Origin of the sequence: Blautia sp. AM47-4 (assembly GCF_003479865.1) — a bacterium.
Lineage (GTDB): Bacteria > Bacillota > Clostridia > Lachnospirales > Lachnospiraceae > Fusicatenibacter > Fusicatenibacter saccharivorans.
On sequence record NZ_QUHY01000019.1, the window covers coordinates 1 to 57671 of the forward strand.

The 57671-nt window shown below is 46.0% G+C and carries 58 protein-coding genes and 2 pseudogenes (1 of these 60 running past the window's edge); 5 read left to right on the forward strand and 55 right to left on the reverse strand.

The genetic code is table 11. The annotated features are described in order from the left end of the window. Nucleotides 1-64: 64 nt before the first annotated feature. From DW965_RS12610 to DW965_RS12625, 4 genes are all read right to left on the reverse strand, one after another. Nucleotides 65-1021 carry a hypothetical protein gene (locus DW965_RS12610; RefSeq protein ID WP_119198446.1) on the reverse strand — a complete coding sequence of 319 codons (957 nt, stop codon included), beginning with the start codon at nt 1019-1021 and terminating at the stop codon, nt 65-67. Continuing rightward, nucleotides 1018-2556 carry a hypothetical protein gene (locus DW965_RS12615; protein WP_147398792.1) on the reverse strand — a complete coding sequence of 513 codons (1539 nt, stop codon included), beginning with the start codon at nt 2554-2556 and terminating at the stop codon, nt 1018-1020. Before DW965_RS12615 ends, DW965_RS12610 begins: the two co-directional genes overlap by 4 nt. 26 nt (nt 2557-2582) lie before the next feature. Next, on the reverse strand, nt 2583-4325 hold the full coding sequence (locus tag DW965_RS12620) for a hypothetical protein (RefSeq protein WP_158582851.1): 1743 nt from the start codon (nt 4323-4325) through the stop codon (nt 2583-2585). 252 nt (nt 4326-4577) lie between these two features. Continuing rightward, nucleotides 4578-5540 (reverse strand): hypothetical protein, encoded by a 963-nt coding sequence (locus DW965_RS12625; protein ID WP_119198449.1) that lies wholly within the window; start codon nt 5538-5540, stop codon nt 4578-4580. Between the two features lie 261 nt (nt 5541-5801). Between DW965_RS12625 and DW965_RS12630 the strand changes: the two genes are divergently transcribed. Next, nucleotides 5802-7022, forward strand: coding sequence for an ABC-ATPase domain-containing protein (locus DW965_RS12630; RefSeq protein ID WP_243004589.1), 1221 nt, complete (start codon nt 5802-5804; stop codon nt 7020-7022). Nucleotides 7023-7099: 77 nt separating this feature from the next. Here the strand turns inward: DW965_RS12630 and DW965_RS12635 are convergent, their stop codons facing one another. The 23 genes and pseudogenes from DW965_RS12635 to DW965_RS12740 all read right to left on the reverse strand — a co-directional run bounded on the left by DW965_RS12635 (nt 7100) and on the right by DW965_RS12740 (nt 29442). Beyond that, nucleotides 7100-9910: a M4 family metallopeptidase gene (locus tag DW965_RS12635; RefSeq protein WP_243036634.1), complete on the reverse strand. Its 2811-nt coding sequence runs from the start codon at nt 9908-9910 to the stop codon at nt 7100-7102. Between the two features lie 81 nt (nt 9911-9991). After that, nucleotides 9992-10075: pseudogene (locus DW965_RS22595) on the reverse strand (zinc-ribbon domain-containing protein); the annotation flags it as partial. A gap of 160 nt (nt 10076-10235) precedes the next feature. Next, a complete protein-coding gene (locus DW965_RS12640; RefSeq protein ID WP_117761968.1) occupies nt 10236-11276 on the reverse strand; it encodes a hypothetical protein in 1041 nt (346 codons plus the stop codon). A gap of 76 nt (nt 11277-11352) precedes the next feature. Beyond that, nucleotides 11353-12513 (reverse strand): beta-N-acetylhexosaminidase, encoded by a 1161-nt coding sequence (gene nagZ / locus DW965_RS12645; protein WP_119198451.1) that lies wholly within the window; start codon nt 12511-12513, stop codon nt 11353-11355. A 44-nt stretch (nt 12514-12557) separates the two neighbouring features. Then, the gene (locus tag DW965_RS12650) at nt 12558-12761 is read right to left on the reverse strand and encodes a hypothetical protein (RefSeq protein WP_119198452.1); all 204 of its coding nucleotides are present in this window, start codon (nt 12759-12761) and stop codon (nt 12558-12560) included. Next, nucleotides 12758-13825 (reverse strand): double zinc ribbon domain-containing protein, encoded by a 1068-nt coding sequence (locus DW965_RS12655; RefSeq protein ID WP_158568580.1) that lies wholly within the window; start codon nt 13823-13825, stop codon nt 12758-12760. The genes DW965_RS12650 and DW965_RS12655 overlap by 4 nt, the downstream gene beginning before the upstream one ends. A 146-nt stretch (nt 13826-13971) precedes the next feature. Next, on the reverse strand, nt 13972-14631 hold the full coding sequence (locus tag DW965_RS12660) for a zinc ribbon domain-containing protein (protein WP_117761965.1): 660 nt from the start codon (nt 14629-14631) through the stop codon (nt 13972-13974). A gap of 24 nt (nt 14632-14655) precedes the next feature. Next, the gene (locus tag DW965_RS12665; protein WP_147345112.1) at nt 14656-15387 is read right to left on the reverse strand and encodes a hypothetical protein; all 732 of its coding nucleotides are present in this window, start codon (nt 15385-15387) and stop codon (nt 14656-14658) included. Between the two features lie 17 nt (nt 15388-15404). Continuing rightward, the gene (locus DW965_RS12670; RefSeq protein ID WP_117761963.1) at nt 15405-15836 is read right to left on the reverse strand and encodes a hypothetical protein; all 432 of its coding nucleotides are present in this window, start codon (nt 15834-15836) and stop codon (nt 15405-15407) included. A 75-nt stretch (nt 15837-15911) separates the two neighbouring features. Then, nucleotides 15912-16331 (reverse strand): zinc ribbon domain-containing protein, encoded by a 420-nt coding sequence (locus DW965_RS12675; RefSeq protein WP_117761962.1) that lies wholly within the window; start codon nt 16329-16331, stop codon nt 15912-15914. 31 nt (nt 16332-16362) lie between these two features. Continuing rightward, nucleotides 16363-16674 (reverse strand): DUF2752 domain-containing protein, encoded by a 312-nt coding sequence (locus DW965_RS19150; RefSeq protein ID WP_158568579.1) that lies wholly within the window; start codon nt 16672-16674, stop codon nt 16363-16365. 149 nt (nt 16675-16823) lie between these two features. Next, entirely contained in the window at nt 16824-17603 is a 780-nt protein-coding gene (locus DW965_RS12685) for a zinc-ribbon domain-containing protein (RefSeq protein WP_117761960.1), read from the reverse strand. 35 nt (nt 17604-17638) lie between these two features. Continuing rightward, complete coding sequence (locus DW965_RS12690) at nt 17639-19207, reverse strand: NPCBM/NEW2 domain-containing protein (RefSeq protein ID WP_117761959.1); 1569 nt, start codon at nt 19205-19207, stop codon at nt 17639-17641. A gap of 25 nt (nt 19208-19232) precedes the next feature. Continuing rightward, nucleotides 19233-20699 (reverse strand): serine/threonine-protein kinase, encoded by a 1467-nt coding sequence (locus tag DW965_RS12695; protein ID WP_117761958.1) that lies wholly within the window; start codon nt 20697-20699, stop codon nt 19233-19235. 1 nt (nt 20700) lies between these two features. Continuing rightward, nucleotides 20701-20994, reverse strand: coding sequence for a DUF4176 domain-containing protein (locus DW965_RS12700; protein WP_117761957.1), 294 nt, complete (start codon nt 20992-20994; stop codon nt 20701-20703). A 31-nt stretch (nt 20995-21025) separates the two neighbouring features. Next, nucleotides 21026-21520, reverse strand: coding sequence for a hypothetical protein (locus DW965_RS12705; RefSeq protein WP_119198453.1), 495 nt, complete (start codon nt 21518-21520; stop codon nt 21026-21028). 11 nt (nt 21521-21531) lie between these two features. Continuing rightward, entirely contained in the window at nt 21532-22182 is a 651-nt protein-coding gene (locus tag DW965_RS12710) for a hypothetical protein (RefSeq protein ID WP_147398793.1), read from the reverse strand. An 18-nt stretch (nt 22183-22200) separates the two neighbouring features. Next, on the reverse strand, nt 22201-22491 hold the full coding sequence (locus DW965_RS12715) for a WXG100 family type VII secretion target (RefSeq protein WP_117761955.1): 291 nt from the start codon (nt 22489-22491) through the stop codon (nt 22201-22203). An 18-nt stretch (nt 22492-22509) separates the two neighbouring features. Beyond that, entirely contained in the window at nt 22510-22815 is a 306-nt protein-coding gene (locus DW965_RS12720; protein ID WP_117761954.1) for a WXG100 family type VII secretion target, read from the reverse strand. A 46-nt stretch (nt 22816-22861) separates the two neighbouring features. Further along, on the reverse strand, nt 22862-23158 hold the full coding sequence (locus DW965_RS12725) for a WXG100 family type VII secretion target (RefSeq protein WP_117761953.1): 297 nt from the start codon (nt 23156-23158) through the stop codon (nt 22862-22864). A gap of 8 nt (nt 23159-23166) precedes the next feature. Beyond that, entirely contained in the window at nt 23167-23418 is a 252-nt protein-coding gene (locus DW965_RS12730; protein ID WP_147345110.1) for a hypothetical protein, read from the reverse strand. Nucleotides 23419-23422: 4 nt separating this feature from the next. Further along, nucleotides 23423-27940 carry a type VII secretion protein EssC gene (essC, locus tag DW965_RS12735; RefSeq protein ID WP_117761951.1) on the reverse strand — a complete coding sequence of 1506 codons (4518 nt, stop codon included), beginning with the start codon at nt 27938-27940 and terminating at the stop codon, nt 23423-23425. Between the two features lie 95 nt (nt 27941-28035). After that, a complete protein-coding gene (locus DW965_RS12740; protein WP_117761950.1) occupies nt 28036-29442 on the reverse strand; it encodes a WG repeat-containing protein in 1407 nt (468 codons plus the stop codon). Between the two features lie 158 nt (nt 29443-29600). Between DW965_RS12740 and DW965_RS12745 the strand changes: the two genes are divergently transcribed. Continuing rightward, the gene (locus DW965_RS12745) at nt 29601-29963 is read left to right on the forward strand and encodes a helix-turn-helix domain-containing protein (RefSeq protein ID WP_227094231.1); all 363 of its coding nucleotides are present in this window, start codon (nt 29601-29603) and stop codon (nt 29961-29963) included. 256 nt (nt 29964-30219) lie between these two features. Here the strand turns inward: DW965_RS12745 and DW965_RS12750 are convergent, their stop codons facing one another. The 17 genes from DW965_RS12750 to DW965_RS12820 form a co-directional block, all read right to left on the reverse strand. Beyond that, nucleotides 30220-30936 (reverse strand): LytR/AlgR family response regulator transcription factor, encoded by a 717-nt coding sequence (locus DW965_RS12750; RefSeq protein ID WP_117761948.1) that lies wholly within the window; start codon nt 30934-30936, stop codon nt 30220-30222. A gap of 203 nt (nt 30937-31139) precedes the next feature. Further along, complete coding sequence (locus tag DW965_RS12755) at nt 31140-32426, reverse strand: hypothetical protein (RefSeq protein ID WP_117761947.1); 1287 nt, start codon at nt 32424-32426, stop codon at nt 31140-31142. Beyond that, nucleotides 32423-33184, reverse strand: a complete 762-nt coding sequence (locus tag DW965_RS12760) for a GHKL domain-containing protein (RefSeq protein WP_117761946.1) — start codon at nt 33182-33184, stop codon at nt 32423-32425. The genes DW965_RS12755 and DW965_RS12760 overlap by 4 nt, the downstream gene beginning before the upstream one ends. Before the next feature lie 105 nt (nt 33185-33289). Continuing rightward, a complete protein-coding gene (locus DW965_RS12765) occupies nt 33290-34699 on the reverse strand; it encodes a Sapep family Mn(2+)-dependent dipeptidase (protein ID WP_117761945.1) in 1410 nt (469 codons plus the stop codon). 107 nt (nt 34700-34806) lie between these two features. Continuing rightward, complete coding sequence (locus DW965_RS12770) at nt 34807-35922, reverse strand: ABC transporter substrate-binding protein (RefSeq protein ID WP_330421170.1); 1116 nt, start codon at nt 35920-35922, stop codon at nt 34807-34809. Further along, nucleotides 35919-36368 (reverse strand): ABC transporter substrate-binding protein, encoded by a 450-nt coding sequence (locus DW965_RS20440; protein WP_256372861.1) that lies wholly within the window; start codon nt 36366-36368, stop codon nt 35919-35921. Before DW965_RS20440 ends, DW965_RS12770 begins: the two co-directional genes overlap by 4 nt. A 71-nt stretch (nt 36369-36439) precedes the next feature. Continuing rightward, on the reverse strand, nt 36440-37207 hold the full coding sequence (locus DW965_RS12775; RefSeq protein WP_022461627.1) for an ABC transporter ATP-binding protein: 768 nt from the start codon (nt 37205-37207) through the stop codon (nt 36440-36442). After that, complete coding sequence (locus tag DW965_RS12780; protein WP_117761944.1) at nt 37200-38036, reverse strand: ABC transporter ATP-binding protein; 837 nt, start codon at nt 38034-38036, stop codon at nt 37200-37202. Before DW965_RS12780 ends, DW965_RS12775 begins: the two co-directional genes overlap by 8 nt. Before the next feature lie 36 nt (nt 38037-38072). Beyond that, on the reverse strand, nt 38073-38840 hold the full coding sequence (gene nikC, locus DW965_RS19370; protein WP_199669398.1) for a nickel transporter permease: 768 nt from the start codon (nt 38838-38840) through the stop codon (nt 38073-38075). Between the two features lie 33 nt (nt 38841-38873). Next, nucleotides 38874-39815: an ABC transporter permease gene (locus DW965_RS19375; RefSeq protein WP_117761942.1), complete on the reverse strand. Its 942-nt coding sequence runs from the start codon at nt 39813-39815 to the stop codon at nt 38874-38876. 10 nt (nt 39816-39825) lie between these two features. Next, complete coding sequence (locus DW965_RS12790) at nt 39826-41487, reverse strand: class I SAM-dependent methyltransferase (protein WP_117761975.1); 1662 nt, start codon at nt 41485-41487, stop codon at nt 39826-39828. A 120-nt stretch (nt 41488-41607) separates the two neighbouring features. Continuing rightward, nucleotides 41608-41772: a hypothetical protein gene (locus DW965_RS19155; protein WP_158568578.1), complete on the reverse strand. Its 165-nt coding sequence runs from the start codon at nt 41770-41772 to the stop codon at nt 41608-41610. A gap of 135 nt (nt 41773-41907) precedes the next feature. Further along, the gene (locus DW965_RS12800) at nt 41908-43182 is read right to left on the reverse strand and encodes a transglutaminase domain-containing protein (protein ID WP_117761941.1); all 1275 of its coding nucleotides are present in this window, start codon (nt 43180-43182) and stop codon (nt 41908-41910) included. Next, the gene (locus tag DW965_RS12805) at nt 43079-43870 is read right to left on the reverse strand and encodes an N-acetylmuramoyl-L-alanine amidase (RefSeq protein ID WP_330410121.1); all 792 of its coding nucleotides are present in this window, start codon (nt 43868-43870) and stop codon (nt 43079-43081) included. Before DW965_RS12805 ends, DW965_RS12800 begins: the two co-directional genes overlap by 104 nt. Nucleotides 43871-43952: 82 nt before the next feature. Further along, nucleotides 43953-44900 carry a hypothetical protein gene (locus DW965_RS12810; protein ID WP_119198455.1) on the reverse strand — a complete coding sequence of 316 codons (948 nt, stop codon included), beginning with the start codon at nt 44898-44900 and terminating at the stop codon, nt 43953-43955. Nucleotides 44901-45028: 128 nt separating this feature from the next. Next, entirely contained in the window at nt 45029-45247 is a 219-nt protein-coding gene (locus DW965_RS12815) for a hypothetical protein (RefSeq protein ID WP_119198456.1), read from the reverse strand. Further along, nucleotides 45244-46728, reverse strand: coding sequence for a glycosyl hydrolase family 18 protein (locus DW965_RS12820; protein ID WP_158582853.1), 1485 nt, complete (start codon nt 46726-46728; stop codon nt 45244-45246). Before DW965_RS12820 ends, DW965_RS12815 begins: the two co-directional genes overlap by 4 nt. Nucleotides 46729-47423: 695 nt before the next feature. On the opposite strand from DW965_RS12820, the gene DW965_RS12825 reads away from it, so the two are divergent. Further along, nucleotides 47424-48173 (forward strand): adaptor protein MecA, encoded by a 750-nt coding sequence (locus DW965_RS12825; RefSeq protein ID WP_055220132.1) that lies wholly within the window; start codon nt 47424-47426, stop codon nt 48171-48173. Nucleotides 48174-48241: 68 nt separating this feature from the next. Here DW965_RS12825 and DW965_RS12830 read toward each other — a convergent pair whose 3' ends face one another. After that, nucleotides 48242-48412, reverse strand: coding sequence for a DUF362 domain-containing protein (locus DW965_RS12830; RefSeq protein WP_022461616.1), 171 nt, complete (start codon nt 48410-48412; stop codon nt 48242-48244). A gap of 206 nt (nt 48413-48618) precedes the next feature. Here DW965_RS12830 and DW965_RS12835 point away from each other — a divergent pair, with 206 nt between their 5' ends. Beyond that, entirely contained in the window at nt 48619-48822 is a 204-nt protein-coding gene (locus DW965_RS12835; protein ID WP_022461615.1) for a DUF1858 domain-containing protein, read from the forward strand. A 64-nt stretch (nt 48823-48886) separates the two neighbouring features. On the opposite strand, the gene DW965_RS12840 is transcribed toward DW965_RS12835, so the two are convergent. The 10 genes and pseudogenes from DW965_RS12840 to srtB all read right to left on the reverse strand — a co-directional run bounded on the left by DW965_RS12840 (nt 48887) and on the right by srtB (nt 56674). Then, a complete protein-coding gene (locus DW965_RS12840; RefSeq protein WP_055220134.1) occupies nt 48887-49483 on the reverse strand; it encodes a MerR family transcriptional regulator in 597 nt (198 codons plus the stop codon). Between the two features lie 157 nt (nt 49484-49640). After that, on the reverse strand, nt 49641-50975 hold the full coding sequence (gene dnaB / locus DW965_RS12845) for a replicative DNA helicase (RefSeq protein WP_022461614.1): 1335 nt from the start codon (nt 50973-50975) through the stop codon (nt 49641-49643). 4 nt (nt 50976-50979) lie between these two features. Next, a pseudogene (gene rplI / locus DW965_RS12850) lies at nt 50980-51425 on the reverse strand (50S ribosomal protein L9). Nucleotide 51426: 1 nt separating this feature from the next. Further along, complete coding sequence (locus DW965_RS12855) at nt 51427-53472, reverse strand: DHH family phosphoesterase (RefSeq protein ID WP_055228105.1); 2046 nt, start codon at nt 53470-53472, stop codon at nt 51427-51429. A gap of 188 nt (nt 53473-53660) precedes the next feature. After that, nucleotides 53661-53909 (reverse strand): 30S ribosomal protein S18, encoded by a 249-nt coding sequence (gene rpsR, locus DW965_RS12860; protein WP_022461611.1) that lies wholly within the window; start codon nt 53907-53909, stop codon nt 53661-53663. Between the two features lie 20 nt (nt 53910-53929). Beyond that, nucleotides 53930-54391, reverse strand: coding sequence for a single-stranded DNA-binding protein (locus DW965_RS12865; RefSeq protein ID WP_055220137.1), 462 nt, complete (start codon nt 54389-54391; stop codon nt 53930-53932). Between the two features lie 11 nt (nt 54392-54402). After that, entirely contained in the window at nt 54403-54690 is a 288-nt protein-coding gene (gene rpsF / locus DW965_RS12870) for a 30S ribosomal protein S6 (protein ID WP_022461610.1), read from the reverse strand. Between the two features lie 147 nt (nt 54691-54837). Next, nucleotides 54838-55029 (reverse strand): DUF951 domain-containing protein, encoded by a 192-nt coding sequence (locus tag DW965_RS12875; RefSeq protein ID WP_022461609.1) that lies wholly within the window; start codon nt 55027-55029, stop codon nt 54838-54840. A gap of 32 nt (nt 55030-55061) precedes the next feature. Next, nucleotides 55062-55796 carry an NAD-dependent protein deacylase gene (locus DW965_RS12880; protein WP_117761939.1) on the reverse strand — a complete coding sequence of 245 codons (735 nt, stop codon included), beginning with the start codon at nt 55794-55796 and terminating at the stop codon, nt 55062-55064. A gap of 26 nt (nt 55797-55822) precedes the next feature. Next, complete coding sequence (gene srtB, locus DW965_RS12885; protein WP_117761938.1) at nt 55823-56674, reverse strand: class B sortase; 852 nt, start codon at nt 56672-56674, stop codon at nt 55823-55825. Between the two features lie 207 nt (nt 56675-56881). On the opposite strand from srtB, the gene DW965_RS12890 reads away from it, so the two are divergent. Further along, nucleotides 56882-57671 carry the 5' portion of a PTS transporter subunit IIC gene (locus tag DW965_RS12890; RefSeq protein ID WP_117804871.1) on the forward strand. Its footprint extends 275 nt past the window's final position, so only the first 790 of its 1065 coding nucleotides appear in the window; it begins with the start codon at nt 56882-56884; its stop codon lies beyond the right edge, outside the window.

Here is a 57671-nt window from a genome sequence, read left to right on the forward strand (position 1 = left end):
GGCTTGCGACACCATTCTCATTCTATCACAGGAGGCTTTATTTTGTTATCCTCACCACTTCCGACTACTCTATTCTCCCCAGCATAGCTGGGGGATTAGACTTTTCATTTACCAGCACACCATGAGAAGTGTTATAGAACAATCCGTGCTGCATCAGGTAATGCTGATGTTCTGCATCCGAGAACGATTTATTTGTTTTTTCTATCGTATTCATCGCATCGTAGGCAAAGGTCAGGTTTGTATCTGAACCAGTATTACTTTCCGAGCCAATATGTACCGGGGTAAGCGGTGTCACCGGATAATACGAATATCCATCCAGATTCAGGTTTCCGGATATGCTTGTCACAAAAAGATTATCTGGTGTACTGGTGATTTTCTTCCTGAAACACGTTCTGATATTTTCTGCAGCATACTGGGCTGCACTCCACAAAACTAAATCCGGTTCCGAAGTGATATTTTTAAGATCCGTTGTATACTTGTCTTTTCTGTAGCTGTCCAGATTGTAGTAGTATCTTGTCTTTGTGTTTTTATAATTTTCTTTTCCTATCTGACCCGTGTATGTATTTGTTGTTGTACTGTCCTTATCAATCAAAGCTGCTTTTCCACTGCTGTAACGTACTGCAAGAGAAACTACTGCATTGCTGTTCCCGGCATCATCAAATCTGGTAATGCCAGCCAGTTCATCAAAGTACTTTGAATCGCCTATTTTCAGTACAACTGCATTATCGTTAATTTTATAAGCGGAATCCACCGCACTTCCCCATGTGCCCACTTCCAGATAGAGGGCAGAGGTTGTCTTGGTCTGATCTGTATTCGTTTCCGTAAGCAGACCGGTTCCCACCAGCAGACCACTTGGATTCTCTTTCTCTGATTTTCCTGTAAAAATATTTGCTTTATTATCTGTGCCTGTCGTAAATACAATGCTGTCCTTTGCAGTTGCATTCCAGTATCCGGTTGCCTGATAGACAAGTCCACCAAACTGGGCAGTGCCTGCATTTAGCGTCGAGCCTGATATAGTCACTCCGGCATTCGCAGCAAACTCAACATTCGTATTCTTCCACTGGTAGCCCAACAGACCGCCGTTGGTTGTTGTGCTGATGATGTTGTGACCGTCTCACCATTTACCGATAATTCAGAAATCTCTATCGTGCTGGGTTTTGCCTTGCTATTCGAATCTTCCCCACGGCTGACTGCGATCAGACCGCCGACATTGGCATTGGATTGCGATGCGGATGTAATGGAACCGCTTAAGGTCGTGTTACTCACAGTTACGGTACAGCCACCCATCACTTCCGCCGCAAGGCCGCCGATTCTATGGTTGTCGGTATTACGTTTATCCTCAAGGCTCGCAGTATTCCCCCATGTACAATCTGTAAAGGTTAACGTACTTCCTTCGCATCGAGCCAGAAATCCTCCCTGCCAGGCCAGAAGCTTCTTTGCATCTGTTGCTTCTTCTGTTACAGAACTCTTGGTATTTACTGTAACATGGTTGAATTTTGTCTTTCCACTTGCCAGGCCTATTGCCCCTGCGACAAATGCTGGATATTTGATGTCTTTTACTTCCTGATTTACCGTCTTCGGTATTTTGCAGATGACATTACCATCAATCGTAAGATTGGAAATTGTTATATCCCTGGCAAAGGGAATCAGTGCCAGACTGTAATGCGTATCTCGCTGGTCGCTTCGCTTTGCATAGAGCTGTCCGGCTGCATAATCATCTCCAGAACTATTTTTGCCATATGCAGCTCCAATATCCAATGTAATCGTATAATTGCCACCATCCAGCGTTCCTTTGAACTGATGTGCCTTACCTTTCTCTACGTTATCCTTACCGATGCCAATAATACCTGTATTGGTAAGCTTTACATCTCCGGTCAGATTTACTGTCTGGTCCTGGTCCCGATCTACCTTACTCTTAAGATTCAGTGCTTCCGTCTTTCCCGTATCGGTCATGGAAAACTCGAATGCCAGCGCATATGCCGCAAACTGATTTGCACCATTGATATCCGCCTTAGTTTCATTCTCTACAGAACTGTTTATCGTAACGGTATGAGCTACTTCATCAAAGGTAAAGACTCCATCTTCGCCTTCAGACAGATTTCCCCCAAGTCGAATCACAGCCCCCCAGTTTCCAATATCTGAACCGCCTCGATCCGTGCCGGAATAACGGGTCAGGCTCCAGCCTTTTCCGTCTGCATCCAGACCATTACCATTTCCAAGAGCATAGATCAGACCATTTTCATTGAATCCCACAATCTGTCCTACATGGTTATAGGCAGTTGTAATCTTCTGATTCTCTAAATTTGTCTCTCCATGAAGACGCAGTACCCCCTTTACCAGATGACCGATCAGACCGCCATGACCTTCCACCTGATCCGTGTCGTTGGCTGGCACTTTTGGATTTGTACTTCCAAGGTCATTGCCATCTGCCGTCGCAAGTGTCACATTTCCCACATTGAGGAAACCGTCATTCAGCTTTCCCACCAGACCGCCAACACTTGTGGTAGTACTGTTTTTCATATCTGCTGTAAAGGCAGACACATTTTCGATTTCCACATAACTGCTGCCGGATACGGCACCGATCACTCCGCCATACGTGGTACTTGCTTTACTTCCACCTGTGGAACTGCCCTGATATCTGAATCAGCAGCGTTGGAAGTTCCTTTTATGGCCAGTGTATTTTTCATAACGGCTGCACTATTTCTATCTGTACTAGTTACAGTATCATAGGCTCCGATCAGTCCGCCCAGGTTTTTCACTTCGCTCTCACTGGTCACGTTTGTCGTAATGGCACCTGTCGTCTTTCCTGAGACAGCCACGGTAGTGGAACTTGTACTGGTGTTTTTCAGCACGCCAAATAATCCGCCGACATCCTTGCCACCGGAAACATCAATGCTGTGAAACTCATATTCAGAAAGATCGTAGCTGATTGAATTGCCAGTACCGTCATTAGTGCCGCCTTTCGTAACCGAATACGCACCAATCAGTCCGCCTGCTGCTTTTTCACTGCCTGCCTTTAACGTAAGTGTATCCGCAAACGCAAACTTTCCGGCATCTGCTTCGTTTTCTCCCTTTTCTGCCTGAACGCTGATCTTTCCATCTGTCACGCTTCCGACCAGTCCTCCGGCATTTCCGGATGCAGAACTTACCTGCGCTGCTGAAGTTCCGGCAATCGTTAATTGACTGTCTGCTGCCATATGACCGACAAATCCGCCCGCATCTGCTCCTGATGTGGTTGCTTCGACACTAACCGTATTCTTAACATTATTCTTAAAAGTCGCAGTCAGGGATGCGCCCGGTTCCATTGTATTACAGAATAAACCTGTATGACTCTCTCCGCTGACTTTCAATGAGTTTGAGAAATTATTTGTAAAAGTGATCTCTGCACTGCTGCCTTTTTCCATCGTGCCAATCAATCCGCCGATTGCTGCTTCTTGTATCCTATCAGAATTCAAATCGCTAAGCACAACCGTTGAAGTTAATTTTGTACCATCTCCACTATTTTTCAGTTTTTCCGCCAAAAGTGGTTTCATGGTGATGGAAAAAGTCGCTGAAATGCTAAAGGAAATTAGATCCAGTTTTGCTTTCGTTGAAAGCGCATGAAACAGTGCTTTCGTCGTGGTTATTGAGAATTTTTCTGCTACTGTTTTTGTATCAAATTCAAATTTTCCTTCATACGGATCGGCATCATCACCCAGTCCCAGAAAGCTATAGGCCGTTCCTGCAACCTCTGCCGTTCCCGTAAGATCCCATCCTGAAGTTGTAACCAGGTTTATTGTATACTCTTTATATTCTGAAGGCTTCACATTGGATAACAGGATTAATCCGATTCCATCTGTTACCGTTATTGTCTGGGTAGTTGCATCAACTTTTAATTTGTCTTTTGCTGCTTCATCACTTTGAGCAAGTTGAGCCGCTTTCTTAAGTGTCAGCGTCGGAGTCTGATTTCCCGCATCCGCCGCTACGGATGCGGCATCCGCCTGATTTTCTGCATCGCTGCTATCCTGCCGATTCTGACCGTCATTTTCTGCTGCTTGGGACTCTGTTTTCTGCTCTGCACTTTCTGACGCTGCTGTGTCGTCTATCTGGCTGCTGCTCTTGACAGAATCTTTGCTGTCCTGCTGTGTTTCCTTTTCTGCTGATCCTGTTTTTTCTGTCTCGCTGCCTTGTTCCGCAGATCCAGTCTCTTCTGTCTCGCTGTCTTTTTCCGTTAGCTCCTGTCTCGCCGTCCTTTTCTGGTGTTTCCGCGCTGTCTGTCCGGTTTTTTGTCCCGCTCTGCTCTGTACTTTCCGTCTGTCCTCCGGTTCCGCCATCTTCCCCTGCATCCACAGAGCCTGTCCCGGTATCCAGAATGGATTCGCCCGCTGCTTCTTCCGATATGGTCTGCGTTTCCGTGCCTTCTCCTGCCTCTGTCCCTGCCAGTGCCGATGCCGGTGTCGTCAGTACCATGCAGACTGCCATTCCGGCCGCTACCATACGCTTCATCCAGTTTATCTTTTTACGTACTCTCATTTTCATCAATCCTATCCTGCCTGTAAAAATAGTAGGAGACCTTATAATCCACTCATTTTTCTAACTCACTCTGCCCCTTCTGCTTTCTTTTCCTGGTAGGAAACAGTAACAAGACTTCCAAAAGAAAGCCAGTTATTCTCTTTCTCCTCTAACGGTTTGTCCGGGTTTCTGTAAAACTGGAACTGGATCGCGGTTGTCGAAGCGTCCACATCAAATACATACGAATGCTTCCCCTGCTCCGGGACCGTGGTATTCTTCCCGCCTATTACCGTCCAGCTGCTCAGCTGCAGCTTATCATCCCATGTGACCGTCACCTTTCCTTCTCCATTTCCTGATATTTCATAATTGAATGCATCGTAATCCAATGGTTTCTTGTTAATTGTGGAATCAAGGAATTTTCCCGTCCAGTTTTTTGTCACTTTGTAATCTGCAAACGAAAGAATTGCTGCCAGTTTCTGCGAATTGACCGCGTCTGCCGAACTGGAATCCGGTTCCGCCGTTATCTGGATTTTGATCTTGTCTTTCAACGCTTTTGGAATCTGGAAGGAATAACTGTTTTTTTCTGCTTTTCCCGCTGCCAGTTTCTGTCCTGTCAGGGTACATGTTCCATCCGCATTAAATTTTTTCCCGCTCATCGTGATGTCTGTAATTCCACCCGGAAGGTTTTCTCCGCCGTCTGTGGCAGTCAGGACTGCTTTGACTTCGTAGGTAATGTTCTTCGGGTTATAAAGAGTCTCATCGCCCCACACATAATTGCACACGATTACCGTAATGGTGTAATAATTGTCACTTTCTGCGAGTGAAATCCGTTTCACCGGAGGATTTTCATCCGTCAGGCTTATCAGTGACAGATAATTCGAACCAAACATTGTATCGCTCTGTGTTCCTGTCGATACGACACGCTTTACACTCTGAAAATTAGTGTACGCCGCGAAGCTTCCGCCCACGACAAGGATCAGCACTCCCAGAACAAAAATCGCTCCGGCAGGACTGCCACACCGGATCCGTTTTCCTGTTTTTTTCTTCATTTTAATCTCCACTCTTTTGTGCCATCTATGTTCTCTATTTTACCCATCGTTTTTCAAAAATGCAAGCATTCCTTGTATTCTGCAACAATTTGTTACCACGCTCGTTACTGCTCGGAAGTTTGACAGTTAAATATAAATTCAATAAAAAAGTACAGAACAGGTCGAATATCTGTTCTGTACTTTATATGTTTTCTATCTTATTTGTTCAAAAAATTATAATGGTCTAATAGTACCTGACCCCGAGTTCTGTTACCGGGCTGCGTGGAAAAATCGCTTCTGTACCGCAGTCTGGATCCGAAAGCATGCGCCGGTGTCGCCCGTCTCTGTGAAGATCAGCAGGCGATCCGCGCCGCATTAAAAGAAAAAGGACTCACCGCCTTCATCGCCGACGGCTCCATTCTCCCACGTGAGACCGGTGTCTCTGACCTGCCGATGAAACACGCCGTTCCGTTTGTCTCGCCGGAATCCTTACGCGTCACCCTCGATCTCCCGAACCGCGGATCTATTTCCGGCATGGGCATTCCGCTGGGTGTTACACTGATTGTCGGCGGAGGTTTCCACGGAAAGTCCACCCTGCTGCAGGCGCTGGAGCGCGGCGTGTACAACCATATCGCCGGGGATGGACGCGAATATGTCATCACCGATGCGAGTGCCGTAAAACTCCGCTCAGAGGACTCCCACAGCATCAGCAATGTCGATATCTCCCTCTTCATCCATGATCTGCCTGGAAAGAGCGACACCACTTCCTTCTCGACCGCAGACGCCAGCGGCAGCACCTCGCAGGCTGCCAATGTCATTGAAGGCATTGAGGCCGGTACAAGCCTGTTTCTGATCGACGAGGATACCTCCGCCACAAACTTTATGGTGCGGGATGAGCTGATGCAGCGCGTCGTTGCGGACAGTAAAGAGCCGATCACGCCGTTTATCAGCCGTGTGCGGGATCTGTATGAGAAGCTTGGGATCTCGTCTATCCTCGTCGCCGGAAGCTCTGGATCTTACTTCCATGTGTCGGATACGGTGATTCAGATGAAGGAATACGTTCCTTACGATATTACGGAGCGTGCCAAAACCACAGCAGCGGAGTTCCCGCCTTTTACCGCATCGGTGCGTCCTTTCGCCGTTCCATCCTTCCAGCGCCGCCCGCAGCCGTCGAAAGCGCTGGCTGGCAGCGACCGCACGAAAGTCAAAGTCATGGGACTCGAATCTATTCTCATTAATAAATCACTGACCGATCTGCGTGCTGTGGAACAGCTGACCGACAGCGAACAGCTGAATGGCCTGGCGGCACTTCTGCTGGATGCGGCGGAACGCAGGATGGACGGTAAGAAAACACTGGTGCAGGTTGTGGATCTGCAGGAACGGCAGATGGATGAAAAAGGACTTGCTTCTCTTCTCGCTCCTGGAAGACCTGGGGATCTGGCGCGGCCGAGACGGCAGGAGATCTTTGAATGCCTGGACCGGTGCAGGGAATTGAAGTTTTAGGCAGAAAAAGTCCCACTGCTGACAAGCTATTCATCAGCAGCGGGACGATACATATTATTTATTTTTCTCCTGGTGTTCTAATTATCCCTCAGACTAAACTGTTCCACCTTCCCATCCGGCAGCAGCATCCTTGTCTGCGATGCAATTCCGGTTACCATATCAACGCTTACCTCATACAGAGCCTGCGATGCAGACGGGTTTCCAGGCATGCCGCATCGTACGGTTGTGCTGTACGTTGTCCCATTTACACTTCCTTCCATGACCGCAAGATCTTCTCCCGTGGAATCAATCGTTCCCTGCGCATAATGCTCTTCCAACTTTTGATACACTTCTTCTGCACTCATAACATTCTCATCCGAAGAAGTATCATCCTGCACAGAGTCATTCTGTGTCAGTTCCAGTGGTTTCCAGTCTACGCTAATTTTTTCCCCAAGTTCTGCAGGACAGTCAATCTTGTCCAGACTATATCCATTTGCATTGATTTTATAATAGTTTCCCTGATCCCCCGCGTCGCTGTAGATCACACCACTTGTATAAATATGTGATTCTGTATAGGCGGAGAAGGTGTCATCCTCCCCCACTCTCTGAACGCTTTTTCCATCCTGCGAGAGAACATCTACCGTTTTATACTCTGTTCCAGTTATCGTCTCATAACTAATCAGCAGTTCTGGTATTCCATTTCCATCAATGTCATAATATCCATACCAGACCTGCCAGCCATGTGAAATCAAAAAATCATCAATATAAAGAAACTTTCCTGAAACAGCATCTGTTCCGCCGGCTATATAAGCATCCGTCGCATCCTGGTATTCCTGAAATACTTCATCATACAATTCCTCTTTGTATTCCATCGGCTCATCCATAATATTCACAATCATCGGCGGCTCATAGTCTGTGGAAACGAGAATTGCATCATCACTGCCATTTTCTTCTACTTTCACCACAAAAGAATACGTTCCGTTCCGATCTGGATTGCTTATAGTCAAATGATAGATTCCATTTGGAAGATTCAGTTCATACGGGCCAGCTTCCTTTACCTGTATTTCTTTGTTGTATTGATGACGGATGCTAACTTTTCTGTCTTCCAGGATCTTTTCTTCTCCACTTATTCCCATGATCTTCAGCACATAGCCGCCATAATAGTCCTGCTTTTTGTCATAAACCCGCAGTGTGCTGCCTGGTTTGATATCATATTCGATATTGTTAATCGCTTCTTCTGCATCAAAAATTTCAACAACATCAAATGCTCTTTTCACCAAAATCCGTTGTTCTTCTGTCAACTCTTCCATCGCATCAGCGGCATATTCCGCAAAGGCCCGGCACTGCGCGAAATCACAGTCCGATGTCATCATGACGATAACTCTGTACCACAATTCACTGAGTTCCTCCCAGGATAACTGCCCCTGGCCGCTTTCATTTAATCCATTTTTCATCAAATATGCCGTATACGAAATGACGGTGGAATATCCATGTGCATAGTCTGTCTGAGATTCCTCCCCATCTCTGTTTCGCACGTTAATCCTGTCGTTCGGTAAAATTTCATTAGCACCAGTGCTTCTCGGATATCCATTCTCATATGGATTATGTATGATTCGGTTTCCCATCTCCCAGTCAGCTCCATCTCCGACAGCTTCTGCAAGAATTTCCCCAAAAATATCCGAAATTCCTTCGTTTATCGCACCGGTTTCTCTGTTTCCAGAACTCCATTTCGCATATTTTCGAGTAATGATATGTGTATATTCATGGGCAATTACGTCTAGCGACTCAGTTCCCTTTCCTGAATACGCAGTTCCAAGATCCATCCATCCTATTTTCCCCTGATATGCGTTCTCATCATAATCTTGTATTGCATCTGCAAGACGCTCTTTATAATCCACAACCCCTGCAGCCGCATTGTTTCCCTGCTGTGCTCCTAATTCATCATTGCTGACAACTGCAAGAACTCCCCAGCCATTTTCTTTATGTTTTTTCAGAAAATAATCATAAATCGAGCCAATCGTATTTAAATCAGAATAAACCTCTGCGGATGTTTGTGGCGTATCATCTTCATTTCCAAATATAGTATCCTTGCTTCGAACCTGCTGCAATACTTCCGGATAGCTCAGACCAGAAGCTGGATCCATATAGGTCTGACCGCCCGCATCATACATATAAATATTTCGTTTCTGATCCTTCAGCACATAATATCCATCAACTGGATCTGTTCCCTCGATTTCCTGCTGTCCATTTGTATCCGTATAAATTACAGATTCTTCATACAGCTCCGGCACCGCTTCCAGTACCTCTGCCTGATTCGCATCTACCAGAAATTGATACGATTCTGTCGGAATCTGATATGCCAGCCTCATAGTATCATTCATGTTATAAACACAAAGATTCTCCTGATTTAGAGTAATTTCATCCAAACTAGCCACTTCATCCATTCCAAGTGTTTCCGAAGCATACTGCCGGATGTTTTCCACTGCCTGTTCTTTGGTAATCGATGGAGTTAAATTAAGATCCTCTGCAACATCCGTTGCATTTCCGGTCACCGATGCCACATTTCCATCCTGATCCACTGCAACCACGATTGCTCTTCCATATACAGGGATTCCCTCATAATTCTGTTCAAAGCGGTAATAATGATCGCCGCTTACTTCTGCAGTGGATGTCTCTTTCAATTCGGAAAGTGCATTTTCCAATCCAAGCTCCTCTTTCTGCTCTACCAGCCATGCCTGCGCTTCTTCTGCATTCTGAATTCCGTTTGCTTCTTCTTTTGTGTCCTTATTTTCTACGGCTTTTTCATTTTTTGCTGTTGCTGCCTGCGGATCTGACTGGGGCTTGGGATTTTGATTTAAACCAAGTGCAATTCCCCCTCCTGCCGCAAGAATCACAGCTACACCGACCATCCAGAGCCATTTTTTCTTTTTAGTTTCTTTTGAAGTTTGCTTTTGCACCGCCTGGCGGGATTCCACTTTTTCCGAAACTTTGTTTCCACAAAATGGACAGAACTTTACATTGTCTTTGATTTCCTTCCCACACTTTTCGCAGACATTACTTTTCTCCTCTCTCATTGGACAAATTTATTTGAAACCGTCCTTTATAAACAGACGATTGCAAAACGCCATAAATCACATAAAACACAATACTTTCTATTGCCTAATATCTCTTTACTGGATAATTTTTTTCTTAAAAGCAACAATTTTTTGTCCATTTTTTTAATTCTTTATTTTTCTAAAAAGAAATATCATCTAAAAGATTCAGCACCGCAGGCATATTACATATTTTCCAATTATCATTGACTTTGCCAACTAAAATATAATCATCGACAGCTTTCTCTTCCTTTTCATTGGAAATTTCAAAATTGACATGAACTAAAAAATATTCTTCCTCTTTATCCAATAAAAGAGCACCTGCGGATTTTCCTAACTCCTCCGTCCAGACCCATGCTGCATAATTATTAACCCTAAAACATTCCAAAACATTTTCCTTTATTTGATATCCATTTTGAAACATTGTTTCCAAATTTTCCTGCGCTTCTTCATACCTCACATTCCAAAGGCTTTCTACTCTCTCTCTTTTATAAGAATTTAACATCTGCTCCCAATATTGTTTCTCTAAATTCTCATTTTCTTCATAGACTGGCTGTAATATTTTCTGTTTATCAAACACTTCTAGCTCATGTGAAAATGTAATTTTATATCTATCATTTTCAACCGTCAAAGTCATTCCATAATTTGCTTCAACACTATCCCACTGATAGCACTGAATCTGTTCCTCATTTGACTCTGTGTTAAAGGGAATTTCATATTCTTCATCATACTTTCCATATTCCCTTTCCAATTTTTCTAAAATTTCAGAGCTCTTCTTTTTTCCCTCACCTATTAAATAAGGCATTGACAGCTTTTCTGGTAAACTTCCATTTTCATAGCTTTCTTTCTCTCCATCATAATAATTATAAAAAATCTTCCATTTTCCAGGTAATTCTGTAAATTCTTTTTCTATACTATGAGTTTCAATAGCAAAACCATCTAATTCTGTATTTGATGTAATAGTATCTACATATTGATCAGAAATTTCAGAGTAGTCATTTCCTACAAGTTCTAGATATTTTGAAAATATAGTTGCGTTCTTTCTTTGTTTTAATTCTTGCACTGAACTTTGAAATTGATTTTCCTGCACCTTCTTACTTTCACCTTCTCCTGTTTTCTCTTTACCGCATCCAGAAAGTGCACATGCAATCATACATATAATAATTATTGCTCTTTTTTTCACTTGCCAACTCTCTCCATTTTACAAATTTAATCAAATATTTTCTTTACACTTTACGTTACTCTCATATTTTTATTATCTAATTTTCTATAATACCAGCCTCCAGTTTTACTTTCAAAATTCTTAGCACACTTTCTTCTATTCTTTCTTCCGTTATGTCTCCAGAATTCACTGCTGTTTCTATGCCATTTATGGCGCTTTCCAGCTGATATGGCATTAAAATCATATCGCATCCCACCTGTATGGCTTTTACGGCCGCCTCATCGGACGAATACAGATTTGCAATCGCGCTCATTGCCATAGAATCGGTAATAATGATCCCGTTATATTTCATCTCCTCACGCAGAATTCCCGTAACAATATCATGTGACAACGTTGCTGGAATTTCTTCTGTTACATTTGGCAGTGTAATATGGCCCACCATAATCATGGATGCTCCTGCTTCTATCCCCGCCTGAAAAGGGCGCAATTCACATGTTCGAAGCTCGTCCAATGTTTTCCAGCTTTTTGCCTCTCCATAGTGACTGTCTTCTTCCGTATCGCCATGGCCTGGAAAATGTTTTAACGTGCACACCATCCCACTGTCGCGAAATCCTTTTACACAGGCAGCAACCATCTCAGCCACTTTCTCTGGATCTGTACCAAATGCACGGGAACCAATGACAGTATTGTTCGGATTGGAATTCACATCGGCGACTGGTGCAAAATCGAGATTAAATCCAAGCTGCGAGATTTCGCTTCCAATCGTATTTCCAACCCGGTAAGCCTGACTGATATCCTCCGTATCCCCGACCGATTCCATAGACGGAATTGCGGTAATTCCCATTTCAGAATTATTTCCCAGTCTCATTACGCTTCCGCCCTCTTCATCTACTGCGATGAATAGCCCTGTCTTCGAATAGGACTGCATATTCTGGATCATCGTTATCGTTTGTTCTCGATTCAGCAAGTTAGGCGCAAAAAACACAATTCCACCAACCGGCTGCGCTTCCAATGCAGCCCTTGTCGTGTCTCCAGCCATCGTTACTGTTGATACACCAGTAAGTTGTTCCGGCGTTACCACAAACAATTGGTAAATTTTTTCTTCCAGACTCATATGTTCCATCATATTCTGTGCTTTTTCTTCTACTGTTTGTTCTGTTTGTTCGTCGGTCTTTTTTTCATCGTCACCCCTTTTTCCAGCCTGTTCCAACGGTTCTGCGATATCTTCTGTCTCCGTTTTTTCAGGACTTTCCGTCACTGCCGTAACTTCTTCTTCGGTTCCTTTCGGTGTTGTTTCTGTTTTTACTTTTTCATCATCTGAACCGGTTGCATGCCCTTTTCCTGTTCCAATTCCGATGCAGCTTCTATCGTATCTGTTTTTGTCCGTGTCTGTTTCTGCTCTTTTTCACCTTTTCCCAGGACACCAATGATTCCAATCACCACACCTGCCATAAACAAAATTCCAGCGATCCCAAAAATCATCCTTTTTCTGTTTTTCTTCTTCATCCGTTTGTTTCTCTTTCATACTCGCAGACATACCCAACCTTTCCAGCAATCTTCGGAAAAGCACCTACGATATCATTTCTCTGATCATTAAAGGTCCAGCCAATTTCTTCTTCGTTATATTTTGCTTTCCACATGCACAGAAATAACTCTTTTGTTCCATCCGTATCCTGCCTGCTTGGTTCTCCCGGATACCAGTTATCAAAGGTCCAGTCTTCTCCTGTGATCCATCCTGCCTGTTTCCATTCTTCCGTATCCGACTGAAGTTTCGCGCCCAGCCAGAGATACGTGAGGCCTGACCGGTCTGCCATTTCACTGATTTTTTCATATTCTTCTTCTGAATTGATCGTTGCCAGATATCCCCCTCTTTCCTCACAGGCATTCTTTGCGTCTTCCCAGGACAGGTCTCCTGCAATCACTTCATACGTATGTATGATCTCTGGTGCTTTACTTTCTGAAACTGTACTGGTTTCTTCCTTGGATTCCGAAACTGTTTTTTTATTTTCTTCCGTTTCTGCATATTCTGTTTCTGATTTTGTTTTGACCTTGGTATCTGTTTCCTGGTTTTCTGTTGTATTTTCGCTCACAGACGCAATCTCGTCCTGATCCGTTTTTTGTTTCGATTTGGAAGACTCACTGATCTTTTCCGGGACTGCTGTTGTTTCCTTCTTTTCTTCTCTGGCTATCTTCTGTTCCTGTTTCTGATCTACATTTTTCTTGCCAGACAACGCATGTACTGCCGCATAACCCACTCCGGCACAAGCTACAATTCCAAGCATAACTCCCAGAACTACAAACACTTTCTTTTTCTTCTGGCGTCCTGTTTTTTTCACTACTGCCTGTTCTCTTCTCTCTTGCTGTTCCTGATTTTCTGTTATATCCTCTGCCGTTTCTTCCGGCAACAAATTTAACATATCATCCGGAATCATAGTTCCATCGTAAACGCAAAATCTGGCCCGCTCCAGAATTGGCCGCCCACACGTCGGACATCTTGGAATTTTCTGACCACATTTTCCACAAAATTTGGAATCATCTTTTATCTCACTTTTACACTTAGGGCAAATCATATCCTGTTCTCCTTTTTTACATGCTTTTTCCGAATCAAAGACACCCATCTGCTGTAAAGCTTTTATTCATCAAAAAAATCTCCTCGCAGTGTTAGAATCTTCTGTAACAGCAGAAACTTTCCATCACCGAAAGGAGATTTTTTCTTTTAAACGGAAGTAAAGCCTGGACGATGTACATACCAGGAACCGCCAATCTTTACACATGAAATCTGCATAGTCCACTCATTCTCCCGTTCAGATCCCTTGGCTGTAATCCGCACTGTGACAACGGCTGCTCCTTTTATTTTGTCTGCATCGTAATCATAGTCATGTTGTAATTCATATTTGACCTGTGCAAGATCAGTTCCATCACAGGTTTCCATATCTTCGGCCTTGCACTTTACTTTCACATCATCCCCACAGGTGCCACTAATCTGCCGTGCCTGTTCTTCTGCTGAATCTGCAAGTACCTGTTGAAATTCTTCATCTGTACTATACCAGCCGGATGGCCCAACCATATAATCAATATACGGCGGTGCCAATAGTTTGTAATATCCTTTTACATCCTGATTCAGTTCTGTTTCGCACGCTTTTGCTGCTATTTTTTCCGGACTTTTTCCTCCAAATCCCAGAACCACTGCCAGAATCACAACCAGAACAACTGCTGCAACTCCAATCATTCTACTGGGCGATTTCATAATTTTCGCAATTCCAGAACCAGATGGTTTCTGCTTTTCTGATGCTGTATTTTGTTCGATAACAGCGCCACAGGCCGGACAAAATTTTGCATCATCCTCCAATTGTGCTCCACATTTTCCACAAAACATACCTTCATTCTCCTTTTTCACGCCTTAACAACTTTCTGTTTCCGATTCATTTTTTAATGTAAGCTGTCCATCTTTAATTTCATAGTCCGCATAAAAATCAGTTTCCTCATTTACAGCTTCTGTCGTTGAATTAGATAAATACAGTTTTCCTTCTTTTTCCTCGTATTTTCCTTCTCGTTCCTGCTCTGTAAACAGAGTTTCAAATTGCTGAAGTTTATTTGCTTTATTTACTTCCAGATTATCATTTATCATCTCTTCTGTACTCGCGTATCCCGCATCTTCCGCCCATGCTTCCAAGCTCTCATATCCCTCATCCTCTTTCGATGCTTCCAAAGTATCTTTTATTTTTGCTTTTATTGCATCTTCATAACGTGTTATCACTTCTTCATATTTTTGCTCAAACTGCTCTGTATCAGATTTCAGCGCATACGTTCCATCTGTTTTAAATTCTAAAGTAAACGGAACATCCAGTTCATCTAGATCCACAACTTCCATGACAGAGCCTTTGTTCAGAACTTCCTTATTGGAATCACTGGTACTATCTATAATTTCCTGCATTTTTTTCTGGTTTTCCCACATTTCAGTCAACTCCGTGGTTGTTCCTTCTGACGTTTGAGAAGTTTGTGAACTTTGAGAATTTTCAGAAGCACAGCCTGACATTCCTGTTGCCAATACAATTGCAGCTACTATTCCCATACTTGATATCCGTTTCCACTTGCTGTTTTTCATGATTTTTCCACCTTTTTCAATAAGCAAACAGGCTACCTGCTTTTTTAAATTTTATCGTTCATATTCATACACTGATCCACAAACTTTTCCACACCCGGCATAACAATCGTGCTCATGTTCAACGCTTTTAGTCCCAAGGCAAGGAATAAAATTTTCTGCCAGATCTGTACTGCCTGAACAATTGCTGATGTTAAATTTGTGATAAAAACTTCGTTTGCATTGATCCGTATCACAGACAAAAATGACTCTATGCAATTAATCGCATCGGGAATCAGGCCAATCGCCAAAATGCACATGGAAAAGATAAACAGCAATGCTCCAGCTTTTACTGCACATCTTCTCAACCACAGATTTTCTTCTACCAATAATACATATCCAATTAAAATTGCTGCCAGCAAAAGTCCTCCTGTCACTCCTGCCAGATAAATTACGGCGCCAAAACAGCCTGCTGAAATACCAATTTTTGTTTTCTGCATATTTTTTCCTCTTTTCAAACGCATTTAAAGTTCAAACAATTTATTTATTTTTAAATGCATAATCTGCTTTGTTTCTTAATAGTACATTCTGCCCATCATTCCTGCCATACCGCTGCTGAAGAAAAGAAACAGCATTAAGACAAACACTACAATGGTAAAGCAAAAATACGAGCGCGCAAAGTTTCGTAAATTTACATTCTTTGTTCCGCCAAAGGAAAATACCAGCAACAGGACAAATCCAACGCATGGAATTGCAAATAATAATTCATATCCAAAATATCCCCACATGGAAATCGGCTGATAATCGCCCATATCTCCAACCTGTGACGGGGTTATATTCGAATAGTTCTGATTTGGTGCAGTCTTCGTATTGTTCATGTTACTGCCCCAAGCCGGCTGATTCGCAGCTTCATTCTGCTGTGTCAGGTCCGCACCACATCCTTTGCAAAAGCGTGCGCCATCCACATTTTCTGTTCCACAATGTTCACATCTCATAGAACATTCCCTCCTTCATCTCTTGTACATTTTATAAAATAAATAAATTGTTTGCTTTTTTCATATACCACTGCATCCAAAGAAATCCCCTGGTAATTTCTTCCTTGTATTTCCAACCGTAGCGAAGGAATGTAGCTCCACAGGTAATCACCAGAATAATAGAAAAGAATTTACTTTGCTGCGCTTTTACATAGCGAAAGAAACACCAGCTTCCCATACAGAAAATCCATAAGAAAATTGTTGGATTCCACTGCCACGCCTTTTTCCATTGAAAGGTAATCACATACCATCCCGCATGTGTCAAACCGCAGCCTGGACATGGAATTCCAAATAAAATTCGCATAGGACATACCGTCTGAAACAGAATCTGCATTGTTCCAAGGATCATTCCTGTGAGAATCACTGCTTTTTTATACTGTTTCAAATCTTTCTGTATCCGCTCCTTGATTTCTTTTCCCCTATTTTCTTCGGCAAACATGAATCTGACGGTTCTCACTCTCCCAGCTTCTGCCCACAGTTCGTGCAGAATATCTGACCAGGTTCTAATGCGCTTCCACAGTATGGGCATACCGCTTCCGCTGAACTTTCTTCTGTTTTCGTTTCTTCAGCCACCGCATTGTCTGTCTCCACCGGCTGTTCTGTCACCGCTTCTTCCAGCACTGGCTGTTCGGAAACTACTTCCTGTTCTTTTTCCAGTTCAACCTTTGTACCACATACCGTGCAGAACATCTGGCCGTCCTCCAGCTCATTTCCGCAGTTCGTGCATCTCTTTTTCTCTGTTGAAACCGCAGGTGCACTCTTTGCTTCTTCCATCACTGCCGGAATTTTAGTTCCACAGGAAGTACAAAACGCTGCACTTTCCGGAACAGAAGCACCACATACCGGGCAAATTCGTCCCGCACTGGCTTTGGGCACTTTGTGTTCTATTTTCGTTCCACACACATTGCAGAATGCAGAACCAGAAGAAACCTCGGCCCCACAGTTCGGACAGCTTACTGTTCCCTTTAATGTCTGAATCTGTTCTTTATAAACCTGAACCTGCTGTTGGCTTGCCTTAACGCCATCGCACCATTCTTTCATTTTTCCTTCCGCTGCAACTGCAAAATAATCATAAAAATATTTTCCCATCTGCCGATACAGCTCGGCCTGCTTCGTTTCTTCTTCCCGGATTGCATTGGAAAGCCGAAGTGTTTCTGACATTCCCTTTGCTTTTTCTGCTCCGGCATTGAACCATCCGGAAAGTTTCTTATCTACATCATCAAACATTGCCATGATTATGTTCTCCTTTTGTCTGTCATTCTGTATTTTTAATTTTTATACAATACAAAATCTGAAATAAAGCAATTAAATCCATCCCATCCTTTATCTTCTGCGCAAACAGTAAACCACTTCACACCGCTGAGATCCACATCCACTTTAATCGGTGCCGTTGTTCTGGTGATTTCTCCCGTCGTATACAAAATCTTTTCATTTTCGTCATAAACTGTAACAATTCCGGTATCTTTACTGCTGTCATCCGCTACCGCGATTGTTCCGGTCATTCTTGTATATTCCCCGTTCGCATAATAGGATGCATATCCTTTTCCACGATATGGTGTCAATTTATATAAATTTCCAGGACTATAGATATTTCCCACACTGTCTTCCATGACCTTCAGTTCTTCTCCTGACTCAAACCGGTCAGATTCACTGATTTTCAAGTCACATAATTTCACCGGCACATTCTCCTGCACCTGCTGCAGAAGCTCAGTTAACGTCGAATTGGATTCCAGCACTCTTGTCGCACTTTTCAGATAGGTAATTGCATCGTCATAATTATCTTTGGTAAGATAATCATCTACCGTGTCCTGTACCGTTTTTACATAAGCATCTTCCGCGCTCTTTTCCAGGTTATCCAGTTCTGAGTCACCTTCATTTACTTCCTGTGCTTTTTTCAACAGTGCAAACAGTTCCTCATACTTTCCTTCATTCATATACTGCGTTCCATGATCCAGCGCATCGCTTTTCAACATAGCTGCATAAGAATCCTTCAACTCAGCCAGGCGGTTTGCCAGGTCTTCATCATCTGGAAGGATGTCGGCGGCAACTTCTACCGTCTGAATCGCGGTTTCATATTCCTGCTCATCTTCCGGATTTTCTGTCTTATTCAGAATTTCGGCTTTATAGCTGTCAACACACTGAGACATTTTTGACTGTGCTTCTTCGTAATTACTGTCATCCTCACTGACCTGCGCATAGGCCTCCATTGCCTCTTCATAGTCGCCGTCTTCATACAGTTCTTCCGCCTTTTTATATGCTTCCATCGAACTGTTCAGACTCTCCAACGTTTTTTCCTGTTCTCCAAATGCAGTTTCCAGTTTTTTAGATCCCAGCGTAAGATATGCATTTAATTTTTCACTGGCTTCCTCATATGTAATTTTTTCTGCTTTAAAATCGTCCAGAACAGTGGCACAGTCTTTCTCCGCCAGCTTGTCCAGAAGCATTTCCTGGATAACATGATCTTTGACATCGTTTTTATAAAGCTGTTCGATATCACTGTAATCACCTTTGCTGATCCGGCTTACAATTTTTCTTGCCGGAGACTTCACATAAAAGGTCAAAGCAGCTCCTCCGGCTGCCAGAATCACTACCAGCACCAAGGTCAGAATGATCGGTGCTTTTTTTCTCTTCTTTTTCGTTTTTTTATTCTTAGGCGGTTTTTGCGGAGATCTTGGTGTTATCGGTGTCTCCTGTTCTCTTTTCTGCTCCTCACCAGGCTGAAAAATCGTTCCAGAACCATGGTCCGAGCTACCTTTTCCCTGCTGTATTTCCTTTCCGCATCCCGGACAGTATTTCATTCCCTCTTTGACTTCTGCCCCGCAATAATTACAACGCATTTTCTCTCCTCCTGTTCCTTTTTTGTTATGATAAACGTCTTATGAACAAACTGGCTTTTCCAGCCTTCGGATCATAATCCATCACAACCTGCACATTATCTTTTCTGATCTGACAAGGCCACTCTGTTATCTCTTTATCGCTGGTCTGATAAAAGTTCTGACAGATCTGTTTCCAATTTTCTTCCTGCGTCAAAAAACTATAACTGATGGAATCCCATTGATTCTTTCCAAACTTTATGTTCACGTAACCGGATACCGCGTTTCCCTCCATCTCCAGATAGTATTGCTGATCTGTTCCTTTCGAAAAACGTTTCCCAAAGTAACGCTGCATATCTTTTTCTGTCATATCTGTTGAAATACAGTCAAACGGAAAAATTGTTGCCTGTTCCCAGCGATTGCATTTCTGTATCCAAACGTGTCGCTGCCCGTACAACTGTGCAGCGCCTCCCAAAAGCAGACATACTATGCTTAAAATCACAATCCTTTTCCAGATTTTTGATTTTTTTCTGCTCAACGACTGTTTTTTTTGAATCGCGTTCCCATTTCTGATTGCCATAACAGAACTGTTCTTTTTTTCTTCTGATGTAGCTTTTATGACTTTCAGCAATTCTCTTCGAAAATCTTCAGCTCTCGCAAAACGCTCAGATTCGGGTGCCAGCGCCTTTCGAAGAACTTTCCCAAATGCCGGATCTGCCGCATCCGGCAAAGGTACTGTTTCTCCCTGCAGTCGTCTTTTCTGTGCTTCTTTTTCATCCTCAGAATCAAATGTTTCCGGATATGACGGAAAGAATGGAGAACGCATATGATTCATGATTCGATAGAGAACCATTCCCAAAGAATATAAATCAACGCTCTCGTTATAGCTTTTTTTATTCTGTAAAATTTCCGGAGCCATATAATCTGCCGTCCCTTTTACAGAAGAAGCTGACTCTTCCCCGTGAAGCATTTTTGCTACTCCGAAATCTCCCAGTTTATAAACTCCTTTCTCATTTCGGAAAATATTTTCTTCCTTGATATCCCGATGCATGATCCCATTTTCATGACAAATCTCCAGCGCGTCTAAGATCTGTATTCCTAACTCAAAGACATCGTTTAATACCAGCTCATTTTGACTGATATAAACTGACAGCGGTGTAAGATATTCCATTAACAGAAAAATTTCATAACGTTTCGGATTTTCATGGCGAATCACATCGTTTTCATAACATGGAACAATATTTCGAACTCCATTCTCTGTAAACGCATGCATCAACTGAATTTCCTGCATCGTCTCCTGAAAAACATTTTCAAAATACTGCTCCGTTTTTTCTGTATCCTTTCCCATTGCATTCCAGATTTTCAAATACTGCGTTTTCTCCGGAATCACAATATGTTTTAACGCGCGGACATAAGTACCGGATTCATTTTCTTTTTTTACTTTGTAGACAGAAGCAAAACTTCCCTTACCAATCAATTCTTCTACTCGATATCCGAAGACTTCCCGCCCTATCATCTTATCCTAACTGCTCCTGCGTCTTTTCTATTATCATCTCCAGCACTTGTATCATTTCGTCTCTCTCTGGATTTTCATATCCTCGAAAAACGATATCATTGATATTTTCATGCTGAAAAAGATATACACTTTCTTCTCCCATGTACCCTTCCGGATATGGAATTCCCATATAATCATAAACGGTCTCCGGATGCTCTTCGTCAGTCTGAAGCACACCCATAATCATTGTTTTTTTTGTACCGCCCTTTAAAAGTACAATACTTCCAACGGGAAGCAGTTCTCCAACCTGCTGCATAAGATCCTCCTGTTTTCCTTTTTGAAACTGTTTATTTTTTCTGCCACATCGCCTGTACAATCATCTGCAGTCTTTTTGCTACGTTTCCATTCTGAAAAGCCTGTTTTGATTCTGGATTGGATGCAATCAGCTTTCCAGCTGCTTCACCGATTTCGGTCGTTTTTTCTTCCAGCCATTTTGCTGTATCTCCTGCACTGGTTCCAGCCGTTTTCAACGAAAATACTCCGAATGAAATTTTGGACAGCAACGTATCCAAGCCTTTTACAGAAGCTTCAATCCCTGTATATGCTGTATCTTCCAGCGACCAATGTCCATCTTCCTTATATTTATGAATACTGTCATATGTCTGTCCTGCAACATCCATCGCACTTTGAAGAATAGAGGTATACACATGCGCCGGATATTTAAATACCGGATCTTTACCGATCAGATAAAGTGTCTTTCCAAAACCCACGGTCTCTTTTCCGATATTCGCCGTGCTGCTGCCATTTCTGGAATATTCTGTCACTGCACCCAGGATTCCCATCAATCCTCCCGCTACTCCAACAGCAGTGGCCCAGCTGCCAAATTTTTTCTCGAACAAATTCTGCGTTTTTCATCTGAAAAGCTTTTCTTGAATACGGTGTAGAATCCTTTCCATACACTTGCAGATGCCTTGGACAATTTACACCACTGTCCAATCCCAAACGGAGCATGTTTGGAATCACCTGTAAAAAATTTAATCAGGCTGTCACAATAAGAAACTAGGTCACCGGCTAAACCTGTTACTTCATCTTTATTTTTTTCTGACACTGCCTTCATAATATTTTGGGACACTTCCAAAAGCCAGCTGTAAACCGCGACATAAGCTGTACCAAATGGTGTTTCCTGTTCGTTTTGGTCATATACAGTTCCATAGCTTAAAGATCTTTCGTCTTCATCCTGCAGATTCTTTTCAAGCTTCTCATATATCACAGATGCACGACGGAGATATTCTGCAATCTCTGCAATTTTCTGTTTTTCTTCCTGAAGTTCTATGCAAATACATCGAAGCTGCCAGTCAATGTCTTCTTCCCGTTTTACCTGCCAATCCAGATTTCTGGAAACAATAGAAAAAGCTTCTTCTCTTTGTTCAATATCTTTTTCTACTCTATCGAGCATTTCTGACATTCTTTGAAGCCCTTCCGGTCTGACTCTGATATAAGGCATTTTAAAACCCCCGTCTACTTATTCGTTGGCTCCGTTCTGAATATTTCTTTCGCTGTTATCATATGCCTCTGCCGCGTTTCTCAAAAACTGTGCATAATTGCGAATTGTTTCTTTTCTTTCCGCAAATGCCCGTTTAAAATTTTCAAACTTTGCAACGGAAGACTCAGCCGCATCTCCCTCCCACACGCTTTTCATTCCTTGAATCTCTCTTTCAATTTCTTCCGTATAATTTTCAATATTGGTTGCAATGCTGTCAAACGTTGCTGCTTTCTCCCGTATTGCTGTAGAATCTACTTTAATGGTTGCCATAATTACATCTCCCTTCTGTTATCCTCTAAGATTGCCTGCTTCTTCCTGCAGTCTATTTTCTACCTGCTCATAATGTTCCGCCGCATTTTTTAAGAACTCCTGATAATTGTTCATGACATCTCTCAATTCCTCAAATGCCGTTTTATATTCCTCCAATTTTTTGTTAAATGTATCACTTGCGATTCCTGTCCACTTTGCACTTCGAAGCGCCTGGGCTTCTGTGTAAAGTTTTTCATACTCCGTCTGATATTTACTTACTAGTTCTCCAATTCTTTCGGATGATCTTTTTACACTTTCTGTTGTTACTGACCACTCTCTTGCCATCTTAGGCTCCTTTCCGTCATACTTTATCCATGACCATTACATTTCTTTACAACTGCTCCGCCATACGCTTTGTTTCTTCTTCCGCATGTTGAATTCGTGTTGCAACCAGCTCAATTAACTCAATAGTTTGCTGCATTTTTTTTCTGGTTTCTGTCATTTCTTCTGCAATCTGTTCTATCTTTTGAATACAGACTGCGGATGCCGGGCTTTCCCATTCATGTCTCAATCTTTCCGCAACTCCACAAATTTTCTTAACCTGTTCTTCAAATACATTTTCTTCTCCGTCGAGTCTCGCTGCCTCACGCATTACTTTTTCATAGTTAAGTCTTATGTTTGATGTCATCTGCACTCCTATGCTAGAATCCATTCTTCTTGCTCTGATATTTCCAATTCCGCAAGACATTGGGTTCTGTCTGCTTTTTTTCCTGTTCTGGCCTGATACAATTCCATACTTTCTGCTTGAATTTCTGCTTCCGGATATTCTTCCTTGATCAAAACCGCCAGAAGACTTATTACCTCTGCGATCGACATGTGATCGGGAACTTTGAATCGAAATTTTTCATTCAACCCCGGAACCTTTATGACACATTCCTGCTTTCTCATCTTCTCACCTAACCTTGATATATGCCAAAGTATCCCCATGATAAAGAATCGCCTGATTTCTTTCCAACTGCTTTTTTCTTACCTCTGGATCACTTCTGCTGACTGCATTATTCAAAAACATAATTTTTGAATTGTCGATTCCTCCATCCATAATCATTCCATCTTCGCATCTGACTAAGTAAACATACAAGCCTGTGTCTTTATATTCCGACAGTTTTTTAAAAATTCCCTGTGTAATAATCAAAAGCTGTTCCTGCTTTTGTGTTTTCAAATATTTTCCAAATACTACCAAATCCTCATCTGAAATAGTGTCATAGAAATCAGAAAAATCATCAATATACAACAGGATTCTTTTTTGTTTTTTTTGTTCCAAACACCTTTGAAGGAAACGTCCTATTTCTTCTTCTGTCCGGATTTCATGCCAAAACTTCTTACTTTCTGGGTCTAAACTGAAACGGTAAAGTTCCCAGTTCTCCATTATGATTCCATTTTCAATCACAGACTCGAGAGAAGTTTTTGTCTCACTTCCGATAAAAATGCGTTTTGTTTCTTTTAAAAGAAATCCCTGCTTTCTCTCATCATATAAAGAAGCTCCAAGTGACAGCCATTCTTTTTTATCTCTGGCGCCTTCGAAAACAGGAATACGCTCTGGCAGTCTGCCACTTTCTTTTTCCGTTTTCTTTTCTATCAGTATGTTTTTCCTGTCTTCTCTTACCGTACTTTCCTTTTGATTTTCGCCATAATAAAATCTCATTTTCCGATAAGTCTGCTTTAGTTTACTGTACATTTGAGATTCATTGACTGCATCAAACGGAAGTGCTGTCTGCATTTCCACTGCAAACTCTCCATAGGAAATTACCGCCCGTCCCTTCACATCTTCAGGTTCTATTGCCGTACGTATATTCAGAAGATCCCGGTAATTCTGTAATTCATTCATCTGAAATACAATCCGCGTTTTGATATGTTCCGCTGTTTTGTAATAAATTGCATTTCGGCTGTTTCCTGTTACCACCAGATAAATGCCATATGTTTTTCCATTTGCAGCAATCTGAATAATCCCTTCCTCCAGACGCGGCATCTGTTCATGTATGACTGTGTAATTATCAATGATTACCAGCAGCATAGGAAGTTTTTGCCCGGTTGTTTCCAAATAAGAGGAATATGTATTGCACTCTTTTTCTGCAAATACTTTCTTTCGAAGTTCCATCTGATTTCTTATCTGCTGTATCATATGCTCACTCTTTTGCTTTTCATCTTCAAAAGCCACAGCAACACAATGTGGAGCTTCTCTTAAGTTGCCCAACATTCTTCCTCCGAAATCCAGTACATAAAACTGCAGCAGATCCGGTGAATATTTTTGTGCCATGGAAAATGCCATGGTCTGTAAAAAAGTGGTTTTTCCAGATCCAGATGCACCATAAACAGCAACATGTCCATTTTCCTGGAAGCAGAGTTCAAATGGCTTCTGCTCCTGCAGTTCCGGTATGTCACACATTCCGCATGCAGTTGCTGCATCGTTGTCTTTATCCCACTGTTCCGGCAGAAAATTCTCTGAATGGGCAACGCATTGTGAAAGAAATATCTTTTTGGGCAATACCGGTTTCCACAATGGTTTCACACAAAGATGCATTGCCTTTGCAGTCAATATTACTTCTTTTACGCTTTCTTCCAGCTGTGTTCTTCCACTTTTTTTTCCATCCGCTCGCTTCTTGGCTGTCCTGCGCACTCCAGCTGTATATCCAGTCATTTCTATGCTGTTTTCGCCATCTTCCATGTATCTGTCATAGGCAATATAGTCCGCACCGCTGAAACCTGTCTGTACTTCTTCAAAAATTTCATCATATCCAACTTGTACATAAGCTCTTCCTGGCTGTCTGATTGCCGCCGCGTCTTTTCGCCGGATCATTTCCTTACTGTCTTCCTGATCCAGCACTTTCAGACAAACTCGAAATCTGGAGTTACTCCAGATCTGCGGACTTACTACCCCGCTTGGCTTTTGTGTTGCTAAAATCAGATGAATCCCAAGACTTCTGCCCACCTGTGCAACATTAACCAGATATTCTAAGAAATCCGGCTGTTGTGTTCTTAACTGCGCAAACTCGTCAATAATGATAATCAAATGCGGTAATTTTTTCTTTATTTTTCCTTCTTCCATGTACTTATGCCATGAATTAATGTCCAGCTTATCAATCCCCAGCTCCTGCGCTGTTGCGTTAAAAAGTTTTTGCCGGTTCTGTATTTCGGCTTCCAATGAAACTTTCGCACGATGCAGCATATTTCCGGAAAGATTGGAAATTGTAGCTGACACATGCGGTGCCTTCAAAAATGGACGCGCCATGTCGCCGCCCTTAAAGTCAATTAAAATAAAAGCAATGTCATCCGGACTGTAATTCAACATCAAAGACAGAATGTATTCCTGTAAAAACTCGCTTTTTCCTGATCCTGTCATTCCCGCAACCAGGCCATGACATCCATGATATTTTTCATGAATATCCAGGTAAAATAGTTCTCCGTCCCGCTTCATTCCAATCGGAGCCGCCATAGAACGACTGATTTTACTTTCTCGCCATCGTCTTTCAATCTCCAGCATGTGAACATTTCCTGCCTGATACATGGAAAGGAAAGAAATTCGCTCTGGAATTCCCACTTTATGGTTCCAATGACGGTTTTCTATTTTTTCAAACAACTGCATCATTTTCTGGATCTGCAGGTAATTCAATTCATCAGGAACAAATGGAATCAGCTGATTATCATCTTCATTTTTTCGATAAATACCGCTTTGTTCCGCATCATTTAAAATAATAGCTTCTGCTTCCCTGGGAATTCTGGAGAAAAACTCTGCAGCATACACGATGGTTACCCCTTTAAAGTTCTCCGCAATATAAGAACTCTTTCCCAGAGAAATACTTTCCAGTAATTTTTCATTCAAAACAAATACTACATAATGTGGTATATTTATTTCACTTTTTTCTTTTGCTGTTTCTTCCAAATACAACAGAAATTCTTTCACCTCTTCTGGATCAGAAGCAAAAAACCGTTGTTCTCCGATTTCATTCCAAATATGTGGAAGATTCAAAACCCATTCAAAATCCAGAGCTTGATTTTTATCTGCAACAATCCCAATCTTCACCTCATCCGGCGCATGCATAACGACAATTCCTGTAATCATGCACCAAATCAGTTTATTGATTTTTTCTTTATCGCCGACAATTCCAACCATCTTCCTGTCTCGAAGGGAAAGTGCAATTGGAACTTCTGACAGCCGCTGATTTTCTTTTCCCAGCTGAATTGCCTGTTCCAGCAATGCATCATCTTCTAAACAAAAATGGTCTTCCGGTACTTTTACCAGAAGTTCTGATGATCTTTCTCCTATTCCCAGCCGCACAGAAAGAAAATCCTGATCTGCCGGTGATTTTTCCCAGATTCTTCGGTTTTTCCTCTCTACATATCCAAGCATTTCTTCAATACCTGGATAGTAATCCACATTCCAGATTCTGCGATTATATTCTCTGCAGCCTTCTATTTCTTTTCTTTTTTCTTCAAGATAAGCCGTATACTTCTCTTTTCGATAAGTTTCTTCTTTTTTCTCCTGTTTTTTATAATATTTTCTGGATAAAAACGGCCATAATACAGCGCCAGCCAGCAGACTCACTGTCATGGTTCCGTTGCTGATGATCGATGAAAAGTTTCCGGTTTCTTCCAGCCTCGCCAGTGCCAGTCCCAATTGTGCCATCATAGCCAATGACATTGTAAGTGTTGGACCTGCTGCCAGAATAAACGGCTGTTGTTTTCTTGTCTGACACGCTGGCGGTGCATCGATCCGAATTTCATCCGTTATCAGTGATTTATAAATTCTGGGATTTCTTTCAAATACTACTTCCGCACGGTTCTTTCTGGGGGCCATGTTCTGGGTCTTTTTGCATGGTTCAATCCCTTGTACAGAAATCTGTTTCGGCACCATCATATATTCTTTTAAATATACGATGGTGTATCCCATGATCATGATTTGATCACCGCATTGTAACCGCGATGCGGTGATCTTTTTGCCATTTAAATACACACCTGCTTTTTCGGAGATGTCCTGAATATATCCTTCTCCTGCTTTCATCCGAAGCACAGCATGTTTTCTTGAAATATTTTCATTGATATCCAGAATGATATTTGCATCATCTGCCCGTCCTATCTGTAGTTCCGCTTCTAACGGCAAATGATACTTTTTCATCTCTGCACTTAAATATCGCTCTGCTAAAACCAGAAACTGGTAGGGACATTCTGTATCCTTCACGGAAAAGAAGTCTCCATCCTGCAGCTTTCTCAGTTCAGCCTCTCCAGGGCCAATGATTTCTTCCGCCTTCTGCAGATAATACGTGCCATTCTGTTCATATACTGGAAATTTTAATTCCCGGCGCATATTTAACAATTCTCTGCTGATAAAACCATTTCTGGTTTTGTCCAATACCGTTTCTATTCCTGTCTGCAAATATTGATTTTCCAGAAAAAACAGTATTTTTAGACTTTCCATATGCGCCCTCCTCAAATGTCTCTGCCTGTAAACAAACTCTTCCTTGTTTCTTCTGCCTTTTCTTTCTCAGCAGAACTCAAAATTCTATTGCTTGTTTAAAAAATATGCAGATTCAATAAATCATCACGAGTTTTTTCTGTCACAACATATAACTTTCCTGCAACAGCGCTCATTGCCTTTATCTCTTCACCCTGATATGTCTCATCATAATCCACTTCGTACAAGTCGCCAAAAGGGATCACTACATTTCCTTTTTCATCGATCACGCCGCATTCACCATCCATATTTTTCAATTCTAAAAATTCACCAATGAATCTGACATCTTGAAATCTTTCTCCCATTAAATCATTTCCGTCTTCATCATATACTCGCCAGGTTTCTCCATATTGAACCACAATAAGTGAACTATCATATTCATATTGAATAGATTCATAGTCACTTAAATCAAAAGAGTGTATTTTATTTCCATCTTCGTCATAAATATCAATACCATCTTCTCTTTTCCCTAAAAATTCATGATTCGCAATTCCATAAATAGATGTATACGATGTATCTATTTGTTTTTGTTCTTTTAAATTATAGAAATACGCAGGACCATCTGTGTATAATGAATTATAAAAAAATACACTTCGTGCGATCTTAATCATGTTCTTGCTTAACGACGATATAATATATGCTTTCTCATCACTTTCACGGTTCGTTACTTCATATACGATCTCACCGTTTTCGTCTATTAACTGATATGTTTCCTGCTGCTCAGGATCTTCTGAATATTTTAAGATATTGTAAATTCCTGTTTCCGAATTATACTCTATAGAATCTGCATCCGTTATGTTTTCATTCATATCGAAATACCTTATTCCTTCTGACAAACTAATTTTTTTAAGATACAAATCTCCGATCACACTATCATAGCCATAATCGTTCAATTCTTTTATACAGTTTCCATTAAAATCCCATACACTTTGCGTTTTATCTTTTGTTACCAGATAATTGATCTTACCAGTTCTTATCAAATCGTATTCCATAGGAATCACTTTCTGATTCTTATTATCATATACGCCATATTTTCCTTCCATTTTGACAATAACTTCTATTCGATCTTCTGTCCTTCCTGCAAATTCCATCTCATCATACTCTGCCGGTATCACAAAGTTTCCTTCTGCATCTACCAGTCCATACAAAGACGATTTGCTTGATTCTACAATATAATAACCATTTGCGGCAGCCCCTCCACTCTCATACGTATATCCGCTGATTGAAAAACCTGCCATATTGTTTTCCATCTCTGCTTCCGGCATCTCTTCTATGTTTTCATCTGATACTGTTTCTGTACTTTCCAGGCTGTTATCGACTTCTTCTGTCTGCTCTTTCTCCACGCTTCCACTGTCTGTAGCCTCCACGCTATCGCTTATACTAACTTTTTCTTCCTTCCTTCCACAGCCCATTACAGAAAATGGTATGGTTAAAGCGAGTATCAATACCAGTATTCTTTTTTTCATATTTTTTCTCCTCTCTACAAATAATTCTTATTTTCGATTTTATTTATAAAATTTTAACACATTATATTTATCAATGCAATATGCATCTATAGTTGGTTGTTGTATATTTTTTATACTTTTATAATATATAAATTACATTAATTGTGGAGGTTTTACTCATGCAGCCGGAAATCAACTATAAAACCGTCGGACAACGCATCCGCACTGCACGTCTGCAAAAGAAGCTCAGTCAGGCAGAGCTTGGAGGCTTGGTCGGCTGTTCGAATAACCATATTAGTCACATCGAAACCGCACAGACAAAAGTTTCTCTTTCCATGCTCTCCAAACTGGCGCTTGCTCTGGATCAGGATCTTGATTATTTTCTTCTTGATACCCAATATGCCAAGCGTGATCGCCTGATTGATGAAGAAATTGCGGAAAAACTCAGCCGTTGTAATACCTCCACGCTGTTGACTGTAAATCAAATGCTGGATCTGCTTCTCAAACAGCAGGAGATGAATGATTTGGAGAAAAATTTGTAAATAATTTTGATAGTTCTCTCAATTCTCATGTAATATCTTTTTTGTATATTACATGAGATTTTTTTCGGTTCTCATAAGAAAAATTGTATCATATCTCATATTTTTTCCTATACTCGCTGCACAATCTGCACTTTTTTCGTAATAATCAGCATTTTTCTGCATTTTTTCCATATTCGCTCCCATTTTTCTGCAACAAAAAAAAATACCACACCATTCCCGTGCAGTATTTTTCCTCTTTTCTATCCCTATTCTGTTTCTACCTCGCCCACCTCTTCACCCATTCCACATACACCTCTTCCGTCTTTTTCCAGTAGCTCCTGCTGATATCCACAATTTTCCCGTTCTCCAGCAGCATTTTCTTCTTCGTGCATTCCTTCACATAGGAAAAATTGACCAGAAAGCTGGTATGGCATCTTACAAAATCATCGCTCGCGATTCGCTCTTCGATTTCCGGGATTTTCTCGTCCACCGTATATTCTTTTTCCTTTGTAATCACATAGGTGACTCTCCGGTCCCGTTCAAAATACAGAATGTCATCCAGCTTCAGACTTGCTTTTACACCTCCGTGGCACTGGAGAACAACTCTTCTGTTCTGTTTCCGCAGCTGTTCTATCGCCTTTTCCAGCACACCCGGCAGTTTTTCCTCGAATTTTTCTTTTACTATATAGTAGACATGGCGTGTCTCGTAAACTTCCATTGCATAGGACCAGTAATTGGTCAGGTAAACGACCTGACATTTGGGCCATTTCCGGTTGACTTCCATCGCCAGGTCAATTCCATTTTCATCCGACATTTCAATGTCCATAAACAGGATATGCATGGGGGGATGGTCTTCTGACAGCAGTTCGTTTCCATTCTGAAAGGAATAAATTTCTACGCTATTTGTCATCTGGTCTGTACAGTGTTTCACGGTTTCTCTCGTTTTTTCCCGCCAGTCCGGCGCGTCATCGCAAATTCCTATTCTTAAATCCATCTTTTTTTTCTCCAGTCGTACTTTCTGTTTTTGTCTGTTCTCATAGTCAAATGGATATTCGCAATCCGCTTCGCTCCTTGCTCATAACCGAATAACTGCTCCACAGTTTATCAGAACGAGTTTGCACTCCTCCTGATACAAGCAAGTCCCCACCCACTGCTTATTGCTTTTCGCAATGGAAACAGGGGACTTGCTTGATTCGGTTAAAGGCTGACGTACCTGGACAAAATAACAGTCAGACCAAATTTCCCGGTCTTTTCTTTTTTCTCCTGTATTTTTCCATTGTACTTTTTCACGAGTCCGCGAAACAGCTTCCGGCTCATCGGATTCTGGCGCCCGGAAGAGGTCAGGCATTCCAGAATCAGCTGATTTTTCACCCCTGTGATCTTCAGCCGGATTTCCCGGTGTTCTTCTCTTTTCACAAGATTTTCTCCCCAGTTTAAGATTCCGATCAGGATTTTTGCCAGATCCTGTTCTTCGATTTCTCCCCGATCGTATCCCTCAATCTCGTAATGCAGTTCGATTTTCTTCTTCTCCAGATTGGATTTCCATGCGCACAAAACCGCATCTGTCATTCGATCTTTGCAGTAAATCCCCTGCCGCACCTGATGACTGATTGCTTTAAGACTGTCCGCATACTGTTTCAGCGTCTCCCCGGATATCTCAGCAGTTCCGGTCATGATTTTTTCCATCTGCTCCGAAATGGTCTGCTGATATTGTTCCATTCGGGGAATCTGCTCTGTCAGAACCTGGTAATGGTATTCTGCCATTTTCTGCTGTTCGGAAAGAAATTTATAATCCTTCATTACCCGGCGCTGACGCTGCACTATGCTTAAAATGCTGAATACCATAATCAGAATAATCAGAATATCATCCAGAAACATCACCTGTATGTCCGTCAGTCCGTTCGGCACATAGTATAGAACCGGAAGAAAATAGACAAAAACCCAGATAATTTTCAGGTACCTGGCCTCAAAATCTCTATATCTTCTCAGAACATGGAGGATTGTTTTTTTCTCCAGCCTGTAAAACAGATATTCCAGAACCGGGATCAGTAAATCCCATGGTTCTACCGGGCATTTCAGGATATAGAGCGGGCGCCCTGACAAAAGATCCACAATACAGATTGCCGGATAATGAATCATGGACGTTACGATATCGGCCAGCATCGCGCCCAGCACAACCTTGGGAAGGCTGCCTTCAAAGGTGTAGTAAATGAGAACGGTGTTTGCTATCATGATGACAACCGAACAGAACATCATCAGAATTCCCCACCAGCTCTCATCTCCATAGTATCCCCGCAGAATGATGTCGCTGATGCCACCGATCAAGAATACCCGCAGAAGCTGCCAGATCATCAGAGGCTTTATGCTGTTTTTTCTCCGCATAAACATGTCAAACAGGTGAATGCCAAGAAACGCCTGTGGAACCAGATACAGCCAGCAGCGAATACAGGTCCGGACCAGTTCACTAAGGTTAGGATCTTTCATTCTTTTTCCCTCTTTTCTGTCGGATGTTCGATCGGAAAAACAATGGTCTGTTCCAGGCTGTGTCTTTCTTTATCCCAGAAGGTTTTGCTGGTTCCGTGGTATTTTTCAACAATGGCACGAATGATTTTGGTTCCCACGCCGTGTTCTGCTCCATCTGTTTTCCAGGTTGATAAGTTGAAAACCTCTTTGCTTGCAAGCGCATTTCTCAATTTCACCGTACAGGAATCGGAATCTTCTTCTATCCAAAAAGAAAGCTCTTTTCTTTCCTTTTCCGGAATTCTTCCGTTCGCTTCGATTGCATTATCCAATAAATTATGTAAAAAACCGATTCGTTCTACGGGCATCATCCATTCCATGCAGGTTTTCGATACCTGGATCTGAAAGGGAATCTCTTTTTCTATACAGACCTGTTTCTCCATCATCAGAAATGCATCTGTGATCTCATCCCGGCAGAAGGTTCCTTTCTGAATTTTCCGGTATGTTTCTGTCAGCTGATCCGCATATTTTCGAAGCTCCCCATCCGGATTTTTCTGCTTTTCTATCAGATACTCCAGCGTCTGCACATGGCTCAGAAGATCATGGCGAAATTTTCTCGTCACATCCATTCTCTGCCGGATCACTTCATAAATCTCCTGAAGGGAATCCATATAGCTTTCCAGAACTTCTTTCTCCTGTTCCTTCTGCGCGATTTCTGAAATCAGATAGCCAAGTACGGCTGCCAGAAAAAATCCCAGCAAAACTCCCAGTGTTTCCCTCATTTGTCCGCCCTCATCTATTCCTTCTTCTTTGGTAAGAGAGTCCCACACCGCTCAAAATGGTTCACAGCATAAGGACTCTGATTTCGTCTTGTACTGACGGGATTTTTATTCCCCGCAGATCCGCAGAATCGCCTCTGCAAAGATTACAACACACTGTTTCAGGCATTCGATTTCTACAAACTCATCTGCCCCGTGCATGCGATTGTCAACTTCAAGGTCTGCACAGCCGAAAGCAACACCGTTTTTCAGGTGATGGACATACGTTCCGCCGCCGATTGCAAAGGCTTTTCCCGGTTTGCCGGTGACGTCTGTATAGCATTGCAGCAGCGTCTGAACGAACGGGCTGTCTGCCGGAACGTGGTGTGGCGGGAACATGGCGCTGCCTTCCATGGAAAAGCCGCCTTTTTTCATATTCTGTTCGGCAGTATCATACAGGTTTTCTTTTGTCGCGCAGATCGGGGCGCGGCAGTCGTAGGAACCGGTCAAGGTTTTGCCGTCGTAGTTCATGAGGTCGAGGCTTAAGGTGAGCTCGCCGGACTCTTCATCTGACATGGCGACACCGAGGCCTGCGCCTTTGCCGTCGCCGTGCGGGTAAACTTTTGCAAGGAAACTGATGTCGTTTTTCAGTTCACTCTCTTCCATTCCAACGGATGCGAGAAGCTGCAGCAGTGCGGTCAGTGCGTTGTTACCCATTTCCGGGGTGGATGCGTGGGCGAAGGCACCGCAGGCGGTGATTTTTACATTGCCGTTTTCGGTGTCTTCCAGAACGAAGGAAACGCCGGTCTTCTGCTCAGTCTCGTCAGCGCAGGTTTTCAGGTCTTCTTTTGCCATGCCGGCAAGCTCTGCATATGCTTTGCCTGGTACAACGTTCAGTTTGGTGCCGGCCTGTAAGGATACGAGGCGCACGCCTGTCGTTCCGGCATCGGATGTTTTTTCGAAGTGGCCGCGCATGCCGCCTTTTTCAATGTTGATGACCGGGAATTCGGCATCCGGTGAGAAGGTGCATGGTGCTTCCACTTCTCTCTTATAATAATATTCGAGGTCAGAGCTTCCGCACTCCTCGTCGGAACCAAGGACAAGACGGACGTTTTTCTTTAATGGGTAACCGAGTTCTTTGACAGTGCGCATTGCATAGATGGCTGCAACGGCCGGTCCTTTGTCGTCTGCGGTTCCGCGGCCGAACATTTTTCCTTCTTTGATGAGCGGGGTGAATGGATCGGTCTCCTGCCAGCCTTCGCCTGCCGGTACGACATCGAGATGGGCGAGAATATCAAGGCCCTTTTCTTCCTGATTAAAGTCAGCTGCAATCGCGTAGTTGTCGTAGTTGGTTACGGCAAAGCCGTATTTTTCCAGAATTTCAATTCCCTGCGCCAGTGCTTCTGCCGCCGGTGCGCCGAATGGTTTGCCTGGCTCTGCCGCCTGTTTTTCGCTTGGAATCCGGATCAGGCTTTTCAGATCCTCGATCATCTCGGATTCGTGGTTTTCAATATATGTTCTTAATTCTTCTTTCCGCATCGTAACTTCTCCTTTTCTCTTCTCTGGCACCGTCGCAGTGCCGTTCTTTTTCTATCATAGCGCAGAAAGAGCAGAAAATCCACATTTTCTGCTCTTTTTCCAAATAATCATTTGTTTTTGTCCAAATTGACTGTAATTTCATAATAATCACACGGATGCGCCGTAAGCCCCGTCACGCCCTCGCCGGATACCATCGACATTTTGAGGTGTGATGCGAAGAAAAACATGTGGTCATCCAGCAGCGTCTGCGTCATCTCGATGGCCAGTTCGGTTCGTTTTTCGGTATCAAACTCGCCGCTTAACTGCTGCTCCAGCATCTCGAGTGTCTCACTGTAATAACCGCCGCGGTTCTTGGAGGAATCCTGCAGGCAGTGCGTTGTAAAGAAATACTCGGGATCGCCCGTCGGTGCGCTGACAAATGCGCTGACATAAACATCCCAGTTTCCTTTTTTCAGCAGTTCCAGATGATTTGCCGTGCACTGGATCTGTACTTCGATTCCGATTTTCTTCAGCGATGCCTGTGCACTCTCCGCGAGAAGCGGCAGTTCCTGGCGGCTCGGATACGTGAGCCAGCAGATGGTCAGGCGTTTTCCGTCTTTTTCCACGTAGCCGTCGCCGTCCTCATCGGTCCAGCCTGCTTCAGCCAGCAGTTCTCTGGAATACTCAAGATCATAGGACTCCTCCTGCACTTTGCTGTCGCCGAATGCAAAGTAAGAGGGGAACGGGCCTTCCGCCACGCTTCCGTTTCCTTCCATCAGCGTATTCACAAAGCCCTCCCGGTCGATCGCTCCGATGACTGCCTCGCGCACGCGGTCGTCCTGCAGCACCTCGGATGATCCGTTGAACTGTCCGAAGAAGGTACGCGACGTATCCGCCGAAGAAATCGTGTATGGTTCATCGCGGAACAGGATCAGATTGGAATACGGCAGGCCGTACGCCGCGTCGAGCTCGCCTGACTGTAACGCCATCGTCATCGTATCGCCGTCGCGGATCGTTTTTACTTCGATCCGGTCGAGCTTTGGCGTTCCGTTCCAGTAATTGTCATTTTTCACGAGCGTCAGTCCCTGATCCGTCTCCACCTGTACTGCGCGGTACGGGCCGGTTCCGGCGACATTGCCGTCATCCGTCACACCTGCCTGCATATCAATGATGCATCCATATGGGTCAGACAGATAATTCAGAAGCGCCGGGACAGGCTGTTCGGTGTGAATCGTTACGATCAGGCCGTCTGCTTGATGCTCTCAATTTTCAGATCCCCGCGTGCACGGTCATGTACTGCGATCAGATCCTCGAGACATTCTTTGACCGCCTCTGCGTCGAGAGTGCGCCCACTCGTAAAGGAGATGCCTTCATGCAGTGTAATCCGCCATGTTGTATCGTCCACAATCTCATAGCTTTCTGCCAGCCATGGCTCGATCTCCATAGAATCGGAATAATGAAACAGCGTCTCACCGATCCCATAGCGGATACACGCCCAGCCGGAATAGCCGTTGTGCGGGTTGACATCGGACTCGTCGTTTTCGGCGTTGAATGTCGTGTCGCCGTATATGAAAACTTTTTCATCTGTACCATCTGCCGCTGTGCTCTGACAACCGGAAAACAGTACCACCGCCAGAATGCCGCACAAAACATATGCAATTTTTTTTCTTCTGCCGTTCTTTCTCTGCATTCTGTACTTCTCCTGTTTTCGCAAATGGCACCACCATTTCCGCTGTCTGATTTTCTGTTTCAATAGTTTTCTCACAGACTATACTCCATCAACAGTTTCGTATATTCCTCTTTCGGGTACTCCAATACCTCCCGCGTCTCCCCCTGCTCCACGATTTTTCCCTGCCGCATGACAATCACACGGCTGCAGAGTTCCCGCACCAGCGCAAGGTCGTGGCCGATCCACAGCATCGCAAGTCCTTCTTCCCGCTGCAGTTTTTTCAGCAGTTGAACGATCTGCGCCTGTACCGCCGCATCGAGCGCACTCGTTGCCTCGTCGCAGATCAGAAGAGACGGCTGCACAGCAAGAGCCCGCGCAATTGCGGCTCTCTGGCACTCTCCGCCGCTTGTCTCGCGGGGATAGCGCATCGCCGTTTCCGAACTAAGTTCCACTTTTTTCAGCAGCTCCGGCAGATGAAGACACGCCTCTTTCCGGCTCATTCCCTGATTCCGAAAAGCTTCCAGAATCCCGGTTTCGAGCGTCTGCATTGGATCGAAGGAATCCTGCGGGGTCTGGAAGACCATCTGTATTTTCCGGTAAACTTCGCGCTGCCGCCTGCCTTTTCTTCCGAGGATTTCCTCGCCTTCCAACAGAACGCTGCCTGCATCCGCCTGGACCAATCCGGTGATCAGACGGGCCGTCGTGCTTTTTCCGCATCCGCTCTCCCCGATCAGGCCAAGACATTCACCCGCATCCAGTGTGAAGCTGATGCCGTCCACGGCGGCAAATTCCGTTTCCCGGCCGGTTCCAGCAAAGTTTTTGCTTAAGTTGTTTACTTCCAGCATGTTATGATTATGCATCGTTCTTCCCTCTTCCCGGCACAGCCGCAAGGAGATTTTTTGTATATTCGTCCTTTGGGTGATCGAAAACCGTCCTTGTCTCCCCCTGCTCCACGATGTTTCCATCCTTCAAAACAGCAACCCTGTCTGCCATCTGCTCGAGAACCGCAAGATTGTGCGTCACCAGCACCATCCCCGTCTGCTCTTTCTGCTGCAACGCCTGAAGCTCCCGCAGCACCTGCGCCTGCGAAACCACATCGAGTGCACTCGTCGGCTCGTCCGCCAGAAGAAGCGACGGATGCAGCAGCATTGCGAGCGCAATCCCGACGCGCTGGTTCATGCCGCCGGAGAGCGACGATGGATAGCTGTTCCAGATCGTCTCGCCATCCGAAAGCCCCATATCCGCAAATCGCTGGAGCGTCATATCTTTGATTTCTCTGCGGCTTTTTCTGCCAGACATTCCCCCAGAAATCGGGGTGATGAATCCGCAGCGTTTCTCATGGGCGCGCACGCTTTCACAGATCTGTGCTCCGATTTTCCGGGTCGGACAGAGTGATGCCCCTGTATTCTGGAAAATCATACCAATTTCTGAACCGCACAGACTCCGCAGCTTCTTTTCGGACATGTCCGTCAGCTCCTCTCCGCGAAATGTGATCTGCCCGCCGGTGATGAAACCATTCTTTCCCATCAGCCGCAGGATCGCTCGCAGCAAGGTACTTTTTCCACTGCCCGACTCCCCGGCGATGCCGACGGTTTCTCCTTTTTCGACGGAAAAACAGATGTTATTTAAAATTTGCTCCCCCTCATAACAGACAGAAAGGCCGCTGATTTCCAGCAGTTTTTCGCTCATGTTTTTGCTCCCTTTGTTTCCATTTTCGTTTGCCCCTTATCCCTGATCCACCGTTTTCCGTACCGCCTCACCAAGCAGATTGCAGACAAGAACGGTCAGAAAAATCGCCAGTCCCGGCGCCAGAATGACCCAGGGCGCGGTCTGCAGCATACTTCTTCCGTTGCTCATCATCGCTCCCCACTCCGCCGACGGCGCTTCCGCACCAAGGCCGAGGAAGGACAGACCCGCGATTTCCAGCATCATCGTTCCGATATCAAGCACCGCTGTGACAATCGTCTGCCCCGCAAGATTCGGCAGAATATGGCGTCTGATCATCTTCCATGTTCCGTTTCCTGTAAGGCGCGCCGCCGCGATGAACGGCATGTGTTTCAATGCCAGCACACGGTTCCGCGCAAGCCGTGCATATTTCGGCCAGGAAACAAGGATCAGCGACACAACGGCTCCCGTCATGCCGCTCTGCAGAACGCCGGAAAATGCGATTGCAAATACCATACCCGGAAAGGCCAGAAAAATATCGGAGATCTGCATCAGAACCGTATCCGTTTTACCTTCCAGCCAGCCGCTGAAAATTCCGGCGAGTGTTCCGATCAGAGCGCTTGCCGCAACGACAAGAAGTGCTGAAAAAATGCTGACCCGCGCGCCGGAGAGAATCCTTGAAAACAGATCTCTTCCATAGCGGTCCGTCCCCATCCAGTGCGCCGCGGACGGCGGAAGAAGGGACAGTTCCAGATTCTGCTCATACGGATCGTACGGTGCCAGATGGGCCGCACACGCGGCAAACAGCAGCAGCGCACCGGCGAGGATGCCATAAAAGGATCTTTCTTTTCTGTTCTTTTTTCATCGCATTCCCTCCAGCTTCGCCCGCGGGTCCAGTGCACCCATCAGCAGATCAGCAATGAGATGCAGCAGCAGATAGATCGCCGCCATCCACACCAGATATGCCTGAATCACGGGAATATCGTGCATGGAAACGGCATCCACGGCCATTTTTCCGACACCATTCCACATGAAAATCGTCTCAACGATGGCGGTTCCTCCAAGCAGCGAACCGGCGGATAAGAATAGCAGCGTGACCATCCGAAGCAGCACGGATTTTAATACATTTCCAAACAGAATCCGGTTTTCACTTAACCCACGTGCCCGTGCACCCGCCACGTACTCCTGCTCCAGCTCTGCAAGCACGGCAGAACGCACCTGACGGGTGTATTTTGCCGTCATCGAAACCGCAAGCGTCGCCGCCGGAAGCACACAGCTTTTCCATCCCTTTCCCATACTGAGAACCGGAAAAAGATTCCATTTCAGCGAAAAGAAATACAAGAGAAGAAGTGCAGTGAAAAACCCCGGAAACGAATTACCTGCAAAGCAGAACAGGCTGATACTGCGGTCCGCCCATGTATTCTGATATTTTGCACTTAAGATACCGAGCGGAAACGAAAGACAGACCGTCATGGCAAGCGCCAGCGCCGCAAGTGCAATCGTTGCGGGCAGTTTTTCGCAGAAGCTTACAAGCACCGGTTTGCCGGAAACGTACGACTCCCCGAAGTCACCGCGCAGGGCGTTTTTCAGCCATTGCAGGTACTGGACAGCTTTCGGCTCATTCAGTCCCAGCTCCTCCCGCATCGCTTCTTTTTCCGCCTCCGACATCACGCCGCCGCTGCTGCTCTCTTTTAAATCCACCGCATCGACCGAGGAAAGTCCCGTCAGCAGAAAAGCGAGAATCGTCACGCCGAGGAATACCGGAATCAGGCGAAGCAGTCGTTTTAACAAATATTTTTTCACAAATACTCCTTTACTGCTTCACGGCACAAATCGAAAACATCGGTGCCGGGTTATAGAACTCGTCTTTTTCCAGATAAATGCGTTTTCCAAGGCTCGTATCAATGCGGATTTCTCCCGCTGTGTTTTCGCACAGCACCGCCACATCGTACGCCGGCCGGTTTTTGCGGCTGATCGGGAGCTGTGATTTGATCCGTTCGCACTCTTCGAGCATCTCGTTTCCAACCTTGAAATGGGCATGCGCCTCCGGAAGTCCCTTCGTATCGGCAACATCTTCTTTTCCGTAATTGGCATCGAAGTTCAGCAGCACACCGCCCGTTTTCAGCACACGCATCCACTCGCCGTAAGCATGCTCCGCATTCGGCAGCGTCCACGTCAGGTTTCGGGAAATGACAACATCGAACGTTTCATCCGCAAACATCGGATTTTCCGCGTCCATGACCTGGAAGCAGCAGTCGGCATTCTCTTCTTCGGCGAGCTGGATCGCATTCTCAATCATCTCTGGTGTCAGGTCGATGCCGAAGACCTCGTGGCCCTCTTTTGCCAGCAGGATCGAGAAAAATCCGGCTCCGCAGCCCACATCAAGGATCTTTAACCGTCTTCCCGCCGGGATCTGTTTTTCAATCTCTTTCATCCAGCGCTTCGCAATCGGGTTTGCAAGTTCGGAGCGTCTCTGCTCTAAAAAGTTCTCGCTCCGCTTCTCCCAGTAATGGACAATCTGCTCTTTGCGGTCGTCGTACTCCGGCTCGCGCACAATTCTTCCGTAAGCAACGACAGGGCCCCCTTCTGTTACCATATCGCCCGGTTTTGCCGCCGGATACCAGAGGCCGTCTTCGGAAACCCCCTGATATTTTTCGCCGCGGCGGACGGTCACATCACCAAGCTGGAAGGGCTGCTCTGCGCTTTTTTCCGCGCGCACCAGAAACATCGGTGTCGATGCATAGTTCAGTCTCTCTTCCTCGCTCCAGACGCGCTTCCAGATTTCGGAATCGGTCTGGATGGAACAGACGCCGAGGGATTCGAGCACCTTCGTATCCCACGCCGGCCGTTCCATCGCAGAGAGCGGCACCTGACGCGCAATGTTTTCCATGCGGTCAATGTCCGTGCACAGATAATGGTCGTCGAGCTGCTGCTCTTCCACTTTCTTCCGGTCTGCCTCGTACGCTTCTTTTTTCTCCTCGTCATAGAGATAACCGTACCAGTTCGCATCAAAATTGAGCAACACGCCGCCCGGTTTCAGGACACGCATCCACTCTTGGTATGCCTGCTCCGGCTTTTCCAGATTCCAGGTCAGATTTCTGGAAATGACAACATCAAAGGTCTCATCCGCAAACTCCAGATTCTGTGCATCCATCCGCTGCAGCGTCACGCGCTCCAGACCGTATTTCGTATATTTTCCCAGATTCTCTTTCGCCTTTTCCAGCATCTCCTCCGTGTAGTCAACAGCCGCCACCGTATAACCTGCCTCCGACAAAATCATCGGGAAGAATCCCGGGCCGGTTCCGATATCGAGAATCTTCATCTCTTCTTTCTTTTTCTCTGGAAACTGCTCCTCTAATACATGCAGCCACGCTTCTCTCTGGCTTCCCGCCAGTTCTTTTTCATTGACCTCAGAATACCCCTCCGCACGGGTTCCCCAGTAGGAGGCAATTTCCTGTAATAATTCCTGTTCCATATCTTCCGCTTCTTTCTTCTTTTTCTTAACTTTCCCGGCGCGGTCGTTCTCCAACCGCTCAAATATCCCTTTACTCTACCAAAAATCGGCCTTTTTCACAAGCCCCCACGGGGGATATTCTTAACGCCGGCGCAGGGTATTCAGGTGATCGGCGGCGCGGATCTGATTATCTGCGGACGTCAGACAACCGACGGCGATACCGCGCAGGTCGGCCCTTTGATTGTGAAACATCTGACGATCCCGCATGCCGCCTGGGTCGCAGAGGTTACCGATGTCACGGATCATTCCATCACCGTCCGTCAGGATCTTGTGAGTGTTTCCCAGGTTTCCGAACTCCCTTATTCGTGCCTGATTACCATCGAGTTTCTCGAGCGCGAGCTGATCGACATTTTGTTTCCGGATATTTTTAAAGGAGAACCGTCATTCACTCGGTTCTCCTTTATATTGCCAGAATACCATCAGCTTTCTTGTCGCCGTATCCTCGCTGTATGTATATTTTACGGACCCGAGCCCGTAATAGCTGCAAAGATAGCCGGAAGCCTTATCGAGAAGCTCCGGTCGGGCTTCCATGACCTGTGCCATCAGATCATCGGTGGCAAATTTAAATTCGGAATACTCTTTTGTCTCTTCAATATCCGTCTCCATTTCCCACAGAATCTGCGTCGCATCAAATGTATCCATGTACCGGCCGATCTGGCGGTAATACTCGAGGTCATCTGCATTGCACGCCGGGAGCGGCAGATTCGCATCCGCCTGATGCGTGTCCGAAAATTCCGCATCGGAAACGCAGAGAAAATCGTAGTAGATCAGGTCGTCCGGCAGATTGTACTCGCCGCTCTCGCCCTCTGCGAATACCGGATCGCCCCAGGTTACATCGACGTTGTAATAATTGTCTCCGCACTTTACGATATTCCAGCCGTGCGCCTCGCCGGTGTCTGTCGTTCCCGTCACATAAATGACCGGGATGTCCAGGCGGTTCATCAGATACTGGAACGTTCTGGCATAGCCTGCGCAGACCGTCTGTCCGTTCACAAGTCCGCTGTAGAGTGTCTGATTCTCCGGCGCATCTTTCACATAATCAATCTGCCGGATACATTTTTCAAAGACAGCCTTGATCTTCCCATAGTCATCCATCGAACGGTCGATATCACTTAAGAAATCGTTTCCCGAACCTTTGATCTGGGTCTGGCGTCCTGTGATCTCCTCCGCAGGAATCGTGTATTCCGGAACTACCTCGCAGTAGTTCTTCGGCTCGCCGTATCCCGTGACATGTGATGCTCCGTTGATCCAGCAGTACTCCGGGTAATCCATATAGACCCATCCGTAAACCTCCGCCGTCACATCGGGATCGCCGCCTTTTGTGATGATGGTTTCCTGGTGTTCCGCGATTCCCTGCACCAGTTCGCGGTAAATCATCTGTCTGTTTTCATCGAGCTGGCTGTAATAATACCGCTTCGCCAGCTCCTCCTCATCTGTATTTTCCGCCTGAAACTGTGTTGCGCCATTCTCTGACAGACCATTGTTTTCGTCTGCCGTCTGTGAAGCAGTGCTGCTGTCCGCTCCGCTTCCGTTCTGCGCGGGATCGCTCTCATCAAATTCTCCGAATACCAGATAAGCCGCCAGCAGGACAAGCATAAGCGGAAGCAGCGCCCGCAGCGGTCTCTTCCGTCTTCGTCTGTGTCTTCTCTTTGCCATTCTTCTTTTCTCCCAGATACGTTAAAACGCCGTCACACAGTGCATCCGCCACCTTTTTCTGGTACTCCTTTGTGTTCAGGAGCGCTTCCTCCTCCGGATTTGAGAGGAATCCGCACTCGCAGATCACCAGCACTGCGTCTGTCTTCTTCAGCATGTAATACGTTTTGTTTCCCTTGGCTTTCCTGTGATTCGCCGGATCGAGCCCCGCGACCAGTGCAGCCTGCATGCAGAGCGCCAGTTTTTCGCCTTCTTTTGAATCCGTATAATAAAACACCTGCGCCCCTTTGACCGCCGCATCCGGGTAGCTGTTCTGGTGAATGCTGATCACACAGTCCGGCTTTTTTTTATGAATCAGCTGCACGCGCCGCTGCAGATCCTGCACTTTCGCATTCACGGCTCCCGGATCGGAGAGATCATCCTCCCCTTCCCGCGTCATCACCACAAGGATTCCCTGCTTTTCCAGCTTCTTTTTCAGCAGACGGGCAATCGCAAGGTTGATGTCCTTTTCTTTGACACCGTTTGCCCCGATTTTGCCGGGATCGTCGCCGCCGTGGCCGCTGTCCAGCACCACTACTTTTGTGGCTGCCTTCTGTGCTGCCACCAGCCGTGCGCCCTCGCGGGACAGAACATACGCCGCCGAAAGCAGAATCACCGCCATCAGCCATTCCAGTTTTTTCCCTTTTTCCAAATGAAAAGCCCCCTGCTGCAAATTTCCTTTCTTGGTCATTTTATGCAGCAGCGGGGCAGGTTACAACTCTTATTGCTTCCGGTTACTCTTCCTCATCTTCTTCATCATGCGCGCGATTCGGGATTTCATCCTCTTCTTCGTCGTTGTCATCATCGAGATAATCCGGCTCATTTTCGAAATCGATGACTGCGGAATTTTCGACGATTTCGTCTTCTTCCTCTGCTTCTTCTGCGGTATCTTCACTGCCTGGCTCTGCGGCTGTTTCTTTTGCCTCTCCGGGAAAGATACTTTTTACCGGATCTTTCATGAAGGTTTCCACTTCCGACGCAGAACGTTTCATCTCCTCACGCATTTTTTCGATGCCGGCAAAAGCCTCCTCAAAAATTCTGCGGTTCTTCTCGAGTACACTTGTCATGGTTTCCATCTCGGCGTAAATCTTCTGGTATCTGGTGTTGGCTTTCTGCAGTTCCGCGTCCATATGGCTCTGGATTTCTTCTGCTTCGGCCTGCAGTTTTTCTTCATAAACAGCAGCCAGTTCCTCGCCCTTCTGACGTGCGCTCTCTACCATGTATTCGCACTGTTCCTTCGTCTCGCGGCGCTGCTTTGCACAGGATTCCTTTGTCTCTTCCTGCTGTTTCCGGCAGGACTCGTTTGTCTCCTCTCTCTTTTTGCAGCACGCCTCATCCGTTTCCTCCGTTTTCTCGCGGCAGGACTCGTCCGTTTCTTCGGTTTTCCGGCGGCAGGCTTCCTCGGTCTCTTCTTTTAGCTTTCTGCAGCTCTCCTCTGTTTCCTGTGTCAGTTTTTTCGCTTTCACCTGTGCCTCAAACACAAGGCCGCTGATGCTGTCATAATTGTCGATATAGCTCTGGTATTTCTCATGAATGTTTTTTTCGAGCTCCTCGATTTTATCCTCACGCTCGCGGATCTTGCGGTTCAGCTTCTCGATTTCCTGCTCGTTTTCCTCGATCTTCGCTTCCAGTTTCTTCTGAGCGGCATACGCCTGATCTTTCAGGTTCTGCACTTTCGTCATGACATCGTCCTTATCGAACCGCCCATCAGCGTTGTTTTAAATAATTCTTCGTGATTGTTTTCTGACATGTATACTCCTCCTTCGTGCCCGGGCTTTTATCATTCCCCTTATCCTTCCCGGACTCCTCGTCAACTGTTTGTTTCAATATATTCTGAAATCAGACTCCAGATGTCTGCGCGCTCGAATCCGAGCTTCCACTCTGCCACTCCGGCGAGATCGGCGCTTTGGATCACTTTCAGTTTTTCCTCCATGGACTGCTCATCCTCCATCCAGATCGTGTATCTGGCATCGGAAGTTTCTACCGTTGCCACATTCTGGCCAAGGGATGCATCCCAGGTTTCTGTCATCTGATTCTCTTTTGCATAGTTTTGGCGCCATCCATGCCCAGCACCTCGCTGGTAATGGCGCTCTGTCCGAACTTTTCCGTCCAGACACGGGTATAAAACGGGATTCCGCAGATCACCTGATCGGCAGGCATCACCCGCGTCATCTCCTCCACGGCCTGCTGTACGAACGGGAGGGATGAAACAGAGCCTGCCTCCTCGCTTCCCGCGAAATGCTCGTCATAGGCCATGACAATCATATAGTCCACAAATCTTGCCTGCTCGCCGCGCTGATAATACATCGTGTAAGCCTGCGGTACCGGCGTATCGACCGACACCACAAGATTCTGTGCATGCGCCGCGCTCGTCAGTTCCCGCAGAAACTGCAGGTAATGCGGGATTCCGGCCTCTTTCAGATTCTCGAAATCCACGTTGATGCCGTCCATGCCGCACGATGCTGCCTCGGCGAGCAGCTGCTCAATGATTCTGCTGCGCACGGATGCGTAGGCAAGATCGGTTGTTTCGTCAAATGCTTCATTAAAGTTATCAATCAATCCCCAGACTTCCCGTCCCGCTTCATGCGCCAGTTTCACGTAATCGGCGCTCGCAAGGCTGGAAATCGTACCGGTTTCGTCTGTCACGGAAAACCAGGTCGGTGAAATCACGTTCACGCCGGTCATTTCTGCTGTCATCTCTGCCATCGCGTCGTTCGACTCGGTCGATGTGCTCTGATGCCAGACCAGATTGATTTTGTGATCCCGTGTAATTCTTTCATAGGAATCTTTCTTTGCCGTCCGCGCTTCGATGGCCTCCGGCTCGGAGATATCCTCTGTCTGGATGTATCCGGTATAGCCGTCCGCCGTCATGACTTTGCACCAGTTGTCCAGATTTTCCAGATACAGCAGGGTGTCACCCTTCTGTACATCCGCAAGAATCAGACTCTTGATGCCGCCTTTCTGGCGCACCTGCGCGGTGTCTGACTGTACCGTCGCCTGCTCCACGCCGTCCCATTCATTCCGGATTACAACACGATTGGGATCGCTGTAATATGCATAGTCGAGATCTGTGTATTCTTTTACGACATCCAGCGAAATGTAAACCGTTCCGTCGCTCTCCTGCTGTACGGCAGGCTGTCCGCCCGGTGTTTTGGCAATGGCCGCATCGCCCGGAAGCAGTGTCTGCACGCCGCCGCTCGTTGTAAGCAGGATTCCTTTTGTTTCTTCATCCCAGTAGAAGCAGCTGTTCAGCTGGGATTCTACATATGTGTACGCCGCATACGGCTCTCCTCCGATAAGGACGGCCTGCTCTTCCAGAAGTTCTCCGTTCTGGATCAGCGCAACGCTGTTTTCGTCTGTCAGGTTAAAATATTCGTTCCCGGCCATGTATTCGGTTCCGGGTTTATATCGGTTTATCAAAAATGAAACAACGCCTGCTGCACCGACTAGCACGATCAAAATCAGTACGACCAGTACCGGCGCTGCTTTTTTCTTCTGTTGCTCCTTCATGTGTTCTTTTCCCCTTTTCTTCTCTCTGAAGATCTCCCCACTTGCGCCCATTATAACAAAAAAAATACCCAATAGCAACCGTTATGCGCAAGGGAACCGCATGCGAGTCAGAAAGTATCGTTACAGTTCACTGGTTCCCAGCGAACTGTAACATTCGCAGCCCTCATTTAAAGTTTTGCTTTGCAAAAGGAGGGCTGCTCACACCTGAATCATGTTCTTACGCAGCGAAACAGCAGGTGTTTCACTGCTGATTGAACAGTAACGAAAGTATCGTTGCTTTTTGCTATTGGGTATTTTTCAGAAAATCTGTTTAAAAAGTTTTGTCGATTGTTTGTTTCATGGCTTATTTGCAGTTGTGACGTACAAAAAAGAAAGCCCCATCGATCCGTATGAAATACTTTTGTTTTTAGTTTCAATGATCATGTTTCACGGGGACGCCTTCTTATCCGATCCGTTTTTTCTGTGCCTGCTTCTGGCCGGAGTATGCACCCTCCGGGCAGAAGCAAAGGTTTCCCCAACTCCTATTATACTTCAAGCCGGGGGAATTACAAATAAAGTTTGTCCCTTCATTTCTGAAAAAATTATGCGAAATGTAAAAAAAATCTTAAGTTCTTTACTTCTTTCCGTGATGTGTTATACTATATTGTAAGCAGCCCTATTTATATAAGTAAAGAGTAATTAAGGACGTGAGAGTTATGAAAATAGAAAAAATCAATGATAACAAGATCCGCTGCACACTGACCAGCGCCGATCTTGCCGAAAGAAATTTAAAGCTCAGCGAACTGGCTTACGGCACGGAAAAGGCCCGCAGCCTGTTTCAGGATATGATGCTTGAAGCCAACCAGCAGTTCGGCTTCAATGTGGATAATGCCCCGCTCATGGTCGAGGCCGTTCCGGTGGCTCCGGACAGCATTGTCCTCATTATCACCAGAGTCGAGGATCCACAGGAGCTCGACACCCGCTTCGCCAAATTTGCTCCATCCGGCGACGATACGGACGGACCGGAACCGGTACAGTATTCCGGCGCGGACGACATCATCGACCTGTTCCACAAGCTCTGCGATGTGAAGAACAAGGCACAGGAAATCGCAAAGAAAGCGGCACAGAAGGAAAACGAAAAAGAGCCTGCAGCATCCGAGGAAAAGAATGTGGATCTGGTACGCACCTTCCACTTCTCAACCCTCGACGATGTCATCAGCTCCGCAAAAGCGCTGAACCAGTATTTTACCGGCAGCAATTCCCTCTATAAGAACAGGGCAGATGCCAACTATCAGCTCGTTCTGCACCAGTCCGGCTGCAAACCGGAGGAATTCAACAAGGTCTGCAACATTCTTTCTGAGTACGGCAGACAGGAATCCTTCTCCCTGGCCGCTGAAGCATTTCTGCTGGAACATGGAAATGCAATGGTAAAAGAGAATGCTCTGCAGGAGCTGGCTTCTCTGTAAGTTTTGAAACGTATGTATAAAAAAAGGAAGTCCGCGAAGGACTTCCTTTTTTGTACGTTCCGTACAAATTACTCTTCTGTGATAGCCTCGGTTGGACATACGCTTGCGCATGTTCCGCACTCAACGCATACATCCGGGTTGATTTCGTAATGGGAATCTCCCTCAGCGATAGCCTCTACTGGACATTCTCCAGCGCAGGTTCCGCAGCTTACACATTCGTCTGTGATTACATATGCCATGATCTTATCCTCCTTATAGATTTTTTGGCCCTTTCGGTACTATCCACATTGTAAACGATTGCCCCCTGAAATACAAGTACAAAATTATAAACATTCTATAATCTTATGAATTTGTTCTTGCATTCCCCCCGGGGGTACGCTATAATCAAAATAGCCGTCAAAATCGGAACGACGGGTATATACACATTTAAAGGAGGAACTTTAAGATGGCAAAGATCTCGAAAGACATGACAATCGGCGAGTTAATCGCAATGGATACAAATATCATCGGAATCCTGATGGGAGCCGGTATGCACTGCATCGGCTGCCCTTCTGCACAGGGTGAGTCCCTGGAAGAAGCAGCTATGGTTCACGGCCTGGACGCTCAGGTTCTGGAAGACCAGATCAACGATTATCTGGCTGCAAAATAAGTCGGATTTCCGCGTGGATCCAAAAAGAACGCCTCTCGCAGGCGTTCTTTTTTTTCTGTCCGATTTACCCATTGTTCCGATGGCCCCGTTTTGCTTTCGTCCGTTTTCCTTTCTGCTCCAGCGTCGCCGCTGCTTCTCTCCGGCTCTGCTGGTGGCGGCGGATCGCCTCATCCACACGGCGGCTCCGCTCTTCCTGGCGCCGCTTCTGTATCATCTGATCGAGCAGACGGCCGAGCACGCGGTAAAACTCCGTCTGACGCTCCTCCTCTTCCTGCCGCATCACAGTGTCCGCCAGCTGTTCTGCTTCCCGCTCGGGCAGAAGATCGACAACCACCTCCGGCACTTCGTCCGCTTTTCCCGGTATTGCCGGATCCGGCTTCTCCTTTGCCGTCTCTGCCGCTTCCGCCGGAAACGCTTTGATCTCCGCCGTTGCCTGCACCAGCTTCGGCATCAGCTCGCGGATCGCTTTCAGGTGAAGCCCCTTTTTCTTCAGTTCCCGGATTCCCAGAAAAATCTGAATGTCCTGCGCAGTATAGCAGCGGTGTCCCAGCGAATTGCGGTGGATTTCCATGCCGAGCTCGTCCTCCCAGTACCGGAGCACATGCGCTTTCTCCCCGGTCAGCTTCTCCGCCTCCGTGACCAGATACGTTCTATTTTCCATACGGCAGCCACTCCCTTCTTCCCTTTATTATAGGATCTGTTATCCCCTGCCGCAAGAAAATCTCATCGTAATATTCCGACAAATTCATACAATTATACACAAAAAACGTGCCGCAGGACTATCCCACGACACGTTCTGACACATAAAATATTTTCTTTTATCTCTCTGCATTCGCAAATTTCGTATAATCCGGCAGCCAGACCAGATTGACGGTTCCGATCGGGCCGTTTCGCTGTTTGGCGATGATGATTTCCGCGATTCCCTTATTCTCGGAATCCTTATTATAGTAATCATCTCGATAGATAAACATAACAACGTCGGCATCCTGCTCGATCGCTCCCGACTCACGCAGGTCGGAAAGCATCGGACGGTGGTCGGTACGCTGCTCAACAGCCCGGGAAAGCTGGGACAGTGCAACAACCGGCACATTCAGCTCTCTCGCGAGTGCTTTTAAGGAACGGCTGATATCCGAAATCTCCTGCTGACGCGATTCCGAGGAGCTCTTTCCGCTTCCCGACATCAGCTGCAGGTAGTCAATGATGATGATATCAAGACCGTGCTCCAGCTTGTATTTGCGGCATTTCGACCGCATCTCTCCGATCGAGATACCAGGTGTATCGTCGATCATCAGTCGGGATTCACCGATCATGCCGGCGCTCTCGATCAGCTTGCTCCATTCGTCGTCTTTCAGGTTTCCGGTTCTCAGATGCTGGGAATCTACTTTCGACTCCATCGAGAGCAGACGGTTCATCAGCTGCTCCCGCGACATCTCGAGACTGAAAATCGCAACGGCTTTGTCTTTCTTAAACGCCATATACTGCGCAATATTGAGGACAAACGCCGTTTTACCCATAGACGGACGTGCCGCAATCAGGATAAAGTCAGAGTTCTGCAGACCCGATGTCTTGTAGTCCAGATCCGTGAATCCGGTCGGAATACCCGTGACATTTCCCTTCGTCTTCGATGCACGCTCGATGTTCTCCAGCGTATTGATGACAACCTGGCGGATCGGCATGAAGTCTCCGGAATTCCGCTGGCCCAATAACTGGAACATCTTCTTTTCCGTCTCCTCCATGATGACTTCCACCGGCTCTTTGTTCAGATAGCAGTCATTCTCAATCTCTTCTGTCAGCTTAATGAGACGGCGCAGCACCGCTTTCTCGCTGACGATGTTCGCATAATGGCGCACATTCGCCGAAGTCGGCACCGCATTTAAAAGATCGCGGACAAACTCCATCGAACTGATCTCCGGCGGAACATCCTTTTCACGCAGGCGGTTCTGCAGGGTGACCAGATCGACCGGTTTTCCCTCATTGAACAGCTCCACCATGGCATCAAAAATGACGCCGTACTGGTGCTGGTAAAAATCGTCGCTCGTCAGGATTTCCGATGCCGCCATGATGGCTTCGCGCCCCATCAGCATGGAACCGATGACCGACTGCTCCGCCTCGATGCTGTGCGGAAGGATTCGTTTAATCAGTGCTTCTTCCATAGAATTATGCTTCTTTTACGATAACTTTCAGCTTTGCAGTTACTTTGGTATGCAGGCGGATCGGCACTTCTGTCGTTCCAAGAACCTTGATCGGGTTCGGAAGCTGCATTTTCTTTTTGTCGATGTCGTATCCGAGCTGCTCTTTTGCTGCCTCAGCGATCTCTTTTGCCGATACGCTTCCGAATACTTTTCCGCCCTCGCCGACTTTGATTGCTACGGTAACCTGTTTGTCCTCAATCTCTTTCGCGAAGCCTGTGCCTCAGCGAGCTGCTCTGCTGCCACTTTGTCCTCGTGTGCTTTCTGGAGTTTCAGCTCATTCAGGTTTTTTGCGGTTGCCTCGATGCCGAGTTTTTTCGGCAGAAGCATGTTTCTTGCATATCCGTCACTTACGTTTACAGTCTGTCCTTTTTTACCAAGTGCTTTTACGTCTTCCAGTAAGATAACTTTCATATCAGATTTCTCCTCCATCCTGCATTTCTGTTAAGGTTGATTTTAGGAGGCTGCGCGCCCCCTCCAGATCGACGGTCTCAAGCTGGCATCCTGCCATATTCAGATGACCGCCGCCGCCCATCCGCTCCATGATGATCTGTACATTGACCTCATCAATCGCGCGGGCGCTGATATAGATCACGCCTTTATACTCGGTCAGTACAAAGGACGCCTTGACACCGACAATGTTCAGCAGCTCGTTCGCCGCTTGTGCTCCGACCACCGTCGGGCTGTCCACATAGTCGCTCGGGCATTCGGAAATCGCGAACTGGCCGCGGAACAGCTCCGCATTGCGGATCGTCTCTCCTCTTGCCTTGTAATCGTTCATATCCTCACGGAACAGCTTGCGCACACGCGTCACATCCGCACCGCAGCGGCGCAGGAACGCTGCCGCCTCGAACGTGCGGACACCTGTTTTCTGCATAAAGTTGTCGGTATCGATCATGATGCCGGCATAGATGCTGTCCGCCTCCACGTTCCGGATGCGGATTCCCTCGGTAAAATACTGGAGAATCTCGGCAACCATCTCGCTCGCGGATGATGCATACGGCTCAATATAGGAAAGCACCGAGTTGCGGATCGTATCGCTTCCCTGCCGGTGATGATCCAGCACGACGATCATTTTCGCCATGTACAGCAGATCCTCACACTGTGTGATGCTCGGCTTGTTCGTATCGACCACAACGAGCAGCGTGTTGTCGTCCATGATCTCTTTCGCCTCATGGTTGTTGACAAACATGTCCGCCTCATAATCCTGGTTGTCGCTGAACGTATTCATCAGCGGAATGATCGAGCTGGTCGGGTTGTCGATGACGATGTACGCTTTTTTATTCAGCGTTTTCGCCGCACGGTAGATACCGATGGCCGCACCGAACGAATCGGCATCCGGCAGGCGGTGTCCCATGACAACGACCTTCTCTTTCGTGTTCATAAACTCTTTCAGCGCGTGCGCCTTGACGCGGGCTTTGACTCTCGTATTCTTTTCCACAGCCTGCGTTTTTCCGCCGAAATACTGAATCTTCGAACCGTCCTTTAAAACGACCTGATCGCCGCCCCGGCCAAGAGCCAGGTCGATCGCGATTTTCGCATACTCGGAGTTTTTCGCAAACGATCCAGCATCTGCTCCGATACCCATACTGATTGTGACCGCCATCTCGTTTCCGATGTTGATGGTCTTGACGTCCTCGAGGATATCGAACTTTTTCTCTTTCAGTTCATTTAACGAACTCCGGCGCATGACCACGATGTATTTGTCGTTCTCATACCGCTTCACCAGTCCGTCGAGATCGTTGAAATATTTGTTGATCTTTCGCTCGACCAGTGCGGTCAGAAGGGAACGGCGGACCTCCTCGACGCTCTCCAGCGCCTCGTCGTAGTTGTCCAGATACAGAAGACCGGTGACCATCGTTTCGTCCTCGAATTTCCGCATATACTCGCGGAGCTCCGTCTCATCGAACAGATACAGTGCCTGAATAAAATAGCCTTTGATATCTGTGTTGATCATCTCCGAATTCTGGATCAGCTCGTCGATGCAGACGCTTTTTACATGGGCACGGAAATTCTTTTCGCCGTAAGCCACGTTGATGTCGGTCTCCTCCTCATTTTTCGGCAGCCGCTCGACCGTCAGCTCCGGAAAAATGGTGGCGATACATTTATGATACTGTGTATCCTTCCCTGTGATTTTTGTAAACTCTTTGTTGACCCAGAGAAGTTTTCCCTGCGAATCCATAACGGCATAGGGCAGCGCCAGTTCCTGGATCAGATGCTTCTGAACCTGGCCGTATTCGGTCGCAAAGGTAATCAGCTCGTTGATCACCTGCGGACGCTGTCTGTAATAGAGAACTGCGGCTGCGATCACATAGACTGCAAAAAACAGCGTGAACCACATTCCTGCCATCACATCCACAAAATACATGCCGATATTCATCACAAGCATCAGGATGGACAAAATCAGCGGCCATCGAAGATAGCTCCGCAATTGGCCGCTCAACTTCATTTTGCTTTTCATTTCCTAACACCTTTCCAACGTTGCGTGTTGTATTTCACTCCTGTCCTTCCGATTATACCACTTTGACCTGTACTTTGGCAACAAGATACTTCTGGATACAAAAAAGGTACCCGCCCTTTTCGGCAGATACCTCCATTTATTTACCGATTCAAAATGAACGTTCGGACAGTGCTTAGCGCAAGTCAGAATCAATCATCTACGTACGGCATAATAGCCATATGTCTTGCTCTCTTAACGGCTACTGTTACTGCTCTCTGATGTTTTGCGCAGGTTCCAGTTACACGTCTCGGCAGGATTTTACCACGCTCGGATACATATTTTTTCAGTTTAGCTGCATCCTTGTAGCTGATCTCTTCTCCACCACAGAAAACACAAACTTTTCTTCTTCTGCGGGCCGGTCTTCTGGAAGCTGGTCTTTCACTATTATTATAAGCCATGATCAATCTCTCCTTTTCTATCAATTAAATGGCAATTCTTCGTCAATGCCATCGGGAATATTCATAAAACCATCGGCGCTGCCCAGGTCAGATGTATTCGCGGACGGAGCCGGATTGTTATGCTGCGGTGCGGAGTATCCTCCGTTGTTTCCGCCTGCATTTTTGCTCTCTGCAAACTCCTGCTCTTCTACAACTACGTCTGTCGTGTAGACCTTCTGGCCTTCACGGTTGGTGTAGCTTCCGGTCTGAATGCGGCCGGTGATGGCGATCTTCGTTCCCTGACGCAGGTATTTCTCTGCAAATTCTGCCTGGCGGCCGAAAGCAACGCATCCGATAAAGTCTGCGGTTGCGGAATCGCCGTCTCTGCGGAATCTGCGGTCAACAGCCAGTGTATAACGGGCTACCGCTGTGGAGTTCTCTCCAGCAGAGTATCTGACATCGGGATCTCTGGTCAATCTTCCCATCAATATAACTTTATTCATTCGCTTACCTCTTAAGCTTCCTTTTTAACGACTAAGTATCTCAGTACGTTATCCATAATACGCATATGGCTCTCGATCTCTGCCGGAGCTGTTGCGTCTGCTTCAAACTGAATAAAGTAGTAATATGCTTCACGCATATGCTGAATTTCGTATGCAAGGCGTTTTTTGCCCCACTCTTCTACTTCGCCAACTGTTCCGCCGTAACGGGTTACATAACCTTTGGCTTTCTCAACTACAGCTGCGCGTTCCTCTTCTTCAAGTTTTGCATTCACAACCAGTGCTAATTCGTACTTGTTCATGCTTTACCTCCTTTTGGACTTTTTGGCACCCCATTTTCATTATGGGGAGCAAGGAATTATTTTTATACGTCACAATTTGTTATTTTAACATAAAAAAGGGCTTATAGCAAGCCCTTTTTCGCGTGTTTTCTTGTTTTTTTCACGATATTACGCATCTTTTTTTCGTAATCCGCGGGTGTTTTTCTCGACCAGCTTGCGTGCTACCATGATCTGGTGGCCGCAGCCGGTGCATTTGAGACGGAAATCTGCGCCGACACGCAGGATTTCCCACTCGCTGCTGCCGCACGGATGCGGCTTTTTCAGTTTTACAATATCGCCTACTTCGTAATGTTCTGCCATGTTTCTTCCGCCTTATATTTTCTAATTAAAATCTATCTTACTTTGATGCTGCCGAGCACCTGCCCGATCGGCTGCTGGATCAGAAGATCCGCGTTTTTATCCATCGGCGTTGCGCCCTTGTTGATGAGAACCAGCGCATCGCCCTCAAAATACTGGAGAAGGCCTGCCGCCGGATAAACCGCAAGTGACGTTCCGCCGACAATCAGAAGATCTGCCGCCGCAATCGAGCGGATCGCACCGTCGAGCACTTTCTCATTCAGACTCTCCTCGTAGAGTACGACATCCGGTTTGATCATGCCTCCGCATTTTTCACATCTTGGAACGCCGCTGCTCCTTCTCACCAGCTCTGTATCGCAGAATGCCCCGCATTTCATACAGTAATTGCGGTGTGTGCTTCCATGCAGTTCATACACTACTTTACTTCCCGCCGCCTGATGCAGTCCGTCAATGTTCTGCGTCACAATCGCTTTTAATTTTCCCGCCGCTTCGAGCTCTGCAAGTTTCTTATGCGCCGCGTTCGGTTCTGCGCCGACCGGAAGCATTTTGTCGCGGTAAAAAGCATAAAACTTTTCCGGGTACCGCAGGAAATAGCTGTGGCTTAAAATTGTCTCCGGCGGAACGTCATACTTCTGATGATAAAGGCCATCCACGCTCCGGAAATCCGGAATCCCGCTCTCCGTGGACACGCCCGCGCCGCCGAAGAATACGATATTTTCATGCGTATCAATCAATCTCTGCAGTTCTTCGATTTTTCTTTCCTCTTCCATCTGTCATTCCTCCTCCTGACCAATCATTACCGGTTCCGCCGCACGCCCAGAACGACGAACCGTCCAGTCGTATCGCTCGCCGCACAGGTGGACAGCACAATAATATGGCTGTGTTCATCCATCTCCGGCTGCTCCACCGGAATCTCTGACCGCGCCGCCATGGTATTCAGATACTGTACAAACGCTTCACCCCCGCCGGAATACAGCGTGTAGACATCACTGTCTGCCTCCGTATAAAAGGCAGAAAAAATCTGGTACACATCGTTTGATTCCGACGTCAGCATCCAGAAATAGACGCTGTCCCTATATTTTTCCTGCTCCTTCATCTGTTTCAATTTTCCGAACATGGAGAGATTCTTCATATTATGACCGTAAACGATTGTGTTTCCATCACTGAAATCACCCTGATTCTGGTAATCGAGGAAAATGGAACCCGCAAAGTTGCTCGTTCCCTCATACGTCGTATGAAGATACGCATCGTTGTCCGGCCCCTGTACGACCGGGTAACTGATGTCAAGAGCTTCGATATAAAGCCATCCCTTCACATCCGGGTTAATCGCTTTTAGGGATTCAAAATCGACGGCAAGCGGCGGTTCTGTCGGATACGACAGTGGTTCCGGCTCCGGTTCGGAAGGCTCCGCCGGTTTGGATTCCGCCTGCGGCTCCTCTGTTTTCTTTGGTGCCGGTGTCTCCGGTGTTTTTGTAATTTCCGTCGTATACTGCTGCAGATCCCGGTATTCATCCGTACCGGTCTTGTAATCCAGGTAAATGCCGATCAGCTTATACCCGGAAAAGCAGAAAACAGCAAGTGCCGCTAAAAATACCAGAGTCCAAAGCGGATTGCCGCGTTTTTTCTGTTTCTTTTTCTGTTTTCCCATGCGTCTCCTTTATCACTTTTTTACTGTCTGCGCTGTTTTCTGGAAGCGCTCTGAATTTGTCTCAATTATAAGCGTGCCCCTTTCTTTTGTCAACTTATGCCCCCGGAAAAGGATTGCACCCGCCCCCATCTTATGATAGACTAAAAGTCGACTGACAAGTCACTTGTGAATACAGTAACACACCACATACATGAGGAGGAATTCCATATGCGAACAATCAAAAAAGTCGCCTCGCACATCTTCATTGATGGCTTCGGCGGCATGACGCAGGGTCTTTTTGCAACCCTGATTATCGGTACAATGATTCAGCAGATCGGTCTTCTGATCGGCGGTTCGACTGGAAATGTGATCTATCTGCTTGGAAAAGCTGCCGCAGCCCTGACAAGTGCCGGTATCGGTGTCGGCGTGGCAGTGAAATATGGGGAAAGCCCGCTTGTCACGGTTTCTGCAGCCGTCGCCGCCATGGTCGGCGGTTATGCCGGCAAGATCACCGGCGGCACATTCTTTGTGGACGGAAATGCCGTTCTGGCAGGACCTGGCGAACCGCTCGGCGCTTTCATCGCAGCTTTCGCAGGCATCACCTGCGGCCATCTGGTTTCCGGCAAGACCAAGGTTGATATCATCGTGACACCGGTCATCACCATCGGAGCCGGTTCCGTTGTCGGACTGCTCGTCGGACCGCCGATCTCCCAGATGATGACAGGCCTTGGAAGCATCATCAACTGGGCAACGGAACAGCGGCCGTTCATCATGGGCATCGTTGTTTCGGTCGTCATGGGTATGGTTCTGACACTGCCGATCAGCTCCGCTGCACTCGGCATCATTCTGAATCTTTCCGGTCTTGCCGCCGGTGCCGCAACGATCGGCTGCTGCTGCAACATGGTCGGATTCGCGGTTGCAAGTTATCGGGAAAACAAATTCGGCGGCCTTGTCGCACAGGGTCTTGGAACCTCGATGCTTCAGGTGCCGAACATCATGCGTCATCCACTGATCTGGC

Excerpts from the sequence above, each read along its gene's own strand:
- DW965_RS12655 (WP_158568580.1), bottom strand. The coding sequence starts at position 13,825 with ATGATTTGCCCTAAGTGTAAAAGTGAGATAAAAGATGATTCCAAATTT.
- DW965_RS12660 (WP_117761965.1), bottom strand. The coding sequence starts at position 14,631 with ATGTTTTGTGGAAAATGTGGAGCACAATTGGAGGATGATGCAAAATTT.
- DW965_RS12725 (WP_117761953.1), bottom strand. The coding sequence starts at position 23,158 with ATGACATCAAACATAAGACTTAACTATGAAAAAGTAATGCGTGAGGCA.
- essC (WP_117761951.1), bottom strand. The coding sequence starts at position 27,940 with ATGGAAAGTCTAAAAATACTGTTTTTTCTGGAAAATCAATATTTGCAG.
- DW965_RS12635 (WP_243036634.1), bottom strand. The coding sequence starts at position 9,910 with ATGGTCGGTGTAGCTGTGATTCTTGCGGCAGGAGGGGGAATTGCACTT.
- DW965_RS12695 (WP_117761958.1), bottom strand. The coding sequence starts at position 20,699 with ATGATAGGGCGGGAAGTCTTCGGATATCGAGTAGAAGAATTGATTGGT.
- DW965_RS12835 (WP_022461615.1), top strand. The coding sequence starts at position 48,619 with ATGGCAAAGATCTCGAAAGACATGACAATCGGCGAGTTAATCGCAATG.
- DW965_RS12825 (WP_055220132.1), top strand. The coding sequence starts at position 47,424 with ATGAAAATAGAAAAAATCAATGATAACAAGATCCGCTGCACACTGACC.
- DW965_RS12880 (WP_117761939.1), bottom strand. The coding sequence starts at position 55,796 with ATGGAAGAGGAAAGAAAAATCGAAGAACTGCAGAGATTGATTGATACG.
- DW965_RS12790 (WP_117761975.1), bottom strand. The coding sequence starts at position 41,487 with ATGGAACAGGAATTATTACAGGAAATTGCCTCCTACTGGGGAACCCGT.
- DW965_RS12780 (WP_117761944.1), bottom strand. The coding sequence starts at position 38,036 with ATGAGCGAAAAACTGCTGGAAATCAGCGGCCTTTCTGTCTGTTATGAG.
- DW965_RS12875 (WP_022461609.1), bottom strand. The coding sequence starts at position 55,029 with ATGGCAGAACATTACGAAGTAGGCGATATTGTAAAACTGAAAAAGCCG.
- DW965_RS12765 (WP_117761945.1), bottom strand. The coding sequence starts at position 34,699 with ATGCGGAAAGAAGAATTAAGAACATATATTGAAAACCACGAATCCGAG.
- DW965_RS12690 (WP_117761959.1), bottom strand. The coding sequence starts at position 19,207 with ATGCGTTGTAATTATTGCGGGGCAGAAGTCAAAGAGGGAATGAAATAC.
- DW965_RS12625 (WP_119198449.1), bottom strand. The coding sequence starts at position 5,540 with ATGAAGAAAAAAACAGGAAAACGGATCCGGTGTGGCAGTCCTGCCGGA.
- DW965_RS12755 (WP_117761947.1), bottom strand. The coding sequence starts at position 32,426 with ATGAAAGATCCTAACCTTAGTGAACTGGTCCGGACCTGTATTCGCTGC.
- DW965_RS12620 (WP_158582851.1), bottom strand. The coding sequence starts at position 4,325 with ATGCAGGGGAAGATGGCGGAACCGGAGGACAGACGGAAAGTACAGAGC.
- DW965_RS12715 (WP_117761955.1), bottom strand. The coding sequence starts at position 22,491 with ATGGCAACCATTAAAGTAGATTCTACAGCAATACGGGAGAAAGCAGCA.
- dnaB (WP_022461614.1), bottom strand. The coding sequence starts at position 50,975 with ATGGAAGAAGCACTGATTAAACGAATCCTTCCGCACAGCATCGAGGCG.
- DW965_RS12815 (WP_119198456.1), bottom strand. The coding sequence starts at position 45,247 with ATGACAGAAACCTGGGATGCATCCCTTGGCCAGAATGTGGCAACGGTA.
- DW965_RS12865 (WP_055220137.1), bottom strand. The coding sequence starts at position 54,391 with ATGAATAAAGTTATATTGATGGGAAGATTGACCAGAGATCCCGATGTC.
- DW965_RS12720 (WP_117761954.1), bottom strand. The coding sequence starts at position 22,815 with ATGGCAAGAGAGTGGTCAGTAACAACAGAAAGTGTAAAAAGATCATCC.
- DW965_RS12760 (WP_117761946.1), bottom strand. The coding sequence starts at position 33,184 with ATGAGGGAAACACTGGGAGTTTTGCTGGGATTTTTTCTGGCAGCCGTA.
- DW965_RS12800 (WP_117761941.1), bottom strand. The coding sequence starts at position 43,182 with ATGGCAAAGAGAAGACACAGACGAAGACGGAAGAGACCGCTGCGGGCG.
- srtB (WP_117761938.1), bottom strand. The coding sequence starts at position 56,674 with ATGGGAAAACAGAAAAAGAAACAGAAAAAACGCGGCAATCCGCTTTGG.
- DW965_RS12685 (WP_117761960.1), bottom strand. The coding sequence starts at position 17,603 with ATGGCAATGTTTGATGATGTAGATAAGAAACTTTCCGGATGGTTCAAT.
- DW965_RS12740 (WP_117761950.1), bottom strand. The coding sequence starts at position 29,442 with ATGAAAAAAAGAATACTGGTATTGATACTCGCTTTAACCATACCATTT.
- DW965_RS12650 (WP_119198452.1), bottom strand. The coding sequence starts at position 12,761 with ATGAAGAAGAAAAACAGAAAAAGGATGATTTTTGGGATCGCTGGAATT.
- DW965_RS12730 (WP_147345110.1), bottom strand. The coding sequence starts at position 23,418 with ATGAGAAAGCAGGAATGTGTCATAAAGGTTCCGGGGTTGAATGAAAAA.
- DW965_RS12840 (WP_055220134.1), bottom strand. The coding sequence starts at position 49,483 with ATGGAAAATAGAACGTATCTGGTCACGGAGGCGGAGAAGCTGACCGGG.
- DW965_RS12700 (WP_117761957.1), bottom strand. The coding sequence starts at position 20,994 with ATGCAGCAGGTTGGAGAACTGCTTCCCGTTGGAAGTATTGTACTTTTA.
- DW965_RS12710 (WP_147398793.1), bottom strand. The coding sequence starts at position 22,182 with ATGCCTTATATCAGAGTCAGACCGGAAGGGCTTCAAAGAATGTCAGAA.
- DW965_RS19155 (WP_158568578.1), bottom strand. The coding sequence starts at position 41,772 with ATGATCCGTGACATCGGTAACCTCTGCGACCCAGGCGGCATGCGGGAT.
- rpsF (WP_022461610.1), bottom strand. The coding sequence starts at position 54,690 with ATGAACAAGTACGAATTAGCACTGGTTGTGAATGCAAAACTTGAAGAA.
- DW965_RS12775 (WP_022461627.1), bottom strand. The coding sequence starts at position 37,207 with ATGCATAATCATAACATGCTGGAAGTAAACAACTTAAGCAAAAACTTT.
- DW965_RS19150 (WP_158568579.1), bottom strand. The coding sequence starts at position 16,674 with ATGCGAATTTTATTTGGAATTCCATGTCCAGGCTGCGGTTTGACACAT.
- DW965_RS12705 (WP_119198453.1), bottom strand. The coding sequence starts at position 21,520 with ATGGGAATCCTGGGTGCAGTGACAGAATATTCCAGAAATGGCAGCAGC.
- DW965_RS12830 (WP_022461616.1), bottom strand. The coding sequence starts at position 48,412 with ATGGCATATGTAATCACAGACGAATGTGTAAGCTGCGGAACCTGCGCT.
- rpsR (WP_022461611.1), bottom strand. The coding sequence starts at position 53,909 with ATGGCTTATAATAATAGTGAAAGACCAGCTTCCAGAAGACCGGCCCGC.
- DW965_RS12855 (WP_055228105.1), bottom strand. The coding sequence starts at position 53,472 with ATGAAAAGCAAAATGAAGTTGAGCGGCCAATTGCGGAGCTATCTTCGA.
- DW965_RS12810 (WP_119198455.1), bottom strand. The coding sequence starts at position 44,900 with ATGACGAAAGTGCAGAACCTGAAAGATCAGGCGTATGCCGCTCAGAAG.
- DW965_RS20440 (WP_256372861.1), bottom strand. The coding sequence starts at position 36,368 with ATGCAGAGAAAGAACGGCAGAAGAAAAAAAATTGCATATGTTTTGTGC.
- DW965_RS12675 (WP_117761962.1), bottom strand. The coding sequence starts at position 16,331 with ATGAGATGTGAACATTGTGGAACAGAAAATGTGGATGGCGCACGCTTT.
- DW965_RS12745 (WP_227094231.1), top strand. The coding sequence starts at position 29,601 with ATGCAGCCGGAAATCAACTATAAAACCGTCGGACAACGCATCCGCACT.
- DW965_RS12670 (WP_117761963.1), bottom strand. The coding sequence starts at position 15,836 with ATGCAGAAAACAAAAATTGGTATTTCAGCAGGCTGTTTTGGCGCCGTA.
- DW965_RS12820 (WP_158582853.1), bottom strand. The coding sequence starts at position 46,728 with ATGAAGGAGCAACAGAAGAAAAAAGCAGCGCCGGTACTGGTCGTACTG.
- DW965_RS12750 (WP_117761948.1), bottom strand. The coding sequence starts at position 30,936 with ATGGATTTAAGAATAGGAATTTGCGATGACGCGCCGGACTGGCGGGAA.